Annotated in this window: 46 protein-coding genes and 6 pseudogenes; 13 read left to right on the top strand and 39 right to left on the bottom strand. The window is 69.0% G+C overall.

All coding sequences use genetic code 11. The annotated features are described in order from the left end of the window. Window positions 1-449 precede the first annotated feature (449 nt). From tyrS to B3I25_RS12295, 7 genes are all read right to left on the bottom strand, one after another. Window positions 450-1,757, bottom strand: a complete 1,308-nt coding sequence (tyrS, locus tag B3I25_RS12325; RefSeq protein ID WP_064845917.1) for a tyrosine--tRNA ligase — start codon at window positions 1,755-1,757, stop codon at window positions 450-452. Between the two features lie 13 nt (window positions 1,758-1,770). After that, window positions 1,771-4,086: a HelD family protein gene (locus tag B3I25_RS12320; protein ID WP_286739454.1), complete on the bottom strand. Its 2,316-nt coding sequence runs from the start codon at window positions 4,084-4,086 to the stop codon at window positions 1,771-1,773. A 69-nt stretch (window positions 4,087-4,155) separates the two neighbouring features. Then, window positions 4,156-4,683: an adenine phosphoribosyltransferase gene (locus tag B3I25_RS12315; RefSeq protein ID WP_064845919.1), complete on the bottom strand. Its 528-nt coding sequence runs from the start codon at window positions 4,681-4,683 to the stop codon at window positions 4,156-4,158. 40 nt (window positions 4,684-4,723) lie between these two features. After that, entirely contained in the window at window positions 4,724-5,434 is a 711-nt protein-coding gene (locus B3I25_RS12310) for a DNA-3-methyladenine glycosylase (protein WP_098055821.1), read from the bottom strand. Further along, window positions 5,431-6,876 (bottom strand): argininosuccinate lyase, encoded by a 1,446-nt coding sequence (gene argH, locus B3I25_RS12305; RefSeq protein WP_286739451.1) that lies wholly within the window; start codon window positions 6,874-6,876, stop codon window positions 5,431-5,433. The genes B3I25_RS12310 and argH overlap by 4 nt, the downstream gene beginning before the upstream one ends. Before the next feature lie 140 nt (window positions 6,877-7,016). After that, window positions 7,017-8,222, bottom strand: coding sequence for an argininosuccinate synthase (locus B3I25_RS12300; RefSeq protein ID WP_064845922.1), 1,206 nt, complete (start codon window positions 8,220-8,222; stop codon window positions 7,017-7,019). An 86-nt stretch (window positions 8,223-8,308) separates the two neighbouring features. After that, window positions 8,309-9,823 (bottom strand): long-chain-fatty-acid--CoA ligase, encoded by a 1,515-nt coding sequence (locus tag B3I25_RS12295; protein ID WP_098055823.1) that lies wholly within the window; start codon window positions 9,821-9,823, stop codon window positions 8,309-8,311. Between the two features lie 199 nt (window positions 9,824-10,022). Between B3I25_RS12295 and B3I25_RS12290 the strand changes: the two genes are divergently transcribed. Then, window positions 10,023-10,454: an ankyrin repeat domain-containing protein gene (locus B3I25_RS12290; RefSeq protein WP_064845924.1), complete on the top strand. Its 432-nt coding sequence runs from the start codon at window positions 10,023-10,025 to the stop codon at window positions 10,452-10,454. A gap of 109 nt (window positions 10,455-10,563) precedes the next feature. On the opposite strand, the gene B3I25_RS12285 is transcribed toward B3I25_RS12290, so the two are convergent. The 6 genes from B3I25_RS12285 to argC are packed head-to-tail and all read right to left on the bottom strand — an operon-like array spanning window position 10,564 to window position 16,582. Then, complete coding sequence (locus B3I25_RS12285) at window positions 10,564-11,058, bottom strand: arginine repressor (protein WP_206399255.1); 495 nt, start codon at window positions 11,056-11,058, stop codon at window positions 10,564-10,566. Beyond that, a complete protein-coding gene (gene argF, locus B3I25_RS12280) occupies window positions 11,055-12,026 on the bottom strand; it encodes an ornithine carbamoyltransferase (protein ID WP_193519661.1) in 972 nt (323 codons plus the stop codon). The genes B3I25_RS12285 and argF overlap by 4 nt, the downstream gene beginning before the upstream one ends. A gap of 36 nt (window positions 12,027-12,062) precedes the next feature. Then, complete coding sequence (locus tag B3I25_RS12275) at window positions 12,063-13,325, bottom strand: acetylornithine transaminase (RefSeq protein ID WP_286739447.1); 1,263 nt, start codon at window positions 13,323-13,325, stop codon at window positions 12,063-12,065. After that, window positions 13,322-14,272 (bottom strand): acetylglutamate kinase, encoded by a 951-nt coding sequence (gene argB / locus B3I25_RS12270; protein ID WP_098055826.1) that lies wholly within the window; start codon window positions 14,270-14,272, stop codon window positions 13,322-13,324. The genes B3I25_RS12275 and argB overlap by 4 nt, the downstream gene beginning before the upstream one ends. A gap of 10 nt (window positions 14,273-14,282) precedes the next feature. Further along, window positions 14,283-15,488, bottom strand: coding sequence for a bifunctional glutamate N-acetyltransferase/amino-acid acetyltransferase ArgJ (gene argJ / locus B3I25_RS12265; protein ID WP_286739446.1), 1,206 nt, complete (start codon window positions 15,486-15,488; stop codon window positions 14,283-14,285). A gap of 44 nt (window positions 15,489-15,532) precedes the next feature. Then, complete coding sequence (gene argC, locus B3I25_RS12260; RefSeq protein ID WP_064845981.1) at window positions 15,533-16,582, bottom strand: N-acetyl-gamma-glutamyl-phosphate reductase; 1,050 nt, start codon at window positions 16,580-16,582, stop codon at window positions 15,533-15,535. Window positions 16,583-16,789: 207 nt separating this feature from the next. On the opposite strand from argC, the gene B3I25_RS12255 reads away from it, so the two are divergent. After that, window positions 16,790-17,752: a quinone oxidoreductase family protein gene (locus B3I25_RS12255; RefSeq protein ID WP_064845982.1), complete on the top strand. Its 963-nt coding sequence runs from the start codon at window positions 16,790-16,792 to the stop codon at window positions 17,750-17,752. Here B3I25_RS12255 and B3I25_RS12250 read toward each other — a convergent pair. From B3I25_RS12250 to B3I25_RS12240, 3 genes and pseudogenes are all read right to left on the bottom strand, one after another. Next, window positions 17,741-18,807: pseudogene (locus tag B3I25_RS12250) on the bottom strand (IS481 family transposase). The gene B3I25_RS12255 and the pseudogene B3I25_RS12250 sit on opposite strands and share 12 nt — an antisense overlap. A 74-nt stretch (window positions 18,808-18,881) precedes the next feature. Next, on the bottom strand, window positions 18,882-19,397 hold the full coding sequence (locus B3I25_RS12245) for a carboxymuconolactone decarboxylase family protein (RefSeq protein WP_156523385.1): 516 nt from the start codon (window positions 19,395-19,397) through the stop codon (window positions 18,882-18,884). Beyond that, window positions 19,294-19,758, bottom strand: a complete 465-nt coding sequence (locus B3I25_RS12240) for a MerR family transcriptional regulator (RefSeq protein WP_064845984.1) — start codon at window positions 19,756-19,758, stop codon at window positions 19,294-19,296. Before B3I25_RS12240 ends, B3I25_RS12245 begins: the two co-directional genes overlap by 104 nt. A 1,360-nt stretch (window positions 19,759-21,118) precedes the next feature. Between B3I25_RS12240 and B3I25_RS12235 the strand changes: the two genes are divergently transcribed. The 4 genes from B3I25_RS12235 (at window position 21,119) to B3I25_RS12220 (ending at window position 27,352) form a co-directional block, all read left to right on the top strand. Continuing rightward, entirely contained in the window at window positions 21,119-22,420 is a 1,302-nt protein-coding gene (locus B3I25_RS12235) for an ABC transporter substrate-binding protein (RefSeq protein ID WP_039102269.1), read from the top strand. Further along, a complete protein-coding gene (locus B3I25_RS12230; RefSeq protein WP_064845930.1) occupies window positions 22,417-23,304 on the top strand; it encodes a carbohydrate ABC transporter permease in 888 nt (295 codons plus the stop codon). Before B3I25_RS12235 ends, B3I25_RS12230 begins: the two co-directional genes overlap by 4 nt. Beyond that, window positions 23,297-24,235, top strand: a complete 939-nt coding sequence (locus B3I25_RS12225; protein WP_064845931.1) for a carbohydrate ABC transporter permease — start codon at window positions 23,297-23,299, stop codon at window positions 24,233-24,235. The genes B3I25_RS12230 and B3I25_RS12225 overlap by 8 nt, the downstream gene beginning before the upstream one ends. Before the next feature lie 72 nt (window positions 24,236-24,307). Continuing rightward, the gene (locus B3I25_RS12220) at window positions 24,308-27,352 is read left to right on the top strand and encodes a glycoside hydrolase family 2 TIM barrel-domain containing protein (protein WP_064845932.1); all 3,045 of its coding nucleotides are present in this window, start codon (window positions 24,308-24,310) and stop codon (window positions 27,350-27,352) included. Between the two features lie 230 nt (window positions 27,353-27,582). On the opposite strand, the gene B3I25_RS12215 is transcribed toward B3I25_RS12220, so the two are convergent. From B3I25_RS12215 to B3I25_RS12195, 5 genes and pseudogenes are all read right to left on the bottom strand, one after another. Beyond that, a complete protein-coding gene (locus tag B3I25_RS12215) occupies window positions 27,583-28,476 on the bottom strand; it encodes an aldose 1-epimerase family protein (RefSeq protein WP_064845933.1) in 894 nt (297 codons plus the stop codon). A 428-nt stretch (window positions 28,477-28,904) separates the two neighbouring features. Beyond that, window positions 28,905-29,856: pseudogene (galE, locus tag B3I25_RS12210) on the bottom strand (UDP-glucose 4-epimerase GalE). After that, window positions 29,853-31,046, bottom strand: a complete 1,194-nt coding sequence (gene galK / locus B3I25_RS12205) for a galactokinase (protein WP_039102264.1) — start codon at window positions 31,044-31,046, stop codon at window positions 29,853-29,855. The pseudogene galE and the gene galK overlap by 4 nt, the downstream one beginning before the upstream one ends. Beyond that, entirely contained in the window at window positions 31,043-32,185 is a 1,143-nt protein-coding gene (gene galT / locus B3I25_RS12200; protein WP_064845934.1) for a galactose-1-phosphate uridylyltransferase, read from the bottom strand. Before galT ends, galK begins: the two co-directional genes overlap by 4 nt. Continuing rightward, complete coding sequence (locus B3I25_RS12195; protein ID WP_052239393.1) at window positions 32,182-32,967, bottom strand: DeoR/GlpR family DNA-binding transcription regulator; 786 nt, start codon at window positions 32,965-32,967, stop codon at window positions 32,182-32,184. Before B3I25_RS12195 ends, galT begins: the two co-directional genes overlap by 4 nt. A gap of 800 nt (window positions 32,968-33,767) precedes the next feature. On the opposite strand from B3I25_RS12195, the gene B3I25_RS12190 reads away from it, so the two are divergent. The 4 genes and pseudogenes from B3I25_RS12190 to B3I25_RS12175 all read left to right on the top strand — a co-directional run. Next, complete coding sequence (locus B3I25_RS12190) at window positions 33,768-34,904, top strand: ABC transporter ATP-binding protein (protein ID WP_039102262.1); 1,137 nt, start codon at window positions 33,768-33,770, stop codon at window positions 34,902-34,904. 209 nt (window positions 34,905-35,113) lie between these two features. Continuing rightward, window positions 35,114-35,745: pseudogene (locus B3I25_RS12185) on the top strand (ROK family protein); the annotation flags it as partial. 180 nt (window positions 35,746-35,925) lie between these two features. Next, window positions 35,926-36,905 (top strand): annotated as a pseudogene (locus tag B3I25_RS12180) (ATP-dependent 6-phosphofructokinase). Between the two features lie 92 nt (window positions 36,906-36,997). Further along, window positions 36,998-37,257, top strand: a pseudogene (locus B3I25_RS12175) (pyruvate kinase); the annotation flags it as partial. 30 nt (window positions 37,258-37,287) lie between these two features. Here the strand turns inward: B3I25_RS12175 and B3I25_RS12170 are convergent. The 9 genes and pseudogenes from B3I25_RS12170 to infC form a co-directional block, all read right to left on the bottom strand. Beyond that, window positions 37,288-37,533: pseudogene (locus B3I25_RS12170) on the bottom strand (SDR family NAD(P)-dependent oxidoreductase); the annotation flags it as partial. A gap of 234 nt (window positions 37,534-37,767) precedes the next feature. Further along, window positions 37,768-38,379, bottom strand: coding sequence for a hypothetical protein (locus tag B3I25_RS12165; protein WP_286739439.1), 612 nt, complete (start codon window positions 38,377-38,379; stop codon window positions 37,768-37,770). Window positions 38,380-38,411: 32 nt separating this feature from the next. Then, entirely contained in the window at window positions 38,412-40,964 is a 2,553-nt protein-coding gene (gene pheT / locus B3I25_RS12160) for a phenylalanine--tRNA ligase subunit beta (protein WP_286739436.1), read from the bottom strand. A 4-nt stretch (window positions 40,965-40,968) separates the two neighbouring features. Then, the gene (gene pheS, locus B3I25_RS12155) at window positions 40,969-42,027 is read right to left on the bottom strand and encodes a phenylalanine--tRNA ligase subunit alpha (protein ID WP_064845938.1); all 1,059 of its coding nucleotides are present in this window, start codon (window positions 42,025-42,027) and stop codon (window positions 40,969-40,971) included. A 149-nt stretch (window positions 42,028-42,176) separates the two neighbouring features. Beyond that, window positions 42,177-42,620: a (deoxy)nucleoside triphosphate pyrophosphohydrolase gene (locus B3I25_RS12150; RefSeq protein WP_193519667.1), complete on the bottom strand. Its 444-nt coding sequence runs from the start codon at window positions 42,618-42,620 to the stop codon at window positions 42,177-42,179. 48 nt (window positions 42,621-42,668) lie between these two features. Beyond that, window positions 42,669-43,625 (bottom strand): TrmH family RNA methyltransferase, encoded by a 957-nt coding sequence (locus B3I25_RS12145; protein WP_286739434.1) that lies wholly within the window; start codon window positions 43,623-43,625, stop codon window positions 42,669-42,671. Window positions 43,626-43,633: 8 nt separating this feature from the next. Beyond that, window positions 43,634-44,020, bottom strand: coding sequence for a 50S ribosomal protein L20 (rplT, locus tag B3I25_RS12140; RefSeq protein ID WP_035963276.1), 387 nt, complete (start codon window positions 44,018-44,020; stop codon window positions 43,634-43,636). A gap of 92 nt (window positions 44,021-44,112) precedes the next feature. Next, a complete protein-coding gene (gene rpmI / locus B3I25_RS12135) occupies window positions 44,113-44,310 on the bottom strand; it encodes a 50S ribosomal protein L35 (RefSeq protein ID WP_035963278.1) in 198 nt (65 codons plus the stop codon). A gap of 118 nt (window positions 44,311-44,428) precedes the next feature. Beyond that, a complete protein-coding gene (infC, locus tag B3I25_RS12130) occupies window positions 44,429-45,379 on the bottom strand; it encodes a translation initiation factor IF-3 (protein WP_231885511.1) in 951 nt (316 codons plus the stop codon). 362 nt (window positions 45,380-45,741) lie between these two features. Here infC and B3I25_RS12125 point away from each other — a divergent pair, with 362 nt between their 5' ends. Then, window positions 45,742-46,212, top strand: coding sequence for a DUF1844 domain-containing protein (locus tag B3I25_RS12125; RefSeq protein WP_064845941.1), 471 nt, complete (start codon window positions 45,742-45,744; stop codon window positions 46,210-46,212). Between the two features lie 116 nt (window positions 46,213-46,328). Here the strand turns inward: B3I25_RS12125 and B3I25_RS12120 are convergent, their stop codons facing one another. The 7 genes from B3I25_RS12120 to B3I25_RS12090 all read right to left on the bottom strand — a co-directional run bounded on the left by B3I25_RS12120 (window position 46,329) and on the right by B3I25_RS12090 (window position 51,440). After that, entirely contained in the window at window positions 46,329-47,258 is a 930-nt protein-coding gene (locus tag B3I25_RS12120; RefSeq protein WP_286739431.1) for an SseB family protein, read from the bottom strand. Continuing rightward, a complete protein-coding gene (gene priA, locus B3I25_RS12115; protein WP_098053296.1) occupies window positions 47,251-48,000 on the bottom strand; it encodes a bifunctional 1-(5-phosphoribosyl)-5-((5-phosphoribosylamino)methylideneamino)imidazole-4-carboxamide isomerase/phosphoribosylanthranilate isomerase PriA in 750 nt (249 codons plus the stop codon). Before priA ends, B3I25_RS12120 begins: the two co-directional genes overlap by 8 nt. 108 nt (window positions 48,001-48,108) lie before the next feature. Next, window positions 48,109-48,270 carry a hypothetical protein gene (locus B3I25_RS12110; RefSeq protein ID WP_165489804.1) on the bottom strand — a complete coding sequence of 54 codons (162 nt, stop codon included), beginning with the start codon at window positions 48,268-48,270 and terminating at the stop codon, window positions 48,109-48,111. Continuing rightward, a complete protein-coding gene (gene hisH, locus B3I25_RS12105) occupies window positions 48,267-48,962 on the bottom strand; it encodes an imidazole glycerol phosphate synthase subunit HisH (RefSeq protein WP_064845943.1) in 696 nt (231 codons plus the stop codon). The genes B3I25_RS12110 and hisH overlap by 4 nt, the downstream gene beginning before the upstream one ends. Window positions 48,963-48,979: 17 nt before the next feature. Further along, window positions 48,980-49,597 carry an imidazoleglycerol-phosphate dehydratase HisB gene (gene hisB, locus B3I25_RS12100; RefSeq protein WP_064845944.1) on the bottom strand — a complete coding sequence of 206 codons (618 nt, stop codon included), beginning with the start codon at window positions 49,595-49,597 and terminating at the stop codon, window positions 48,980-48,982. A gap of 156 nt (window positions 49,598-49,753) precedes the next feature. Beyond that, a complete protein-coding gene (locus tag B3I25_RS12095; RefSeq protein WP_064845945.1) occupies window positions 49,754-50,857 on the bottom strand; it encodes a histidinol-phosphate transaminase in 1,104 nt (367 codons plus the stop codon). A gap of 151 nt (window positions 50,858-51,008) precedes the next feature. Further along, window positions 51,009-51,440: a LysM peptidoglycan-binding domain-containing protein gene (locus B3I25_RS12090; RefSeq protein WP_082943240.1), complete on the bottom strand. Its 432-nt coding sequence runs from the start codon at window positions 51,438-51,440 to the stop codon at window positions 51,009-51,011. Between the two features lie 280 nt (window positions 51,441-51,720). Here B3I25_RS12090 and lexA point away from each other — a divergent pair, with 280 nt between their 5' ends. Then, window positions 51,721-52,494, top strand: coding sequence for a transcriptional repressor LexA (lexA, locus tag B3I25_RS12085; protein ID WP_064845946.1), 774 nt, complete (start codon window positions 51,721-51,723; stop codon window positions 52,492-52,494). A 237-nt stretch (window positions 52,495-52,731) separates the two neighbouring features. Here lexA and B3I25_RS12080 read toward each other — a convergent pair whose 3' ends face one another. Both B3I25_RS12080 and hflX read right to left on the bottom strand, forming a co-directional pair. Continuing rightward, on the bottom strand, window positions 52,732-54,786 hold the full coding sequence (locus B3I25_RS12080) for an ATP-dependent DNA helicase (protein WP_286739421.1): 2,055 nt from the start codon (window positions 54,784-54,786) through the stop codon (window positions 52,732-52,734). Beyond that, complete coding sequence (hflX, locus tag B3I25_RS12075) at window positions 54,783-56,486, bottom strand: GTPase HflX (RefSeq protein WP_286739418.1); 1,704 nt, start codon at window positions 56,484-56,486, stop codon at window positions 54,783-54,785. The genes B3I25_RS12080 and hflX overlap by 4 nt, the downstream gene beginning before the upstream one ends. 86 nt (window positions 56,487-56,572) lie before the next feature. On the opposite strand from hflX, the gene B3I25_RS12070 reads away from it, so the two are divergent. Further along, the coding region (locus B3I25_RS12070; RefSeq protein ID WP_286739415.1) for a class I SAM-dependent methyltransferase at window positions 56,573-56,905 on the top strand (333 nt) is incomplete at its 3' end.

The raw sequence follows: 56,905 nt of genomic DNA, 5'->3' as shown, positions 1-56,905 counted from the left end.
TGACAAACAACAAACCACACCACACGGCCCCTCACCAGGGCCACAACGGTCGGTTGTCCGATCGAGCCGCTCCGGGCCGATCGACGATTTTGGGAGTTGCCTCTCGGATCGAACCTCTTCGGTCCGCCGCGAAGCGACTCATCAAGCTTAGTTCCGCGTTGCTCGGCGTGTCAACTTGACTGTTCAAGCCGATTTGCTTCGCGCTGCCGAATGCCAGGTAACCATAGCATGAACGAGGTCCGACGTGTCGGGCTGATCTTTGCCGGTCACCCCGCGGCTCCGGTTCCTTCTCGGTTCCTCGCCGCGGCGACTCGGAATACATTACACACGAGCCGGGACCGGCGCAAAACGCTGGCCCCGGCTCGCGGGTGCTCCGCCGTGCGGCGGTTCCGGGCGTCCATGCCCGGGGTATGTGATCAGGGGCCCGACGGGGACCCGGTGCCCGACGATCAGCTCCCGACCGTGACGGCTGCCAGGTTCTTCTTGCCCCGGCGCAGCAGCGCGAACCGACCGTGCAACAGGTCGTCCGCGGTCAGGGTGGCGTCCTCCCCCGAGAGCTTGCGGTTGTTGACGGAGGCACCGCCCTCCTTGAGCGTGCGCCGCGCGGCGGACTTGGATTCCGCCAGGCCCGTGGCCACGAGCAGATCCACCACGGCGTGCTCACCCGGTGCGACCTCCGCGTGGGGCAGCTCTGCCGCGACCGCCGCGAGCGTGTCTTCGTCCAGGTCCTCGAAAGAACCCTTGCCGAACACGGCGGCGGACGCCTCGATCGCCTTGCGCGTGGCCTCGGGCCCGTGCACCAGGGTGTTGACGTCCGAGGCCAGGACCTTCTGGGCCTCACGCCGGAAGGGTTCCTCCTCGGTGAGACGCTGCAGTTCCGCGATCTCCTCGCGGGTGCGGAAGGTGAAGACCTTGAGTCGATCCGCCACGTCCGCGTCCGCGGTGTTGAGCCAGAACTGGTAGAAGGCGTAAGGCGAGGTCAGTTCCGGATCCAGCCAGATGGCATTGCCCTCCGACTTCCCGAACTTGGTGCCGTCCGAGTTGGTGATCAGCGGCGTGCCGATCGCGTGCACCGTGGCACCCTCGGCCTTGCGCACCAGGTCGGTGCCGGAGGTGAGGTTGCCCCACTGGTCGGAACCGCCGGTCTGCAGGACGCAGTCGTACTGCCGGTACAGGTTGAGGAAGTCCAGTCCCTGCAGGATCTGGTAGCTGAACTCGGTGTAGGAGATCCCCTCTTCCGAGTTCAACCGCTTGGCCACGATGTCCTTCTTGATCATGGTGCCCACGCGGAAGTTCTTGCCGATGTCCCGCAGGAAATCGATCGCGGACAGCTGGGACGTCCAGTCCAGGTTGTTGACCATGCGCGCGGGATTGTCCCCCTCGAAGGACAGGAACCGCTGGACCTGTTCGCGCAGCAGGTTTACCCATTCGGCCACGGTCTCGCGCGAGTTGAGAACGCGTTCCGAGGTCTGCCGCGGATCACCGATCAGCCCGGTGGATCCGCCGACCAGACCGATCGGGTGGTGTCCCGCGAGTTGGAGTCGGCGAAGCAGCAACAACTGCACCAGGTGTCCCAGGTGCAGGGAGGACGCCGTGGGGTCGAACCCGCAGTAATACGTGATGGGACCACCGTCGAGCGTTTCCTGCAGGGCCTCCGCATCCGTGGAGACCTGGACGAGTCCGCGCCAGTTCAGCTCCTCCCACAGGGAGGAGAAGGACGGATCGTTGTGCTGCGTGCTGAGATCGGTGGTTGACACGTGGACTAAGTTATCAGGCCGCCGTGGGGTCCCCGGCGCCCGGTTCCCCGGGTTGCGGGGTGATCCCGTCGGGCAGTCCGTGGGCCGCCACGAGGTACAACCGCTGGGTGGGACGGGTCATGGCCACGTACAGATTGCCCGGGCCCCCGGCGGGGTCGTCCGCGATCTCCGTGGGTTCCACGACCACCACGGAATCGAACTCGAGGCCCTTGGCATCCCACGGGGTGAGCACCATGATCCGCCGGTCCAGGCTGCGCATGCCCGCGGCCACGAGCCCCGGGAAGGCCTCGTCCAGGGCCTTACCCACCGCGGCCAAACGTCCCCCGGGGCACACCACTCCCACGAGACCCCCGGCGAGCCGCTCCAGTTCGCGCCGCACCTGCGCCACGATCTCCGCGGCCAGCTCCGCCTCGACGGCCACCGGCACGATCACGGGCGGATCGCCGCCGCGCACCGCCGTGGGATCGGAGACCGCGATCCCCGTAGCCTGCGCGACCCGCACCGCGGCGTCGGCGATCGGTTGCGGGGTGCGGTAGTTGACCGTGAGTTCCTCGAGCGTGAATCGCTCCCCCACGAACGGCTCGAGCGCCTCGTCCCAGGTCCGGGCCGCCGCCGCGTTCCCCGCCTGAGCGATGTCACCGACCACCGTGAAGGACTTCAGGGGGCACCGGCGCATGAGCACGCGCCACTGCATGGGCGAGAGTTCCTGCGCCTCGTCCACGACTACGTGCCCGTACGCCCACGTACGGTCCGACGACGCCGCTTCGGCCGCCGTCATCCGGTGCGGCGCCTCAGCGTTGAAAGACGTGAGCTGTTCGACCGTGACGACGCCCTGGGCACCGATGTCCTCGAAACCCTCCGCCATGGCCTCGAGCGCCTTCTGCGCCGATTCCTGGGCCTTGCGCTCCTCGAGCGAACGGTCCCCGCGCACCTTGATACCGGCGGACTCGAAGTCGCCCAACAGTTCCGCGGCCTCGTCCAGCAGGGCGACGTCGGGTACGGTCAACGGCGCGTCGACGGGCCGCAGCAGGCGCGAGACCTGGGCGTCCGAGAGCCGCGGGGCGGCGGAGCGCAGGTAGTGCTCCTTGCCGAACAACTGAGCCACGAGTTGCTGGGGTGTCAAGGGCAACCACAGCAGGTTGAGCGCGATGCGTACCTCTCGGGACTGTCGCAGGTCCTCCTTGAGGTACGAGCGGTCCATCGTGGTCCCGGCCTTCTCGTTGAGCTCGTCCCCGAGGTTCTGGGCGAGCTCCTTGACGATGACCTTCACGAACGTCTCGCGGGCCTCGTTGTGCGGCTTGCCCGTGGCGCGCGCACGCTCCCGGGCCCGGCGCACAAGCGAGGGTTCGAGCCGCACGCGGTGGCCGTCCACGGTGAGCCACTGCGTGCGCTCGGGAACCTTCTGCCGGTCAGCAACGGCGCGCTTGATGACGTCCACCATGTGCAGCCCGGACTTCCAGCGGGTCACCCAGGGGTCGGTCTCGACCGTGCCGTGCACACCCGGATAGAGGTCCGCGAGGGACGACATCACCACGCCGGTCTCCCCGAGCGCCGGAAGCACGCGTTCGATGTACCACAGGAACGACGACGACGGACCCACGATCAGCACACCCGACTTGGCGAGCCGCTCCCGGTGTTCGTATAACAAGTACGCGGCACGGTGCAGGGCCACGGCGGTCTTGCCGGTACCCGGGCCACCCTGGACCACGCGCACCCCGGACAGCGGGGCACGAATGATGCGGTCTTGTTCGGCCTGGATCGTGGCGACGATGTCCGTCATGCGGCCCGTGCGCTCGGAGTTCAGGGCCGCGATGAGCGAGCCCTCGCCGTGCACAACCTCGGCGTCGGAGACGGCACCCGGATCCAGGACGTCGTCCTCGAGGGCGGTGACGTCCCGCCCGTCCATGATGAGGTGGCGTCGACGCACCAGGTCCATGGGGTTGGCGGCGGTGGCCTGGTAGAAGGCCCCGGCCTCGCGGGCCCGCCAGTCCAGTACGAGCCGGCGGTGGTCCTCCGTGGCCAGTCCGAGCCGGCCCACGTAGTGCCGCTCCCCCTCGGTGGTGTCCAGGCGACCGAAGACCAAACGTTCATCCACCGAGTTGAGTTGGGTGAGGCGGTCCTCGTAATGCGTGGCGAATGCGTCACGTTCGGAGCGCGCCTGGTGTCCCCCGCCGAAGTTCGTGGTCCGGACGCGGCGCAACTCGTCCGCATTGAGTTGCCGCAACTCGTCCAACCGGGCGTAGGCCTCGGCGACGTAGCGCCGTTCCTCCCCCAGTTGCCGGGACACCTCCACGGATGCGGATTCCTCCACGCACTTCACCTCACGCACACTGCCGACGGGTCCGGTCGCTCAACCGGCGATCGTCTATCCTACCGCTCGATCCGCGCGACTCCCCCGTCACACGCGCAACAGTGCGCGCACGCGATGCCCGCCCAGTTGGGCCCGGCCGCGCAGCGCAGTCAGCTCCATGATCACGCCGAAACCCGCGACGTTGTACCCGCCGCGCGTCAACAACGACGCCGTGGCACCCAGGGTCCCGCCCGTGGCGAGGACGTCGTCCAGGACCAGGACGCGCGAACCGCGGGGAGCGTCGTCGGTGTGGATCTCCAGGGTGCCCGTGCCGTACTCGAGGTCGTAGGCCTGGGAGATGGTCTCGCGCGGGAGCTTGCCCGCCTTGCGCACCGGGATGATCCCCACCCCGGACGCGTACGCCACGGCCGCGGCGATCATGAATCCGCGCGCCTCCACACCGGCCACGCAGTCGTACTGGCCGCGGAAGGCGTCCACGAGCGCGTCCACGGTGCGCTGGAAACCGTCCCCGTCCGCGAACAGGGGCGTGAGATCGCGGAAGAGCACCCCCGGCTCGGGATGGTCGGGGATCTTGGCGCACAACCGGTCGATCATCTGTTCCACGGATTCAGTCACCGCTCCATCGTATCCGGCGCACCGCGCGGCGGGCGGTGCGCTAGCGCGTGCGGCGGCGTTTGACGGTGGCCTTGCGGTACGGGGACACCGTGGGCTCGCCCGGCAGTGCGTAGCGCCACGGGTACGCGTCCGTCCCGCCCTCCCCGGACACGCCCGTCCGGGCCGTCACGACGACGTCGCTCGCGGGGCGTTGCGCCAGGACCAGTCCGGCCCACGTGTCGTCACCGCGCCGTTCGACCTCCTCGCGCGCCCGGGCCACGGGATCGGGGGCGATGCCGAGATCGGCGAGCGCGGCGCCGTCGTCGTCGCGGGTCAGTGCGAGGGCTTGCGCCACGTTGCCGGGCCCGCGCGCGAGCGAGGCGAAGGCCGGTCCGGAACTGCGGTTCGCGAGCCTACGCTGCGTGGCCACCTCGGAGCCCAGCACGACCTCACCCGAGCGGATCAGGACACCGCCCCCGACGCCCTCGGGCCGGCACACGAAGTTCACCGCGTGATGCAGCCCGTACGTGAAGTACACGTAGACGTGCCCGGGCGGGCCGAACATCGAGGCGTTGCGCGCCGTGCGACCCCGGTAGGTGTGGGCCCCGGGATCCGGCAGGTCCGAGTCCTGCGGGCCGCCGTAGGCCTCGACCTCGGTCAGCCGCAGCCCCACCGTGCCCCCGGGGCGCGCGCACACGAGGACGGCGCCGAGCAGCCGGGGAGCGACGTCGGGGGCCGGGGCGAGGAGAAGCTCGTGCAGTCCGGCCGTCACGAGACGACGGGCTCGCGCGCAGCAAAGGCGTCCAGCTCCGCGAGCTGCCGTTCGAGCTCGGTGAGCTGTTGGGCGACCGCGTCCGGCGCGGTGCCGCCCTGGGAGTTGCGCGAGGACAGGGAACCCTCGACCGTGAGCACCTCCCGGACCCCGGGCGTGAGGTGCGGCGAGATCGCGGCGAACTGCTCATCGGTCAGGTCCCACAGCTCGATGCCCTCGTCCTCGCACACGCGCACGGCCTCCCCGGAGACCTCGTGCGCCTCGCGGAATGGGACGCCCTGGCGCACGAGCCATTCGGCGACGTCGGTCGCGAGCGCGAAACCCTGCGGGGCGAGCTCGGCGAGGCGCTGCGTGTGGAACTCGAGGGTCGCCATCATGCCCGTGACGGCGGGCAACAGCACCTCGAGCTGGTCGATCGCGTCGAAGACGGGTTCCTTGTCCTCTTGCAGATCCCGGTTGTACGCGAGCGGCAACCCCTTGAGGGTCGCGAGCAAACCCGCGAGGTCACCGATCAACCGCCCGGCCTTACCGCGCGCGAGTTCCGCGACGTCCGGGTTCTTCTTCTGCGGCATGATCGATGAGCCGGTCGAATAGGCGTCGTCCAGGGTCACGAACGAGAACTCCTTGGTGGCCCACGTGGTCACCTCCTCGCTCATCCGGGAGACGTCCACGGCGGCCATGGCGCACACCCACGCGAACTCCGCGTAGACGTCCCGCGACGCGGTGCCGTCGATCGAGTTGAACACCGCGGAGTCGAAGCCGAGCTCGGCCGCCACGGCATTGGGGTCCAGGCCCAGCGACGATCCCGCGAGCGCGCCCGAACCGTACGGGGACACCGCCGCACGGTTGTCCCAGTCGGCGAGCCGCTGGACGTCCCGCAGTACCGCCCACGCGTGGGCGAGCAGGTGGTGGGACAGCAGCACGGGCTGGGCGTGCTGCAGGTGGGTGCGCCCGGGCATGGGGGCGTACGGGTGGCGCCGCGCCTGCTCCACGAGGGCTCGCACGAGCTCCAACAGGTTGCGCGCGATGATCAAGGCGTGGTCGCGCAGGTACATCCGACCCAGGGTCGCGATCTGGTCGTTGCGGGAGCGACCCGCGCGCAGCTTGCCGCCGAGGTTCGCCCCGGCGCGCTCGATGAGCCCGCGCTCGAGGCACCCGTGGACGTCCTCGTCCGACGGCGACGGCGCGTACGCCCCGCTGCGCACGTCCGCCTCGAGCCGGTCGAGTGCGTCCAGCATGCCGCTCAACTCGTCCTCGCTCAACAGGCCGGCCGTGTGCAGCACGCGGGCGTGGGCGCGGGACCCCGCGATGTCGTACGGCGCCAGACGCCAATCGAAATCGGTGGACTTGCTCAGCGCGGCGAGGGCGTCCGCGGGCCCGCCCGCGAATCGACCGCCCCACAGGGCGCCCTCGTTGGTTCCGTGCTGCTCGTGCTGGGCCATGATGCTCCTCGTGGACGTCGTGGGGCCGTGGATTGCCGGGCACTCACCCGGCGTGGGGAACGGCCGGGCTCCAGTCTAGGAGCCCGGCCGTTCGCGATGATGTGGTGATCACCCGCGCACCGGGGCGCGGGAGGCGGATGTCAGCCCTCGGCGAGGCCCTGCTCGCGGCGGGAGGCCACCTTGGAGGACATCCCGAACAGTTCGATGAACCCGCGGGCGTTGGACTGGTCGAAGGAGTCACCCTCGTCGTACGTGGCCAGGTTGAAGTCGTAGAGACCCGTGGACGAACGCCGCCCGGTCACGGTGGCCCTGCCCGCGTGCAACTCCATGCGGATGTCACCGTTGACGTACTTCTGGGTGTCCTCGATGAACACGTCCAAGGACTTCTTCAACGGGGAGAACCACTGGCCGTCGTAGACGAGCTCGGTCCAGCGCTGACCCACGGTCTTCTTGAAGCGGGCCTGCTCGCGCTCGATCGTGACGTTCTCGAGCTCCTTGTGCGCGGCGATCAACGCCATGGCACCCGGGGCCTCGTAGATCTCGCGGGACTTGATGCCCACGAGCCGGTCCTCAACGATGTCGATCCGCCCCACACCCTGGGCACCCGCGCGGCGGTTGAGCTCCTGGATGGCCTGCAGCGGCGTGACGGGCTTGCCGTCGAGCGCCACGGGCACGCCCTGCTCGAACGTGATCACGACCTCGTCCGCGGCGGGCGGGAACGTGGGATCGTCCGTGTAGTCGTAGACGTCCTTGGTGGGCGCGTTCCAGATGTCCTCGAGGAACCCGGTCTCCACCGCGCGGCCCCACACGTTCTGGTCGATCGAGAAGGGGTTCTTCTTGGTCGTGGCGATCGGCAGGTTGTTGTTCTCCGCGTACGTGATGGCCTTCTCACGGGTCAACGCGAGGTCACGTACCGGCGCGATGCACTTGAGTTCGGGACCCAGGGTCTGGATGCCTACCTCGAAGCGCACCTGGTCGTTGCCCTTGCCCGTGCAGCCGTGGGCCACCGTGGTGGCACCGAACTGCTTCGCGGCCTTCACGAGGTGCTTGACGATCACCGGGCGGGAGACGGCCGAGACCAGGGGGTAGGAGTCCATGTAGAGGCCGTTGGCCTTCAACGCGGGCATGCAGTACTCGCTCGCGAACTCGTCACGGGCGTCCGCGACGTACGCCTCCACGGCACCGCAGTCCAGGGCGCGCTGACGCACGGTCTCGAGGTCCTCGCCACCCTGTCCGACATCCACGGCCACGGCGATGACCTCGGCACCGGTGGCCTCACCGATCCACCCGATGGCCACGGACGTGTCCAATCCGCCCGAGTAGGCCAATACCACGCGATCACTCACGGTGCTTTCCTCCACAACTGCTCGATGACGCCGACTACGCGGGAGTGCCCCGCGGCTCATGCATGACTATACACAGCAATCAGTATTTATGCATCGAGGGTCAGTTCGCGCTTCAAAATCTTGCCCGTAGGGCCCTTGGGCAGCTCGTCCACGATCCGGTAGATCCGGGGGTACTTGTACTTGGCCACACGCTCCTGGACGAACGCGTCCAGCTCTCGCGTGAGCGCCTCGCGGCCCTTGGACTGGAGCACCCCGGACTCGAAGACCACCACGGCCCCGACCTCCTCGCCGTGCTTCTCGCTCGGGACTCCCAGCACCGCGGCCTCCACCACGCCGGGGAACTGGTAGATGGCCTCCTCGACCTCGCGCGGGTACACGTTGTAACCGCCGCGCAGGATCATGTCCTTCTTCCGGTCCACGATGAAGAACGCGCCGTCCTCGTCCTCGCGGGCCATGTCACCGGTGTGGAACCAGCCGCCGCGCATCGCGTTCTCGGTGGCCTCGGGCTTGTTCCAGTAGCCCTTCATCACGTACTGCCCGCGCACCACGAGCTCACCGACCTCGTTGGTGGGGACCTGCTGGTCGTCCCCGTCCACCACGCGCAGCTCCGCACCGCGCACGGCCGTGCCGATGGAGCCCGGCTTGCGCTCGTTGCCCGGTTGGTTGAAGCACACCACCGGCGAGGTCTCGGACAGCCCGTACCCCTCGAACACGGTGGTGTTGAAGACCTTCTCGAACTTGACCATGACCTCCACGGGCATGGGGGACCCTCCGGACACGCCGGCACGCAGGTCCACGCCCTCGACGGCCTGCGGGTCCTGGTTGGCCTGGTGCAGCAGGGCCACGTACATGGTGGGGACCCCCGCGAAGATCGTGACACCGTCGCGGCGCAGGATCTCCAGGGCCTTTCCCGGGTGGAAGCGGGGCAGCAGAGTCACGGCCGCACCGCTGCAGATCACGCCGTTGAGCGCCACCGTCTGGCCGAACACGTGGAAGAAGGGCAGCCCACCGAACATCACGTCCCCGTGGTGCAGGTTGAACACCTCGCCGGCGACCTCGGCGTTGGTGAGCAGGTTGTGGTGGGTCAGCTCCGCCCCCTTGGGGCGGCCGGTGGTCCCGGACGTGTAGAGCAGCACGGCCGTGTCCGAGTCCTGACGCTCCACGACGTCACGGTCGGGATCCACACCCTGGAGGCGCTCCACCGTTCCGCGGGCGCTGATGGGCAGCACGTTGAGGCCCTCGATCTCCTCGGCCGCCTTCTGGCTGGCCTGCGCCATGTCCTCCCACGCGAGCACGAAGGAGCACCCGGAGTCCTGGAAGTGGTAGGTGAGCTCTCGGGGCGTGAGCAGGGGGTTGAGGGGGACTACGATGCCGCCGGCGCGCAGGATCGCGTAGTACAGCACGGCCATGTGGGGCACGTTGGGCAGCACGAGGGCCACGCGGTCCCCCGGTCGGATGCCGTTGGCCTTGAGCAGCGCCGCGCCGCGGGCGGAGAGATCGTCCAGCTGCCCGTAGGTCATGTGCAGCTCGTCGAGAATGATCGCGGGATCGGACGTGTACTGGGCGGCCGAGGTGGTGAGCAGGGTGGCCAGGTTGGTCATGGGTCCTCCAGAAGACGGTGTGAGTTCTAACACGTGATACTGCCCGTATCGGATATTCGAGTCAAACGTCGACCCCGCCTGGATTCCGCGTGCGACACTAGACAGCGCCGCACGCGACGAGCCCCGGCCGCCGCTCTCCGCAATCCCGTCAATTCGTTCCCGGGCCACGGGCCGTGGCCCCCGCACAGGAGGATCCCCCGTGACCGACCAGCACAGAAACGCGCAGAGCCCCCAATTCACCGAGGCGGAGCTGGCCTACGTCTCATCCCTGTTCGACGCCGCCCGCAACGGCGACACCCAGCTGCTGAGCTCTGCGCTCGACGCCGGGGTGCCGGTCAACCTCACGAACAGCAAGGGGGACACCCTGCTGAACCTGGCGGCGTACCTGGAGCGCGAGGAGACGGTGGCCATGCTGCTCGCCCGCGGCGCGGACACCGAGCGCGTGAGCGACATGGGCTTCACTGCCCTGGTCTGTGCGGTGTTCCGCGGCAACGAGCCCATTGCCCGCGCGCTGCTCGAGGCGGGGGCGGGCCAGGCCACGGGTCACCAGCACGCACAGGACGTGGCCCGCGTCTTCGGCCAGGAGCACCTGCTGCCGCTGCTGGAGAGCTACGAGACGCGCGAGGCCTGAACCGGGCGGACGGCACCTGCTCTTCCAGGGGCTGGGGGCCCACCGCCGGGAGGTGGCACGGGCGCGGACGGCGCGCGGGCGGCGGCGTCCGCGTGCCTGGTGGGCGCGCTCAGCGGGCGAGGTCCAGGAACTTCCGCGCGAGCTGCTCCCCGCCCTGGGGATCCCGGCTGACCACCATGATGGTGTCGTCCCCGGCAATGGTGCCGAGCACCTCGGGGAGCAGCGAGTGGTCGATCGCCGAGGCGAAGTACTGCGCGGCCCCGGGCGGGGTGCGCAGGATCACGAGGTTGGCGCTGCCCTCGGCCGTCACGAGCAGCTCGCGGCACAGTGCGGCGAGCTTGGCGTCGGTGCTCTCGCGGCTGACGCCGCTGGTCGGGGACCGGTCCACCCCCGCCTGGGGAACCGCGTAGACCATGCCCCCGCTCGCGGAGCGCACGCGCACCGCCTCGAGTTCCACAAGGTCCCGGGACAGGGTCGCCTGGGTCACCTGGATGCCGTCCGCCGCGAGCAGTTCGGCCAGTTCGGCCTGCGAGTGGACGTCTCCTCCGGTCACAAGTTCGAGGATCCGGGCCTGGCGCGCCGTCTTGGTCGTGGGGATGCTCACCGTGCCTCCTCCCGGCGCAGGGCGGCGGGCAGGTCCGCGGCCAGTCCCGAGGAATCCAGCAGGAACGTGAGCAGGGCCTTCTGCGCGTGCACCCGGTTCTCGGCCTCGTCCCACACCCGGGACGCGGGGCCGTCGATCACGTCCGCGGCGACCTCGAAGCCGCGGTAGGCGGGCAGGCAGTGCAGGAACACGGCGTCGTCGGCCGCGTGCGCCATGGCCTCGGAGGTCACGGAGTACGGCGTGAAGATCTGCGCGCGCTCGGTTTTCTCGCTCTCCTGGCCCATGGACACCCACGTGTCGGTGACGACGGCGTCCGCGTCCTTCAGCGCCTCTCTCGCGTCCGTGGTCACGAGCACCGAGCCGCCGGTGAGCTCGGCGCGTTCGCGGGCCGCGGCGACGACGTCCTCGCGCGGCAGGTAGCCTTCCGGTCCGGCCACGCGCACGTGCATGCCGGCCGTGGCGCAGCCGAGCAGGTAGGAGTTCGCCATGTTGTTGGCGGCGTCCCCCAGGTAAACCAGGGTGCGCCCGGCCACGTCCCCGAACTCCTCGCGCAGCGTCAGCAGGTCCGCGAGGATCTGGCACGGGTGGTAGTCGTCGGACAGGGCGTTGATCACCGGGACGTCGCTGAACTCGGCCATCTCCTCGAGCCCGGACTGCGCGTACGTGCGCCACACGATCGCCGCGAGCATCCGGGAGAGCACGCGGGCGCTGTCCGCGACGGTTTCCTTGTGACCCAGCTGGGACTCCCCCGGGTTGATGATCAGCGGGTTGCCGCCCAGGTCGCTCACCCCGGCCGCGAACGAGACGCGGGTGCGGGTGGAGGTCTTGTCGAAGATGATCCCCACGGTCTGTGGACCCGCGAGCGGGCGGCGGGAGAACCGGTCCGCCTTGAGCGCGGCAGCAAGGTCCAGGACCCCGGACTGTTCCTCGGGGGTGAGATCGGTGTCGACCAGGAAGTGACGGGGCACGGGGGATTCTCCTTCGGGTGTGATGCTGTCCGGGGCTCAGCGGGCGCGGACGGTCTCGAGCACATGCGGCAGGGCCTCGACGAACGTGTCCGCCTGCTCCGCGGTGATGATGAGAGGCGGCGCCAGACGCAGCGTGGTGGGTCCGGTGGCGTTGAGGATGAATCCCGCCTCGCGCGCGGCGGCGACGACGCGCTGGGCCATGGGGTCCCCGGAGGTCCCGGCGTTCTCCGCGTCCTCGGTGTTCTCCGTGACGAGGTCCACGCCGACCAACAGACCGTACTGGCGGACCTCCCCCACCCCGGGGACCTCCCGCAGCCGCTGCGCGAGGTGGGCTCCCACGTCCCGGGCGTTGACGAGCAGGTTCTCGTTCTCGAGGGTCGTGACAGTTGCGAGTCCCGCGGCCATCGCCAGGGGGTTGCCCCCGAACGTGGTGCCGTGCTGACCCGCTCCCAATAGGGCCGAGACCTCCGGTCCCGCCGTGAGCATGGCCCCCACGGGGAACCCGCCACCGAGCCCCTTGGCGAACGTCACAGCATCCGGGAACTCACCCCGGGGCAGCTGGGCGGTGGCGGCGAGCCACGCGCCGGTGCGGCCCATCCCGGACTGCACCTCGTCCACGATCAGCAGTGCACCGCGCTCCCGCGTGAGCCTGCGGGCCAGTGCCAGGAACCCCTCGGGTAGCCCGTGCACGCCGGCCTCGCCCTGGACGGGTTCCACGATCACCGCACTCACGGTGTCGTCGAGTTCGCGCTCGAGGGCCTCCGCCGTGGCCGGGATGTGGGTGACCCCGGCGGGCAGCGGTTCGAACGGTTCGCGGTAGGCCGCCTTGGCCGTAAGTGACAGGGATCCCATGGTCCGGCCGTGGAACGAGTTCTCGAGTGCGAGCACACGCGTCCGGGGCCGACCCTGCGCGTCCGGGTGCGCGCGGCCGTGGCGGCGCGCGAGCTTGAACGCGGCCTCGTTCGCCTCCGAGCCCGAGTTCGCAAAGAACACGTGGGAGCCCTCGGGCGCCCCAGTGACCTTGAGCAGTTTCTCGGCCAGGTGGATACTGCCCGGGGACGTGAACAGGTTGGAGATGTGCGCAAGGGTTCCCGCTTGCTCCGAGACCGCCCGCACCCACGCGGGGTGCGCGTGGCCCAGGGCGTTCACCGCGATCCCCGCGAGCAGGTCGAGGTACCGCTTGCCGTTGGCATCGGTGACGTGCACGCCCTCGCCCGACACGAGCACGAGTGATGGATCCCCGAACACTCCCAGAAGGTGTTCCTTGTACTCCCCCAGCAGTTCGTCCTGGTTGCTCATGAGTGCTCAACTCCGTCCGGTGTGACCTCTGTGCCGATACCCGTGTCCGTGAAGATCTCCAACAGGGACGAGTGCTCCGTGCGCCCGTCCACGATGCTCGCGCGCGGCACACCGCCGTCCACCGCTCGCAGAGCCGCCCGCATCTTGGGGATCATCCCCGATTCGAGCTCCGGCAGCATCTCACGCAGTTCCGCCGCGGATAGGGACGAGATCAGCGACGAGCGATCCGGCCAGTCCGCGTAGAGCCCCTCGACGTCCGTGAGGGCCACGAACTTCTCCGCGCCCAGGGCCACGGCCACCTCGGCGGCCGCCGTGTCCGCATTGACGTTGAGGACTTGCCCCGTGAGCGCACCCCGCCCCGCGGCATCGTCGTTCGAATCCGCGAGCTCCGGGGCGATCGAGGCGATGACCGGGATCTTACCGATGTCCAGCAGCTGCTCGACCGCGACCGTGTTGACGCGCGTGACGGTACCCACGAGACCGAGGTCCAGGGGCGCGCCGTCGGACCCGGTGCGCACGCGGCGCGCCTGCAGCAGCCCCGCGTCCTCGCCGGACATGCCCACCGCGTACGGGCCGTGGGCGTTGATCAGGCCCACGAGTTCCCGCCCCACCTGCCCGGTGAGGACCATGCGGATGACCGACATGGCCTCGGGCGTGGTCACGCGCAGACCGTCCTTGAACTCGGACGGGATGTTCAGGGACTCGAGCATCGCGCTGATCTGCGGGCCGCCGCCGTGGACCACGACCGGGCGGATGCCCACGTGGCGCAGGAAAACCATGTCCTCCGCGAAGGCGCGCCGCAGGTCGTCGTTGATCATGGCGTTGCCGCCGTACTTGAAGACCATGGTGGATCCCGCGTAGCGCTGGATCCACGGCAGGGCCTCCATGAGGGTCTCCGCCTTCGAGCGGGCCGTCTCGTACCTGGTGTTATCGCTGAGTCGTGACATGGTGGGCGCGCTAGCTGGAGTAGGCGCTGTTCTCCTCGACATAGTCATGGGTGAGGTCGTTGGTCCACACGGTCGCGCTCGCGTCCCCGGCCTTGAGGTCAATGAGGACGTCCACAGCGCGCAACGCCGCGAGGTCCACGCCCTCGCGCGGATCACCGATCGCGCCGTTGCGGCACACCGTCACGCCGTTGATGGTGACGTCGATCCGGTCGGGGTCGAACTGGGCGTCCGTGGTGCCCACCGCCGAGAGCACACGCCCCCAGTTGGGGTCGTTACCGAACACCGCTGTCTTGAACAGGTTGGAGCGGGCCACCGTGCGGGAGACGTCCTCCGCCTCGGTCTCCGTGGCCGCGCCCACCGTGGTGATCGCGATGTCGTGGGAGGCACCCTCCGCGTCCGTGATCAGCTGCTGCGCGAGGCTGTGGCACACCGCGGTCAGTGCGTGCGTGAACTCCCCCTGGTCCGGGCGCTGCGCCGAGGCGCCGGATGACATCAGGACCACGGTGTCGTTGGTGGACATGCACCCGTCCGAGTCCGCGCGGTTGAACGTGACACGGCACGCCTCCTTCAGGGCGAGCGAGAGCTCCTCCGCGCTCAGGACGGCGTCGGTCGTGAGGACCACGAGCATGGTGGCAAGCCCCGGTGCGAGCATGCCCGCCCCCTTGGCCATGCCGCCCACGCTCCACCCTGAGCCGCTCACGCAGGCCTGCTTGGGGACGGTGTCCGTGGTCATGATGGCCTCCGCGGCCTCCGCCGCGGCACGCTGCCCGGGTGCGAGCGCGGCCACGACGGCCGGGACCCCGCCGCGCACGACGTCCATCGGCAGCTGTTCCCCGATCAGCCCGGTGGAGCACACCAGAACGTCCCCTGCACCGATGCCCAGCTGCTCACCCACCAGCTCGGCGGTCTCGTGGGTGTTCTGGAAACCCTGCGGGCCGGTGCACGCGTTCGCCCCGCCCGAGTTGAGCACCACCGCGCGGGCACGGCCCTGCCGGATCACCTCGCGGGACCAGTGGACGGGGGCGGCGGCCACGCGATTGCTGGTGAATTGGGCGGCCGCGGCGTCGTCGGGCCCGGTGTTGACCACCAAGGCGAGGTCACGGCCACCCGACTTCTTGAAGCCGGCCACCACGCCAGCGGCGCTGAAACCGGCCGCGGCGCACACGCCGGAGTCGGTGCTCACGGGGACGTCGGGAATGGGGTTGTGCGAGGACATCGCAGCTCCTGGTTCGGACGGGCGGTCGAGCGGGGACCCGGGATTCACGGTGCCACGCCCTGCGCGGCGAGGCCCGAGGTCTCGGGGAGGCCGAGGGCCAGGTTGAGGGACTGCACGGCGGCCCCCGCCGTCCCCTTGGTCAGGTTGTCGATGGCCGCGCTCACCACGAGCCGCCCGGCGTGCGGGTCCACGGCTAGCTGCAGCGCCACGTGGTTCGAGGCCTGCACCGACTTGGTGGTGGGCCACTGCCCCTCGGGCAACAGGTGGACGAACGGCTCGCCGTCGTACGCGGCGCGGTAGGCTTCCCGCACAGCTTCCTCGGTCGTGCCCGGGCGCAGCGCGGCGGTGGCCGTGGTGAGGATGCCGCGGGGCATGGGGGCCAGGGTGGGGGTGAATGAGATCCGCACGCCCTCGCCTGCCGCCCATCCCAGCCCCTGTTCGATCTCCGGGGTGTGCCGATGCCCGCCGCCGACGCCGTACGGGGACATCCCCCCCATCGTCTCGGCACCGAGCAGGTGAGGTTTCAGGGCCTTGCCCGCGCCCGAGGTCCCGGACGCGGACACGATCACGATGTCCTGGGGAGACACCAGTCCCGCCGCCAGCGCGGGTGCCAGCGCGAGCAGCGATCCCGTGGGGTAGCAGCCAGGGACGGCGATCCGGGTGGCGCCGGGCAGGTTCTCTCGCTGCTTGCGGCCGTTCGGGTCCACGAGCAGCTCGGGCAGCCCGTAGGGCCACGTGCCGGCGTGGTCTGAGCCGTAGAACGCTCCCCACGCTTCGGCGGACTCGAGCCGGTGGTCCGCCCCGGCGTCGATCACGACCGTGCCTGCGGGCAGCTGCTCGGCCAGCGCCGCGGACTGACCGTGGGGCAGGGCCAGGAATACGACGTCGTGGCCCGTGAGGTTCTGCGCGGTGGACTCGACGACGTCTCTGTCCGCGAGCGCGTGCAGGTGCGGCTGGAGCGCCCCGAGCTTCTGCCCGGCGGAGGAGTGGGCCGCCACGGTGGCGATCTCGATGTCCGGGTGCCCGCACAGCAGACGGAGCACTTCTCCCCCTGCGTAGCCGGTGGCGCCTGAGACTGCAGCGGTGTAGGTCATGGGCTCCACCATACCGTATTCCTATGCACTCCATTCAATATTTATGCATAACGCGTTCCAAATCTCTGCGCGGGTGACCGCCCGCCCCGACGTGCACTGCCTTGTGCCGGGAGGTGCCGTAGCGCGAGACTGACGGGGACGCCGTCGTGCCCCTCTGCGAGCACGGCACCCCGCTGCGAGGAGGAACTGACAGTGAGCGAGACCACGATGCAGGCGATCGTCGCGCACGAGCCCGGTGGCCCGGAGGTGCTGCGCCCGGCCGAGGTGCCCGTCCCCGAGCCCGGCCCCCGGGAGGTCCTCGTGCGGACCGAGGCCACCGGTGTGAACTTCATCGAGACCTACCAGCGCTCCGGCGTGTACCCCGTGGACTTCCCGTTCACGGCAGGCTCAGAGGGCACCGGCGAGGTCGTGGCTGTGGGCTCAGAGGTCACCACCGTGCGGACCGGTCAGCGCGTGGCAACCTCCGAGGCCACCCGCACGTACGCGCAGTTCTTCACGGTGGAGGAGGACAAGGCGCTACCCGTGCCGGACGGCATGGACCCTCAGACCGCCGGTGCGCTGCCCCTGCAGGGACTCACGGCGCACTACCTGGTGCGGTCCACGTTCCCTGTGCAGCCCGGGCAGACCGCCGTGGTCACGGCGGCCTCCGGCGGTGTGGGCGGGCTGGCCATCCAGCTGCTCAAGCGCATCGGCGCCACCGTGATCGCGCTGACCTCCACTCCGGATAAGGCCGCGACGGCCAAGCGCCTCGGCGCGGACCACGTGCTCGGCTACGAGGGCTTCGCCGAGCGTGTGCGCGAGCTCACGGACGGCCTGGGCGCGGACGTGGTCTATGACTCTGTGGGCCGTACGACCTTCGACGAATCCCTCGCGGCCACCCGCGTGCGCGGGACCACCGTACTCTTCGGGGGCTCCTCCGGCCAGGTGCCCCCGCTGGACCTGCAGCGGCTCAACAGCTCCGGGGCGCTCTACGTGACCCGCCCGTCCCTGGCTTACTACACGCGGGACCGGGACGAGCGCACGTGGCGCTGGGGCGAGCTCATGGAGGCCGTGACCTCCGGGGGCCTCGAGGTCCGGGTGGGCGCCACGTACCCGCTCGACGACGCCGCCACCGCGCACCACGACCTCGAATCCCGCGGCACGCAGGGGAAGCTCCTGCTACTGCCGTGAGATGACACCGCCCCGTGGGTCCGGGAACCCACGGGGCTGTGCACCACCGGCTTGTGCCGGAGCGGAGATCCAGGTGTACTGACCGAGGACGTTGATCAAATGCGAGAACGGCGGCTGGTTCCCGCAGGCCGTGTGCGGACGGTGCTGGTTGTACTGGTGGCGCCAGTCGGACAGTGCGTCGCGGCGTTCTCGCTCGCTGGTGTAGCAACGGGCGTAGGCCACCCGTCGGCCATGGTGCGGTGGAAGCGCTCCACCTTGCCGTTGGTCTGTGGTCGGCACGGCCGCGTCCGCTTCGGGGTGATCGACAAGGCCTCCCAGGTGTCACGCCACAGGTGCGATCGGTAGGCGCCTCCGTTGTCCGACAGCACCCGTTCGATGGTGACGCCGTGTTTGCCGAACCAATGGACGGCTCGGTGCACGACGACGACGGCAGTGACGGCGGTCTCGTCATCGTGGACCTCGGTGTACGCGACGCGGGAGTGGTCGTCGATGACGGTGTGGACGAACACGTAACCGAGCTTCGGGTTGCGCCACTTGGTCTTCGGCTTCCCAGGGGTCGCCGCACGATTGCGTTTTTCTTGGCGTCGGCCGACGTAGCGCCATCCACCGCCGTCGGGGATGTTCCCGAGCTTCTTCACGTCCACGTGCGGCAAGGAGCCGGGCTGGGGGTGCTCGTAGCGCCTGATCGACTCACCAGTGGCGCGGTCGATGTAGGCCGACCGGTTGAGGCGTGCGGTGGTGAGGATGCGGTGCACGCTGGACGCGGCGACGCCGAGGCGGGCTGCGAGCTGAACTGGCCCTTCCCGCATTCGGATTCGCAGGCTGACGCATCGCTTCTTGACAGGCTTCGGCGTCTTGTTCGGCGACGTCCTCGGGCGCGACGACCGGTCGTGCATGGACTCCCCGGCCCGGTAGCGGTCGGCCCACCGCTTCACCGTTGGCCACGACACCTGGAAGCGGGCGGCGACCTCACTGATCGGCCGCCCGTCGACGACGACGAGCCGGGCCACCTTGAGCCGGTGTCGGGGTGTGAGAGCTGCGTTGGCGTGTGACATGGAAGTCCTTGTGCGTGCTCGACAGGAGGGCCGCCAGATGAGCCGACGGCCCTCCTGCCCGTTCTGATTCGTCGTCAGGCGTTGGCCCGTCGCGAAGCGAATACCTCCCTGGCGACGAACGTCGCGTTGAGTGCGCGAGGGAAGCCGGCGTAGACCGAGCTGTGGAGCAGGGCTTCGACGATCTCCTCTTCTGTGAGGCCGACGTTCAGTGCGGCGCCCATGTGGACCCGCAGTTGCGGCTCGCAGCCACCCAGCGCGGTCAAGGCCCCGATAGTGACGAGCTGACGGCTGCGCGGGTCGAGCCCGGGCCGGTCGTAAATGTCACCGAAGGCGAAAGCCGCGACGTGGTGCCCCAGGGCGGGGCTGATGTCAGCGAGGGAATCGATAACGGCTTCGCCCTGGTGGCCGTCGATGCGCGAGAGGACGTCTTGGCCGTGCTGGCGGCGAGCAAGGTTCTCATCGGAGTTGATGTCGTGCTGGGGGTCGTCATGGCTGGGGGCCTTCCTGGTAGGCGGCGAGCTTGTACTCGGTCGCGGCGAGGGCGAGTTGGAGTTGGGTGATCTGGGAACGCAGGGTGTCGCGGTGCTCAAGGAGGAGGTCGAGTCGGTCTGGAATTGTGTCTGCGCCGGCGTTGACGAGGTCGATGTATCGACGCAGGTCGGCGATGGACATGCCTGATGCGCGCATCCGGGTCAGGAAAACGAGGCGCCGTACGGTCGGGGCGTCGAACCGGCGATGCCCCGCGTGGTCCCTAGGGATGACCACCAGGCCGATGCGCTCGTAGTAGCGCAGGGTGTGAGGGCTGACGCCTAAGTGCTCGGCGGCCGCAGCAATGCCCCAGTCCTCTTCGGAATCGGCTCGGGTGAGTTCTCTAAGCGCGTCGACGTTCACGCCACCGGGCGGATCAACGGCGAGTCGCAGGGCATCTGCCAGGGCCCGGTCATTCGTCATGACCTGCACGCTAGGGGTTCGAGCACGCTCAAAGACAAGCCGCGACGTCGATCAACGTGTCCGGTCAGTACACTTTGTTAATGGTCCATCTTCTAAATGGTTGGGCGGCTGGCTTTTTCAGGATCTCGGTGCTGGTTCTGGTCCACACGCACGGGTGGCAGCGATCGTTCCAGCCGGTGACGAAGGCCCGGATCCGCTTGTTCAGCTCGGGCACCGAAACGACGTCGGCCCGATGCAGGGCCTGGCGTTCGATGAGCCCGAACCACGCCTCATGTCGACGACGGACGAATACTGGGCAAATGCGATGTTGGCACATCAACCAAGTTCGACCACGAGGCCGAGTTCGGCGTGAAGCGCATCTGGAACCGAGGGTTCTCCGCCAGCCAGGCTCTTACCTCGGGGGCCTTGTGCGCGGCGTAGTTGTCCATCACCAGGTGCAGATTCCCTGGGGGTAGGCTCGGACAACCTGCTTGAGGAAGGCCAGGAACTCCTGGCGCTGGTGCCCAGGCTTGCACGCCGCGGTGACGTGGCTGGTGGCGATCTCCAGGGCCGCAAACAGGGTGGAGGTCCCGTGCCGGTTGTAGCCGTGGATGCGCGTCGCCGGCCGGGCTGCATCGGCGAACCTGGTGCCGTGCGCTCAAGGGCCTGGATGTGTTGGTTTTCGTCCAGGGATAGCACCACCGCGTTCTCGGGTGGGGCCAGGTAGAAACCGACCACGTCGACGACCTTGGCCACCAGCTCGGGATCGGTGGAGAACTTGAAGATGCCCGCCCGCCACGGGGCCACCCCATACTCTTGCCGGATATTGGCCACGGTGTTGTGGTCGATACCCAACCGCCCCGCGAGCATGTGCGAGGGCCAGGGGCGACGCTGAACTTCTTCGGCGGCACTCTGAGCGTGGCGGTGACATTCGCGCGGTGGTCGATCCGCCGGGGCCGGCCCGACCGGTCGTGGTCGGCCAGCCCGGCGATATCGGCCTACCCGTAGCAGGCCCGCCAGGCAATCACCGTATTGCCGGTGGCCCCACCCTTTCGGCGATCTCGGTGTTGGAGACACCCTGGACGGTCAGCAGCACGATGTGCGCCCGCTGGGCCAGACCCCCCGCACAAAGGTGGGGTGCACCAACCGGGTCAGCTTTTCGCCGCCGCCATCCCCCATTGGCAGCGGGGCCGCAGGATGGTTTGCCATATCTCAGAATCCCACCCCCCAAGCGCTCAGGCAATTCGAAGATGGGCCGCCAACAAGCGAAGACTGTCAGAGTCTGGTGGATCGTTGATGGTTTATGTTAGTTTGATCCGCAACACCATGTTCGAAAATGTTCGGTCTGGATCGATTCACTTTACAGGGCAAGGAGACTCGCATGGAGCTCTCAAGACGCACCGTTCTTAGGGGAGGTCTCGGTGTGGGCGCCAGCCTGGCGCTCGGCGCCTGCGGCCGCACCTCACCCGACGCTGCGGCCGGCGAGCCTGTACGCCTGACCTACTGGTCTTGGCTGAAGGGTCTCGACAAGGTCACCGATATCTGGAACGCCAAGAATCCTCACGTCCAGGTGGAGACCGTGTGGATCAAGAGCGGCAACCAGGGCGGCTACCAAAAGCTGTTTTCCGCGCTTGCCTCCGGCGGCGGTCCCGACCTCGCACATGTCGAGCTCCGGCAGGCATCGGCCTTCATGATGGTGGACGGCCTAGTCGATATGACCCAGTACGGCGCCGACGCCGTGACCGATCGATTCGAGGCTTCAGTTCTCAACCAAGTGACGTTCAACGGCGGCGTGTACGGGCTGCCGCAGGACTCCGGGCCCACCGCGTTTTTCTACCGGACCGACGTCATGGAGGCAATCGGCGCCGAGCCGCCCGCGACGTGGGAAGACTGGGCGGCCGTGGCCCGCGAGTACCGCGCCGCCGACCGATACCTAGAGTGCTTCCCCATCGCGGACGGTGGCTACTTCTGTGCCTACGCCATGCAGGCCGGTGCCAACTGGTTCCAAATCGATGGCGACTCGTGGGTCATCGACATGACAGACGACGCGACGCTTGAAGTCGCCGCTTTCTTCGACCGGGCCATTGACGAGAACCTCGTCAACGTCTCGATCAGCCCGTTCTCCCCCGGCTGGTTCGCCGCAGCCGGGACCGGACAGCTCGGGGCCATCACCTCCGCGTCCTGGGCCGACGAGCTCATCAAGGGCGTCGGCGGCACGGAGGGATTGTGGCGAGTAGCCCCGATGCCCCGCTGGACCGGCGGTTTCGGCTCCGCGCAGCTGGGCGGCTCGACGGTTGCGACGATGTCGAGCTCCCGGCATCCGCAGGAGGCGACCGACTTCGCCATGTGGATGACCACTGACCCGGAGGCGATCGACGCCCAGATCCTCCACTGCGGCATCGGCTGGTCGCCCGTCTCTGACTACATCGGCACCCCGAGGCTTCAGCAGTCGGAGTTCTTCGGTGGACAGAACTACAACACCGAGGTCTTCGTGCCGGCGGCCCAGCAGCAGAACCCGAACTGGAGCTGGGCCCCCACGGCCCAGCAGGTCTTCAACGTCCTGTCCGACGGGTTCCGGTCAAAGCTCACCGACGGCGTGCCGCTGGTCGACTCCTGCCGCGCCGCGCAGGACGCGGCCGTGCGGATGCTCAAGAACAAAGGTCTGAATGTGAGGACGGCATGAACACACAACGTCGGGCACCGTGGATCCTCATCGGCCCCTTCCTGCTCCTCTTCCTCCTGACGTTCGTCGCACCCATCGCCTACGCGGTGGTCCAGAGCTTCACGAGGGTGGATCGCGCAGGGCTCTTCGGCGAGCAGGGCACGAGCACCGTCTTCGCCGGTCTGTCCAACTACGTCCAGGCTTTCGCGGGCACCGAATTCCTCGCATCGATCGGTCGGATGCTCCTCTTCGGTGTCGTACAGGTGACGATGATGATCCTCGCGGCGACCGTGCTGGCCTTGCTGCTGGAGTCCACCTCGGCGCGGTGGCCCCAGTTCTTCCGGGCGGCGTACTTCATGCCCTACGGCGTGCCCGGGGTGATCGCGTCAGTACTCTGGTCCTTCCTCTACGTTCCGGGTCTCAGCCCGTTCATTGACGTCGCCGCCCTCGTCGGCATCGAACTCGACTTCCTCGGGCCGAACGTCGTCCTGTGGTCCATCGCGAACATCGTCACCTGGGCCTACACGGGTTATAACATGCTCATCATCATCGCCCAGCTCAAGGCCATCCCCGATGAGATCTATGAGGCCGCGCGCGTCGACGGCGCGGGCCCGTGGCGCATCGCCCGGGCGATCCAGGTTCCCCTCATTCGACCGGCGCTGATGCTGACCACCATCTTCTCCATCATCGGCACCCTCCAGCTCTTCGCCGAACCGCAGATCCTACAGACCGTTTCTCCGGCGGTCGGCAGCGAGTACACCCCCAACCTCGCCGCCTACAACTCGGCCTTCAACTACAACGACTACAACGTCGCCGCCGCCCAGGCCGTGACGATCGCGGTCGCAGCGTTCGTGCTGTCCTATGCCTTCCTGTACTTCAGCAACCGTAGGAGCAATGATGACTGACCTCTCGGCCACTACCACTGGCACACCGGTCACCGGCCGCGACCGGGCCAACGTCTCCGGCGCCCCTCGCGCCAGGCGCCGCGGGGCAGGCCGCGGCGCCGCCTCGACCATCGTCGTCACCGGCCTTCTCACGGTCGTCGCCCTCTATTTCCTCGTGCCCGTCTACTGGGTCGTGGTCGCGGCGACGAAGAGCACCGAGGATCTCTTCGCCACGCACGGATTCCTGCTCGCGCCGACCTTCAACCTGTGGGGAAACCTCACCCAGGTTCTCACCTACGACGGTGGGATCTTCGTGCGGTGGTTCACCAATAGCCTGCTCTATGCAGGAGTCGGCGGACTCATCGCCACCTACTTCGCAGCCGCCGGCGGCTACGCCCTGGCGAAGTACCGCTTCCGCGGACGCGAGGCGATCTTCGGACTCATCCTCGGTGGGGTCCTCGTGCCCGGCACCGCGACGGCCTTGCCGCTGTTCCTGCTCTTCAGCGAGCTCGGCCTCGCCAACACGTACTGGAGCGTCCTGCTGCCCTCCCTCGTCTCGCCGTTCGGCATCTTCCTGTGCCGGATCTTCGCCCAATCCACCGTTCCGGACTCGCTCATGGAGGCGGCCCGCCTCGACGGGGCAGGAGAGATGCGCATCTTCCACACCATCGGCCTGCGGACCATGGTCCCGGCCATGGTCACGGTGTTCCTCTTCCAGCTCGTCGGCATCTGGAACAACTACTTCCTGCCCCTGGTGATGCTCTCCGACGACGAGCTTTACCCGATCACCCTCGGCCTGAGCAACTGGAACAGCCAGACTCAGCGACTCCCGGAGTTCTACGAGCTCACCACCGGCGGGGTGCTGCTCTCGATCATCCCGCTGCTCGTCGCGATGATCGTCCTCCAGCGCTTCTGGCGCGGCGGCATGACGGCCGGCGCCGTCAAGGAGTAGTGAATCCGTCCCCCGTCGTCGCCCATCCCAGAACGCACGCGCGCCCACCGCCCTGAGAAGGAACAGAGACCCATGCCTGCCCCGACCTACCTCACCGACCACTCCCCGGGCCACGGCGCGCTCTCTCCGCGCTCCCGGCTCGACTCGGACGCCCCCGTGCTCGACCTCACCGGAACATGGCGCTTCCGGCTCTCGCCCGTCGCCGACCCGGGAACTGAGCCTTGGGAGGGCGACGACGCCGCCTGGGACACTATCGCGGTACCCGGCCACTGGGTCCTCCAGGGCGACGGCGGGTACGGCCGCCCGATCTACACCAACGTCAACTACCCCTTCCCCATCGACCCACCGTTCGTGCCCGACGAGAACCCGACCGGAGACTACCGGCGCACCTTTACGCTCCCGGGCGACGGCGCCTGGTCGGGCGCTGAACGGATCCTGCTGCGCCTGGACGGGGTGGAGTCGGCGTACCGACTGTGGGTCAACGGCACAGAGGTCGGCGTGGGCAAGGGCAGCCGTCTCGTCCACGAGTTCGACATCACCGCTCATCTACAACCGGGCGAGAACCAGCTCGCCGTCCGGGTCCACCAGTGGTCCGACGCCTCCTACCTGGAGGACCAGGACCAGTGGTGGTTGCCCGGGATCTTTCGCGACGTCATGCTCCTCGCCCGCCCCGCCGGGGGGATCGACGATGTCTGGGTGCGTGCCGACTACGATCATGTGACGGGCCACGGCGCGTTGGACCTTGAGCTCGCCGCCGCACCCGAGGCGTTCCCTGTCGCTGTCACCGTCCCCGACCTCGGGATTGAGCACCGGTGGGACGGCCCGGCCGACGTCGCCCCGATCCCCGTCGGTGACGTGGAGCCCTGGAGCGCCGAGGTACCCCGCCGCTACGAAGTCGTCCTCGCCGCCCGTGGGGAGACGGTCACCGTACGCACCGGCTTCCGGACTGTGCGCATCGTCGGCGACCAGTTCCTGGTCAACGGCCGCCAGGTGATCTTTCGCGGTGTCAACCGCCACGAGATTGAGGCCACGAGGGGTCGGGTCTTCGACCCGGAGCACGCCCGGGCCGACCTGGAGTTGATGAAGCGGTACAACGTCAACGCGATCCGCACGAGCCACTACCCGCCGCACCCGGGCGTGCTCGATCTCGCCGACGAGCTCGGCTTCTGGGTGATGGACGAGTGTGACCTCGAGACCCACGGCTTCGAGGAGGTCGGCTGGCGGGAGAACCCCAGCGACGACCCTCGCTGGCGCCACGCCTACCTCGACCGGATCGCCCGCACCGTCGAGCGGGACAAGAATCACCCCAGCATCGTCATGTGGTCGCTGGGGAACGAGGCCGGCACCGGGCAGAACCTCGCCGCCATGTCTGCCTGGGTGCACCGCCGCGACCCGGGCCGCCCCGTGCACTACGAGGGCGACCAGACCGGGGAGTACACCGACGTCTACTCGCGCATGTACCCCGCCCTGGAGGAGATCGACGCCATCGGTGGGGAGCACGGGCGGCTCATGGCGTGCAGTCCCGCGCAGGGGGCGCGGCTGCGACGTCGTCCCTTCGTCATGTGCGAGTACATCCACGCCATGGGCAACGGGCCGGGCGCGATCGCTGAGTACGACGAGCGCATCCGCGCCTACCCCCGCGTCCACGGCGGATTCGTGTGGGAGTGGCGCGACCACGGCCTGCTGACCACCACCGGGAACGGCACCCCGTTCTACGCCTACGGCGGCGACTTCGGGGAGGTCATCCACGACGGCAACTTCATCACCGACGGGATGATCCTCTCCGACGGCACGCCCTCCCCCGGTCTGGCCGAGTACGCCGCCGTCGTCGCCCCTGTCCGTCTCACGCTGACGGGCGACGCGGACGCCGTCCTCGTGACGAACGACCGGCACACTGCAGACACCACCGACCTCACCTTCCGGTGGGCGGTCGAGGTCGACGGCGAGACAATGGCCTCAGACAACCTCGACGTCCCGCCGGTATCAGCGGGCTCCACCGCACACATCGTCCTGCCCGGCCCGGTCAGGACGGCACTTTCCCGGGTGGGCGGCCAGGGAAGCGAGGTCTGGCTGCGGCTCGTCGCAGCGCTGGCCCGCCCCGCGGCGTGGGGGCCGGCCGGACACGTGATCAGTGCTTGTCAGGTCGATCTCACCGCTTCCCGGTTCACGTGGCGTTCGCCCCGCCCGGCGGCACCGCCCGCCACGGGCAGCACCGCACCCCGGCAGGCCGGCGGGGAGATCACTCTCGGCCCAGCCCGCTTCGACGCGCGCACCGGGCGGCTCACCCGGCTCGGCGGGATGGCGGTCGACGGGCCGACGCCCGAGCTGTGGCGGGCGCCGACCGACAACGACCGCGGCTCGGGTCAGGGCAGCCTCGAGGAGGCCTCGCCCGAGGAGACCGGCGGCCTCGGCGTGCCCGGACCGTCCTCCGCCGAGCGCTGGACGCGGCGCGGTTTGGATCGGCTGGTCCACCGAACCCACGAGGTCCAGGTCCTCGACGACCGACTCATCGTGCGCATCCGCAGCGGCGCCGCCGCAACATCCATGGGCATCGAGACGAACCTGACGTACCTGGCGGACGGCGACGTGCTCGTCATGCGTGTCGACATCGCCCCGCGTGGACCCTGGGAAGGGACCTGGCCCCGGGTCGGCGTGCGACTGGGCCTGCCCGGGACCCTCGACCACGCCCGGTGGTTCGGCCCTGGGCCCGAGGAGTCCTACGCCGACGTGGCCGTGGCGGCACTCGTCGCCGTGCACGAGCGCACCATCGACAAGCTCGCAGTGCGCTACGCCCGGCCGCAGGAGACGGGACACCGCCCCAACGTACGCTGGTTGCACCTGTCCGGCGGCGAGGGGCCCAACCTTGAGCTGCAGTCCTTTAACCAACTCGGCGGCGGGCAGGTCGGACGCCCTGGGTTCACAGCCTCCCGGCACACCGCCCAGGAACTGGCAGCCGCCGCCCACCCGCACGAGCTGCCCCTGAGCGAACGCGTCCACCTCTACCTCGACGCCGCCCAGCACGGCATCGGCTCGCGGGCCTGCGGACCGGACGTGCTCCCACAGCACCAGCTGTGGCCCGCGACGCACTCCTTCGTCGTCGGACTGCGTGTGCGATAGGCAACTTACTCCGACTCGAGCAGGAGGAGACCGGAATGCGTGGTCTCGTCTCTGTCAGCACAGGGCAGGTGGGATGCCCGGCGAATCGGCCGAGTAGGACGGAAGCACACCGTGTGCACACGCGGCATGGATCACGTTGCGGTTGCTGGGTCAGGATCCACGCCCCGCAGCCTTCAAGCGCGGCGAGGATCCCACTCGGCACCTATTCTGTCTTCGGTCGGACCAGGACACTAGAAAGCCTCCAGCGCCCAGGACAGTGAGTGCTCAACCCCGGGGTCGAGGACGACCAAGTCTTCGCCGGAGTTGAAAGCGTCTGGCGGGCAGTCCATCGGTTCGACAGCCAAACCGCCACGTGGGTTGTCCCGGAGGTGGTCCCCGGTGTAGATCTGCACCCACTTGGCGCGAGGGTCCCAGCTGAGCAGTGCTCCGTGACCGTCGCACGCCGTGAGGCGGGCGATACATCTTCCGCGCGACGAGACGGCCACGCCAGTAAAGGCATTGTCGATGGGCATCTGTTCGATGCCGCGCCCGGAGCGGAAGTCGAAAGGCCCTTCGGCGGTGGGGGTAAGCGCCGTCGGGAGCATACGCTGAGAAGAGACGCTCAAGTAATGATCCGCTTCCAGTTCGAGCGTCCAATCATTGACGCACCCAGACCCAGCCACCAGGTATGGGTGTGGACAAGAACCATATGGTGCTGCCGTCTGCCCCTCATTAACGCCGCGAATCTCGGCGTGCAAGCCGTCCCGACTTACCATGTATCGGGCTTCCACCCGTACGGAAAAGGGATACCCTGCGTCCGAGCCCAGTCGCAAAGCGAGTACGACTTCACTCTTACTGTTGGACAAGACCTCCCAGTCCCGGAAGACCCCGAGTCCGTGCAACGCTGTCCCTTTTTCGGGCTCATTGACAGGAACCTGATAATGCCGACCGCCGAACCGGTACTGGCCGTCAGCCAATCTGTTCGGCCAGGGGGCACACACGACGCCTCTGTAGTCTACATTGGCGACGCCCGGAGTATGGGCGACTATGAGAGGTCTGCCTTCGTACTCGAGCGAACAAAGCGTAGCTGAAAAGGTGTCGACAACCGCCGTGTAGCCGCCAGCAACCAGCATGAACGATGTCATGAGTCTCTCCTAGAATCTGTTAGGCACCGCTAATAGCATTGAATTAGAAGCCAAAGGAGATACATGTCTAGCCGCATCGTTCGACTTAATGAGGAAAAAGCTGAAACGTCAACGTTCAGACTGGTTCCTGAGAAGAATAATGTCTGAGCATTCCCGCCATTGACCGCAAAAAATGAGGGACGATCTTCCACCGCAGACACCGCCGATGCCTGCACGGCTGCCCAGGGATTCAACCGCATGGCCAGGTTTCTTCAGGCCTCCAACCATTACGATGACGCGCAGAGTAAACGCGGAGAGGATCATCAATGCAGCCGTTGACCTGATGAGGTCTGGCAACGCGCCAACGGGCAGAAGTGCAGATCGGTCCTGTGGGAAGTGCAGGACGGTGGCTTCGCAGAGTTCGGACTGTCATAGGCAATGTGGGCGATCTACCGGTGCGCGGCGCGGGCGCCGGCGACCATGTTCTCGAGCGTGTGGCGCATCCTCCAGTCGAGGTCGCGGGCGGCCAGTGTTCCGTCGGCGACGATCCGGGCCGGGTCGCCGGGGCGGCGGTCGCACAACTCGGGCGTGAAGTCGATGCCGGTGATGCGGGCGGTGGTCTCCATGATCTCCCGCACGGAGACACCCGTCCCGGAGCCGAGGTTGTAGACCGGCTCCAGGGTGCGGCCGACTCGAGAGCCCGGCCCGCGGCCACGTGTGCTGCGGCGAGATCGCCGACGTGGACGTAGTTGCGGACGCAGGTGCCGTCTGGGGTGTCGTAGTCCGTGGCGAAGATCTTCGGTCGGCGGCCCTCGGCCAGTGCGGTCAGGACGAGGGGGAAGAGGTTGTGGGGACTGGTGTCGTGGAGCTCCAGCGTCCCGGAACTGACTACGTTGAAGTACCGCAGCGAGGTGTGACGCAACCCCCGGGCCCGTCTCTGGTCACGGATCAGCCACTCCCCGATGAGCTTGCTCTCCCCGCAGGGCGACTCCGGGAGAGTGGGAGTGCCCTCCGTGACGAGGCCGGCCCGGGGCCTGCCGTACACGGCGGCCGACGAGGAGAAGACCATGTTCCGCACCCCGACCCTCTCCATGGCGGTGAGCAGGTGAGCGGTCCCCGTGACGTTCTGCTCGTAGATCAGCAACGGGTTCCTGACGGACTCCCCGGCATACTTGTACCCGGCCAGGTGCACGACACCGCTGACGTCGTGGTCGCGAAGCGCTTGCGTCACGGTGCCGGTGTCCAGGACGTCGGCGTGGACGAACGGGATCGGGCCGGGCACGAACGCGCGGTGGCCGCTGACGAGCGAGTCGAGGGCCACGACGGCGATGCCGGCGTCGTCGAACGCCCTGAGGACGTGGGACCCGATGTACCGGCGCCGCCGGTCACCAACCAGATCACAGCCGCTGCGCGCCGTCCGCCGGGAGGACCGTGAAGATGTCGGGGGTCTTCAGGCTGCCGAAGCCGCGCAGGACGGCGTTGCGGACCTGCTCCTCCCGGTCCGCGGGGACGAGGGCGATGGCGGAGCCGCCGAAGCCTCCCCCGGTCATCCGGGCCCCGAGTGCTCCGGCGGCCAGGGCCGTGTCGACGGCGAGGTTCAGCTCGGGGCAGGAGACCTCGTAGTCCTCGCGCAGGGAGGCGTGGGAGGCCGTGAGCAGGCCCCCGACCCCGGCCACGTCGCCGTCGCGCAGGAGCTGTACCGCCTGCAGGACCCGGCGGTTCTCGGAGAGCACGTGCCGCACCCGACGGGCCACTTCCTGGTCCAGGGCGGCCAGGTCGGCGTCGGCGGGGATGTCGCGCAGGGAGGCCACCCCGAGGGCGGCGGCGGCGCGCTCACAGGCGGTACGGCGGGCGGCGTAGCCGCCATCGGCGTGGGAGTGGGCGACCTTCGTGTCGATCACCAGGACTCGCAGCCCGTGCTCGGCCACCGGCAGGGGCACGAGCTCGGACTCCAGGGAGCGGCAGTCCAGGAACAGGGCGGAGCCGGCCCGGCCCATCAGCGAGGCCGACTGGTCCATGATCCCGGTGGGCGCGCCGACGAACTCGTTCTCGGCCCGCTGGGTCAGCCGCGCCATGGCCGGGGCGTCGAGGCCCAGGCCCAGCAGGTCGTTGAGCGCCACGATCGTGGCGACCTCCACCGCGTGGGAGGAGGACAGCCCCGCCCCGACCGGCACGGTGGAGTCCAGCAGCAGCTCGAAGCCGGGGACTTCCACCCCGTCCAGGGTGCCCAGGGCGTGCACCACCCCGGCGGGGTAGGCGCCCCAGTCACCGACGGCGCCTGGTGTGAGCCCGGGGACCGTGAACCGTGCGCGGGAGAGCCGCTCCCCCTCGGGGGCGTAGGTGGAGGCCAACTCCACCGTCTCGTGATCAGGCTCCGCGGCCCGGCGCAGCCGCACGGCGACCATCGCCGTGCGGTCGATGGCGAAGGGGAGCACGAACCCGTCGTTGTAGTCGGTGTGCTCCCCAATGAGGTTCACCCTCCCGGGGGCCCGCCACACCCCGTCCGGGGCGTGGCCGTACACCTCGGTGAAGCGGCGGGCGTGCTCCTCGGCCCGGATGTGTTCGTGGTGATCGATCTGCTCATCGGTCATCGTGCAGTCCCCCTCAGGCGTGCGGCGGTCTGTTCGGCGGTGACGTCGTTGATGAACGCGCCCATGGCGGCCTCGGAACCGGCGAGGAACTTCAGTTTGTCCTCGGCCCGGCGCGGGCTGGTCAGCTGCAGGTGCAGCCACCCGGCCTCGCGGTCGGCCGCGTTCACGGGGGTCTGGTGCCAGGCGGCGATGTAGGGGGTCGGCGTGTCGTAGAGCCGGTCCACCCGTTGCACCAGATCGCGGTAGAGGACCGTCAGCTCATCGCGCTCGGCCCCGGTGAGGGCAGCCAGGTCCGGGACCTGGCGGTGCGGGACCAGATGGATCTCCAGGGGCCAGCGCGCGGCGTAGGGGACGTAGGCGGAGAAGTGCTCGCCCTCGATCACCATGCGGTCCCCCGCCGCGGCCTCGTCGGCGAGGATCTCGCCCATCAGGGCCCGGCCCGTGGCGGCCAGGTGCGCGCGGGAGCGGGCGGCCAGCCGGGCGGCATGCGGAGCCGGATAGGGATAGGCGTAGATCTGCCCGTGCGGGTGGTGCAGGGTCACCCCGATCTGCTCCCCACGGTTCTCGAAGGGGAAGACCTGGCGGATCCCGACCATTGCCGAGAGCGCCTCGGTGCGCTGGGCCCAGGCCTCCACCACGGTGCGCGCCCGTTCGAAGGGCAGGGACGCGAAGGAGCCCTGGTGCTCGGGTGTGAAAACCACCACCTCGCACCGCCCCACGGCCGGGGACGGGACACCCCACAGGGACCGCTCCCCCGCGTCCTGCGGGTCCGGCAGCACCCCCAGCTGCGGACCCAGGGAGGGGAAGCGGTTCTCGAAGACGACGACGTCGAAGTCCTCGGTGGGGATCTCGGATTCCCGCCCGCCCGTGCTCGGGCACAGCGGGCACTGGTCGACCGGGGGCAGGTAGGTGCGGGTCTGGCGGTGGGCGGCCACGGCCACCCACTCCCCGGTCAGGCGGTCGAAGCGCACCTCGCCGTGCCCGGAGCGGGCATCCAGGGGCCGGCGGTCGGTAACCTGCTCCACCGGCGGGGTGCCGCGGTCGGAGAAGAATACGGCCTCCCGGCCGTCGGCGAGGTGGTGGGTGCGGTGCGCGATCAGCGGTGCGGTGGCGCGCTCGGCGGGGGCGGGAGAGGTCATCGGACGGGCTCCAGTCGCAGATCGGGAACGTATTGACTCAGGATTTCGCGGGCCGCGGGGTCGACACCGTCGTCCATCACGACGGTGTCGACCCCGTCCAGGTCGGCGATGCGGTAGAGGCCGACCAGGCCCCACTTGGTGGAGTCGGCCAGCACCACGCTGCGGTCGCAGCGCTGCAGGAAGAGGCGGTTGATCTCGGCCTCCATCATGTTGGGGGTGGTCAGACCCTCCCGCTCGCTGATCCCGTGGACGCCCATGAAGCACACGTCCACATGCATCGTGAGCAGTGCGGTCGTGGCCAGCGGACCCACCAGCGCGTCGGAGGGGGTCCGTACGCCGCCCAGCAGCACCACGGTCTGCCCCGTGGCCGGCGCGTCCTGGAGCGCATCGGCGATACGCGGAGAGTTGGTCACCACCGTGATCTCGGGAATCCGGCGCAGGGCACGGGCCAGGGCGTAGGTCGTGGTCCCCGAGTTCAGCGAGACTGACATCCCCGGCTCCACCATCGACTCCGCGGCCGCCGCGATCGCCGCCTTCTCTGGCAGCTGCAGCTCGGACTTGTGCATAAAGCCGGGCTCGACGGCGGAGGACCCCGCGGGCAGCTTGGCCCCGCCGTGGACCTTCTGCAGTTCGCCGTCACGGGCCAGCCGGTCCAGGTCGCGGCGCACCGTCATGTCGGACACGCTCAGTTCGGCGGCTAGGTCGGCCACCCGCACGGCACCGGCCGCACGCACCCGGTCGAGGATCTTCCGCCGTCGGCGGTCGGGAAGCATCTCGGACATGAGTCCTCCTGGATCGGGGACGGCGCGGAGAGGCGCGTCGTGGTGGCAAACCCCACCATTCAAACAATTTTGTGTTTATTTTAACATACTTGATGTTCGTCCATGTTGCTTCTAATATGGCGTGAACCACACAAGAACAATCTGTCCGGAGCCGACGTGACCGTTGCGACCCTGAAGCCAACGACCGTTTCCGACCCGACCGGGCCGTTTCGGTTGCACCTAGTCAGGGAGAACGTGTCTGCCCTCGGCCAACTCTCGAAAAGTCAGGTGCCCTCCATGGTGCACCGGGGAACGTCGCTCGGCGGTCCCGACGGCTTGACCGTCGAGTTCGCCGAGACCACCCACGCCCACTCCACGGCCAGCGACCAGGAAGTGCCGGTGCGTGCCGACGCGTTTGGGTCGCTGCCCAGTAACCGGACGGACGCTCCGAGCTTGGTTAGCAATCGGGATGGAGCAAGTACGGACACCGCTCTTCCGCGTCCCGGAGGCCCGCCTTGAGCCGATGAACCATTGAGATGCCGTCACCAACGGTGCACAGGTGAGCGGTGGGCCGGACCTGCTAGTTCCGGTGTTCGAAGATATCTGGGCCAACCACCGCCCGCGTCGATCCGCATCAAAACCAACGAGTCCATCAACGTTCTTTTCGCGGCGGACAAACGACCGACAGGGCTGCGAGTTGTCCCCGGCTCCGCCGCGCCGTCCGGCTCTTCGTCACACCACACCTCTCGGCGCCATCCGGTGCCGCTCCACATCCCACTATCCCGCAGGGCCACCTGGGGAGACTCGGAAGGAAATCCACTATGTCCTCTGTTCGTTATGACCGTGTCACCTGTCAGTACCCCGGCGCCGAACGGCCCTCCGTGACCGGTCTGGACCTGTCCATCGCCGACGGGGAGTTTCTCGTGCTCGTCGGACCTTCGGGATGCGGGAAGTCCACGACCCTGCGCATGCTCGCTGGGCTGGAGGAGGTCACCGACGGGCGGATCCTCATCGGCGACCGCGACGTCACCGACGTCCCCTCCCGCGACCGCGACATCGCGATGGTCTTCCAGAACTACGCCCTCTACCCGCACATGACCGTGGCCGAGAACATGGGCTTCGCCCTGAAGATCGCCAAGGTCCCCGCCGCCGAACGCCGGGCCCGGGTCGAGGAGGCCGCCAAGATCCTGGACCTCACCGACTACCTCGACCGCAAACCCAAGGCCCTCTCCGGCGGCCAGCGCCAGCGCGTGGCCATGGGAAGGGCCATCGTGCGCTCCCCCCAGGTGTTCCTGATGGACGAGCCGCTGTCGAACCTGGACGCCAAGTTGCGGGTCCAAACCCGCACCCAGATCGCCTCCCTCACCCGCCGACTCGGGGTCACCACCGTCTACGTCACCCATGACCAGGTCGAGGCGATGACCATGGGCGACCGGGTGGCGGTGCTCAAGGACGGGCACCTCATGCAGGTCGACACCCCCCGGGCGCTCTACGATGCCCCGGCCACGGAGTTCGTCGCCGGGTTCATCGGCTCGCCGACCATGAACCTCTTCCGTGCCCCACTCACCGGCGGCACCGTACAGCTGGGCACGGTGAGGATTCCGCTGACCGATGCCCAGCGGAATGCGCTGACCGAGGCCAAGGTCACCATCGGCATCCGCCCCGAGGACCTCCACCCCGCCCCCGAAGGCGAAGGGCTGCCGATCGTGGCCGACGTCGTTGAGGAACTCGGCGCCGACGCTTTCGTCTACGGCCACCTCGCACCCGTCACCGCCGCCAACATGGTGGTGCCGGTGGACAACACCACCGGGGCCGAGGACGACCCGGGCGCCCACGAGTTCATCGTCCGCGTCGAGGGCCGCACCCCACCGGCACCCAACACCACAATTTGGGTCGTTCCGACCCTGGAGCACGTCCACCTCTTCGACGCCGCCACCGGCCGGCGTCTGCCCGACTAAGCCAGGCACAGGACCTGCCATCGGCACCCAGCGCCCGTGGAGCCGCCCGCTCTGTTCGACGGGCGGCTCCACCGATGCCGAGCGTCCCACCCGCGCTGACTCCTTCAAAAAATCGAATACGAACGTCCACCTCACCAACACACAGTGACAGCCCCAGCACGGCCACCAAAGGGTGGTCCACCCTGTACCGCCACCACATCGGCGTCGACATGGGCGGCACCATGATCAAGTACGCGGTCGAGGACACCGCCGACGGCACACCTATCACCCCGATTCTCCAACTGCCCACTCCCGTGCCCATCACCCCGCAGGCGGTCGCCGAGGTACTCGGAGTTCTGCTCCACCAGCTGTCCTCCCGGCCCCAGGCCCCACATCAGGAGGCCAACGTGGGGTGGCCCTGCCCACCATCGCCCGCGAGGGCGTGGCGCGTTCGGCCGCGAACATCGACAGCACCTGGATCGGCCTGGAGGTCGAGTGCTTCCTCACCGACCGGCTGGGCCGGCCCGTGCACGCGCTCAACGACGCCGACGCGGCCGGGCTGGCCGAGGTCCGCTACGGCGCCGGCCGCGGACCCGAGGGCCGCCCCGCCCGCGGCACCGTGCTGGTCCTGCTCCTGGGCACCGGGATTGGCTCGGCCCTGTTCGTCGACGGATGGCTGGTCCCGAACCTGGAACTGGGCCACCTGGAGTTCCTGCTCTCCCCCGACCTGATCGTCGTCGGGGGCGCGATCTCGGCCCGGCACGAGGACTTCCTCCCCCACCTGCACCTGGATACCCCCATCGTGCCCGCCCAGCTGTCCAACGCCGCCGGGATCATCGGCGCTGCCCGCCAATGCCTACTGCACGGCACCGCCCTTGCCGTAGCCGGATCACCGACCGCAGATCACCGAGCTCACGAGGTGGCCAGGTCCACCCCGCCTCAGCGGCTCATGCCCGCCACCCTTGCCCCTATCCCCCAGGAGACCCTACGGATGAAGATCGGAGTACTGACCAGCGGCGGGGACTGACCCGGACTCAACGCCGTGATCCGCGCCGCGGTGCTGCACGGGATCAAGACCTACGAGTACGAGTTCGTGGGCTTCCGCGACGGCTGGCGCGGGGTCGTGGACGGCGACACGATGGACCTGCCCCGCACTCGGGTCCGCGGCCTGGCCCGGGAGGACGGGACCATCCTGGGCACCTCCCGCACCCACCCCTACTCCGGTCCCGGCGGCGGACCCGGGAGCATCGGGGTGATGCTCGAACGCCACCACATCGACGCGATCGTGGCCACCGGCGGGGAGGGCACTCTCGCCGGGGCCGCACGGCTGGCCGAGGCCGGCCTGCCCGTGGTGGGGGTGCCCAAGACCATCGACAACGACCTGCAGGTCATCGACTACACCTTAGGTTTCGACACCGCCGTGTCCATCGTCACCCACGCCATGGACCGGCTGCGCACCACCGGGGAGTCCCACCACAGGTGCATGGTCGCCGAGGTCATGGGCCGCGACGTCGGGTGGATCGCCCTGCTCTCGGGGATGTCCGCCGGGGCCCACGCGGTGCTGATCCCGGAGCAGAAGGTCTCCATGGACCAGGTCTGCGCGTGGGTGCGGGAGGTCTACGACCGGGGCCGGTCCCCGCTGGTGGTCGTCGCCGAGGGCTTCGTCCCCGAGGATCACGAGGACGTGCTGGCGGGGAAGGGCACCGAGGCCGACGGCCCTCCCCGGCTGGGCGGGATCGGGGAGTACGTCACGCAGGAGATCGAGCGCCTCACCGGCATCGAGACCCGCAACACCACGCTCGGGCACATTCAGCGCGGGGGCGCCCCACGGGCTTCGACCGGGTGCTGGCCACCCGCTTCGGGATGGCCGTGGTCGACCTCGTGCACGAGAAGCAGTGGGGCCGGATGGTCGCCATCCGCGGCACGGACATGGTCCGCATCGACTTCGCCGAGGCGCTCGAGGGGCTCAAGACCGTCCTCCAGCACCGCTGGGACGAGGCCAAAGTCCTCTTCGGCCGCTGAGAGTAACCGTGCACGTCCACCCCGGAGCAACAGTGCGACCCCTCCCCCTTCTCTGATCCCTTATCCCTCAGTACTGACGACATGAAGCCCCCATGCGGCGAGCAAAGATCGTGGCCACGATAGGCCCGGCCATCTCCTCGTACGAGAACCTCTCCGAGGCGATCCGGACCGGCATGAACGTGGCCCGGCTCAACATGAGCCACGGCGACCGCTCCGTGCACGACACCTCCTACGAGAACCTGCGGCGCGCCTCGGCGGAGCCGGGGCGACGGTCGCGATCCTCGCGGACCTCCAGAGACCCAAGATCCGGCTCGCCCGCTTCGCGGACGGCCCGCACGAGCTGCTCCCCGGCGTTGAGAACCGCGACGTCCGGCGGGCGGGCAATGGCTTCAACCTGATCCCAAAGCTTTTCCATGTTCTCGTAGGTGCGCAGGTCCGCCCGCACTGGGTAAACGGTCGCGCCAAGCGCACGCAGTTGCTCAGCGACGGTATCGATCGAGTCGCTGCGTCCGGTGCCGATGATGTCGTAGCCGCGAGTGGCCAGCTCGCGGGCGATGTCGGTGCCGATGCCGTTGGAGGCGCCGGTGATGAAGGCCAGAGGCCGGGTGCGGGTGGAAGGCGTGGGCACGGTGATTCCCTTCACGATGACGGTGGTTCAGGGCACGCTGGAGCCCCTAGACCGCGGGTGCGGCCGGGGCGGGGGTGAGGGTGGTCCGTGCTACGGGGTCGCGGTGGGCGGCTGATTGGCTGCCGCGTTGGTCCCTGACGGATCGCTGTGCTCGGAGCTCCAGCTGGCGAGGATGCGCGGCTTCTCCAGGTCGGTGGATGACGCCCTCGGAAGCGCTGGTGATCCGGCCCTGCTCTAGGTGCCTGCCCGCACCCCGCGGTGCACGCGGCGCGCGCCCCAGGCCGTGAGGCCGATGCAGAACAGCGCGCCCATCCCGAGTGCCGCGGCGCGGACCCGCTGGCCGGTGACCATCGAGTCCGTCACCCCGCTGTCCCCGTAGGAGCCGGGTTCGCCCGTCTCCAAGACCGTCAGGTGACCGTTCTGCTCCGCGAGCAGGGCGTCCACCTCCCGCGGGAAGTCGGAGTCCTGGACACCCGTCTGGGTGCCGCGGAACGTGATCTGGTTCCCCTCGGTCTTTTTGATGGGATCGTCGAGCCGGTTGTCGAACGGGTAGCGTTCGGTCAGCTCGTTCTTGGGCATGATGCCCGCGTAGATCCCGTTGTAGTCCTGGGTCACGAGGTCCTTGGTGAGTGTCTGGTACGTCCCGGAGACAACCATCGACTCCCCCGCCCACTCCTCCAGCCGGGAGGCCTTGTCGAAGGACAACGCCGAGGCCAACCCCAGCGCCAGGGTCACGACTGCCCCCAGCAGCACGATGAGGACGATCCACCATCCTCGGGTACCACCGGGTCGTGTCTCCTGGTCGTGCTCGTCGAAATCGATGAGTTCCTGGGTGTCGTGGCTCACGGTATGACTTCTCCTGGCTGGTGGGGGGGTGATCAGCTTCGGATCTCAGCGCCGTGCTCCCTGTGGGCCGCATCCACCGCGTTCTCACGGGCCTGGGAGGCCTCGTCCGCGGTGAGGGTGCGGTCCGCGGCCCGGAACCGCAGGGCGATCGCCACGGACTTCTTGCCCTCGGGGATGCCCTTGCCCGCATACACGTCGAAGACCTCGGCGGCTTCGAGCAACTCGCCCGCTCCCCGACGCACCGTGGTCAGCAGGTCCGCCGCGGGGACGCTCGCGTCCACCACGAGTGCGACATCCTGGGTGGCCGCGGGGTAGCCCGAGATCACCTGGGCGGTGACCGCCGAGGCCTCACGATCGAGCAGCGCGGACAGGTCGAGTTCCACGGCGCACGTGCGCTCGGGCAACCCCTGGGCCGCGACGAGCTTGGGGTGCAGCTCTCCCGCCATACCGATCACGGCGCCGTCCTGAGTGCTCAGCTGCGCGGTGCGCCCGGGGTGGAACGCGTGATGCGAGCCCTGGGTGACCTTCAGCTCCACGCCCACGCTGCGTGCGGCGAGCACGGCGACGTCGAGCGCGTCCTGCCAGTCCAGGGTGCGCGGCGCAACCCACGGGCCTGCAGCGGCGTCGTGCCCCGTGAGCACCGCGGCGAGCCTGCGCGGCTGGTCGGGGACGGCGGCGTCGAGCCGTTCGAGCTCCGGAGCGGCCGGGCGCACGCCGAGCGGCGGGATGGGCTGGGTGTCCGGGGTGTAGCCGTCCGCGAGGAACACGTGGCCCATCTCGTAGAGGGCCAGGTCCCGCAGTCCGCGCGAGTGGTTGCGCTTGAGCACCTCGAGCAGCCCGGGCAGGATGCTCACCCGCAGCAGGGACTGGGCCTCGCTGATGGGGTTCGCGAGCTTGATCGACGCCACGTGCTCACCGTCCGCGCTGCCCCACAGGTCGTTGTCCGCCTGGGACACGAACGGGTAGCTGAGCACCTCGGTGAGCCCGGCGGCCGCGAGCGTATTGGCCACGCGGCGTCGTGCGGCCTGCGAGCGCGTGAAGCCGCGCCCGGGAGGCGCCACGGGAAGGCGATCGGGGATCTTGTCGTAGCCGTCCAGACGCGCGACCTCCTCGACGAGGTCCTCCTTCTCGAGCAGATCCGGGCGCCACGACGGCGGGACCACGGTCCAGCCGTCCGCGGTCTCCGTGACCTCGGCGCCGATGGCCACGAGGCTGCGCTCGACGACCTCTGGAGAGTAGTCCACTCCAACGCGCGCCGCAGGGTAGCCCGCGGGCAGCTCGATCGCGGCGGGGCGGTCCGTGTGGTCCACGTCCGTGACCCGCCCGGAGTCCGTGCCGCCGGCCAGCTCCACGAGGAGGTCGACGACGCGCTGCGCAGCAACCGGCGCGAGCTGCGGGTCCACGCCGCGCTCGTATCGCTTGGACGCCTCCGAGGGAAGCTTGTGTCGGCGGGCGGTGCGGGCGATCGAGACCTCGTCGAAGCGAGCGGCCTCCACGAGCACGCGCGTGGTGTTCTCCCCGACCTCGGTCGCGGCACCGCCCATGACGCCGGCGAGGCCCACGGGACCGGACTCGTCCGCGATCACGAGGTCCTCGGTGTTCAGCTCACGGGACTTGTCGTCCAGCGTGGTCAGCTTCTCTCCGGCCCGCGCACGGCGCACGGTAATCCCGCCCTGCAGGGTGTCCGCGTCGTAGTTATGGATCGGCTGGCCGTACTCGAGCATCACGTAGTTGGAGATGTCCACGGGCAGGCTCAGGGAGCGGATCCCGGCCAGGCGCAACCGCGACACGAGCCACTGCGGGGACGGGATGGATGGATCCACGTTCTCCACGATGCGCACCGCGAAGCGGTTGCACCCGGCGCGGCCGTGGATCGGGGCGTCGTCGGACACGGTCACGGGGAACCCGTCCTCGGTGGACGCGGGCACCCGCGGCGCGAGCTCCGCCACGGGATCCGTGAACGGTACGCGCACCGCGTGGCAGTACTCGCGGGCGATCCCGCGGATCGAGAACGCGTACCCGCGGTCCGGGGTCACGTTGACCTCCGCCGCCGAGTCGTAGAGACCCAGCAGCTCCAGGGCGTCGGAGCCGATCTCGGGGTCCAGCCCGATCCGAGACAGCACCAGGATGCCGTCGTGGTCGTCGCCAATGCCGAGCTCGCGCACGGAGGCGATCATGCCTGCCGAGATGTGGCCGTAGGTCTTGCGCGCGGAGATCCGGAAGTCACCCGGCAGCACCGCACCCGGAAGGGCGACGACCACCTTGTCACCCACCGAGAAGTTGTGGGCACCGCAAATGATTCCCTGGACGCCCGAGGGGTCGATGCCCTTGCCCGTCAGCGTCTGCTCATGGCCCTCCGGCACCACGCGCACGGAGCACCAGTTCACGGTCTTGCCGTTGGAGTGGGTCTCGGGCTCCATGGAGAGCACCTGGCCCACCACGATCGGACCGGAGAGGAAGTCGGAGGGGCGGTGGACGTCCTCCTCCTCAAGACCCACCTTCACGAGGGTGGCCAGGACGTCCTCCGCGGTGGCGTCCTCGGGAACGGGCGCGTACTCGCGCAGCCATGACAAAGGAACTCGCATTGCTCTAGATCTCCATCCCGAAGTGTTCGCTGAAACGGACGTCGCCCTCGACCATGTCGTGCATGTCCGGGACGTTGTTGCGGAACATCAGGGTCCGCTCGATGCCCATGCCGAACGCGAACCCCGAGTAGCGCTCGGGGTCGATCCCCGCGGCCCGCAGCACGTTGGGGTGCATCATGCCGCAGCCACCCCACTCAATCCACCGCGGTCCGCCCTTGGCGGTGGGGTGCCACACGTCCAGCTCCGCGGAAGGTTCGGTAAAGGGGAAGTAGTTGGGCCGCAACCGGATCGCGGCCTCCGGGCCGAACATGGTGCGCGCGAAGTGGGTGAGGGTGCCCTTGAGGTCCGCCATGGACAGCCCTTCGTCCACGGCGATGCCCTCCACCTGGTGGAACACCGGGGTGTGGGTCGCGTCCAGTTCATCCGTGCGGTAGGTCTTGCCCGGGCACACCACATACACCGGCAGCTCGCGCTCCAGCAGCGAGCGCATCTGCACGGGTGAGGTGTGTGTGCGCAGCACCAGGTGTGACGACGGCGGGTCCACGAAGAACGTGTCCTGCATCTGCCGCGCCGGATGGTCCGGCTTGAAGTTCAGCGAGTCGAAGTTGAACCACTCGTGCTCGAGCTCCGGTCCCTCCGCGACCTCCCAGCCCATGCCCACGAAGATGTCCCCGATGTGGTCCATCAGGTTGGTCAGGGGGTGCCGTCCGCCCAGCCGACGACGCCGCGTGGCCGCCGTGACGTCCACCGCTTCCTCCACGAGGATGCGGGCATCCCTCTCCTCCTCGAGCACGGTGGCGCGTGCCGCGAGCGCCTTGTTCACGCGTCCGCGGGCCTGCCCCACCAGCTTGCCCGCGGTGGCCTTGGCGGCCTTGTCCAGCCCACCGATCGCACGGTTGGCCAGCGCCAGCGGGGATTTCTCCCCCGTGTGGGCCAGGCGAACGGTCTTCAGCTCGGAGAGGTCGGCGGCGGCCTCGATCTCACGCAGTGCGTGCTCGAGGGCGGCCGTCACCCCGGCCTCGTCGGTGGGGTCCACCGCGGCGGACGGTGTGGTCTCGGACATGGTTTCTCGCGTTCCTACTGGCGGACGGTGTTCTCACGAGCTCGCTCCCCCGGTGGGTGAGCCGCTTTTCGTGCAAATGCCCGCAGCGTGGCCGGTGCGGGCAGGGTCAGTCTAGTGGAGGACCCATGGCGTCCGCTGACCCGGCGGGGTCATGGGGCGAGCTGTCCCAGCAATGCCCGCACGATCGGAAGGTCCGCCGGGATCCACGGCAAGGCCAGTACGGCGTCGGGGTCGCTCGACGGAACCCACCGCACGGCCAGGTGATCGGTGCCCACCACGGGTGTATCCGCAGTGGTTCCGGTCCACACTCGCATCGCGGCCTTCTCGGACAGTGGCCATCCCTGAGCATGGGGGCCTGAGATTTCAGCCAGAAGCTCCACCCGCACCGACAGCTCCTCCGCGCATTCGCGCACGAGTGCGTCCTCGGCGCTCTCCTCCGGCTCCTGCTTGCCGCCCGGGAACTCCCACAGCCCGCGCAATGTCTCGGGGTAGGCGCGCTGGGCGGCGAGGAACGCGGTGGGGTGATGTGCGTCGTCGAGGAGGGCCACCCCGACCACCTGGGTCCGGAAGCGCGCGGGGAGATCGGAAGTCATGGTGTTCAGTGTGTCACCGACAATTCGGACAGCGCGGAGAGAGAAGCGTCAGCGATCGAAAATCCGGCGCTGGGCTTGCGCCGATGCATACAGACACACGGTCGCGGCGGTGGCCACGTTGAGCGATTCGGCGGCCCCGTACAGCGGCACCGCCACAGACAGATCCGCGGCCGCGACCTCCGCTTCCGACAGTCCCTGCGCCTCATTACCGAACAGCCACGCGGTGGGCTGCTCGAGGGGATACGCCACGTCCCCCGAAGAAATGCCCGCGGCGCGCAGCATCGCGGCGTCGGCCAGCTCGGAGACCGTCATGGAGGCATAACCATCCGCGGCGAGCACACCCATGCCGTGCTCACGAGCCGCCGCGACGACCGCGGCGAGTTCCATGCCCGTGAACACCGGGACGTGGAACAGCGACCCCGCAGAGGAGCGCACGGATTTCGGGTTGAACGGGTCCACGGTGCCGGGAGTGCACAGCACGGCATCTGCGCCGGCGGCGTCCGCGGTACGGATCACGGTGCCGGCGTTACCCGGGTCCTGCACCCGGACCAGCATGCCCAACAGGCGTGCGGCACCGATGGCGCGAGCGGCGTCGTCAGAGGAGCCCGACGCCTCAGACGCGTCCAAAGCAGAGGAACGGAAGCGGCACACCGCCAGCATCCCCTGCGGCGTGACCGCATCGGTCATGGCCGCGAGTACCTCCGGGGTGACCGCCCGGACGAACGCGTCACCGCGGTCGGCGACCGCGGCAAGATCCGCAGCGATCCCCGGATGCCGGTCGAGCTCCTGCAGGGTCACATACACGGCATCGAGCCGCGGCAACCCGGGAGCGGGAGAATCCGCGAGCGCGAGACGGACCGCCTCGCGCACGTTCTGCGGACCCTCGGCGCGGAACAATCCGCGCTTGGAACGCATCGAGCGCCTGGTCAACGCGGTCACGTCCTTGACCCGATCGGCTCGGGGGTTGGACAGCAACCGGTCTTCCAGGCGCTCGACGAACGTCACAGCGGCACTCAGGCGGCGGTGCGGGGCGCGGAGGTGTCCTCCGGCAGGGCGTCCTTGGCCACGCGGACCAGAGTCGCGAACGCGTTCTCGTCGCTCACGGCCAGCTCGGCCAGCATGCGACGGTCCACCTCGACCTCAGCGGCCTTCAGGCCCTGGATGAAGCGGTTGTAGGTCAGACCGTTCGCGCGGGCGGCGGCGTTGATGCGCTGGATCCACAGCCGACGGAAGTCGCCCTTCTTCTTGCGACGGTCGTTGTAGGAGTAGGTGTACGAGTGGAGCATCTGCTCCTTGGCCTTGCGGTACAACCGGGACCGCTGACCGCGGTAGCCCGAGGCCTTCTCCAGAACTTCACGACGCTTCTTGTGGGCATTGACCGCCCGCTTCACACGTGCCACGTGCGTACTCCTAACGATTCGGTTCCGACCCCTGCCGGAACATGACTACCCGCCGCGCAAACGCGGCGCTGACGAAATGGAAGAGGAAGGGCCTACTTGGCCAGCATCCGCTTGATGGCCTTGGCCTCACCCGGGGTGGAGACGATCTGGTCGCCCGCGAGACGGCGGGTCAGACGCGAGGACTTGTGTTCCAGGTAGTGGCGGCGGTTGGCCTGCTGGCGCTTGACCTTGCCCGAACCGGTGAGCTTGAAACGCTTCTTGGCACCGCTGTGGGTCTTCATCTTCGGCATGGTGACCGTCTCCTTTTACATCGACCGGTGGGGCACACCGGTGGGTCGCGGCACACGGCCGCGACCATGCTGGTGTCGGGCGATCACACGCCCAACGCTGTCAATTCCTGTGCCGCGATTACTTCTTGGCGGGCCCGGGCTTGAACGCCCCGGGCTTCGGTGCCGCGGGCTTGGCCGCCGCGCTCGGCTTCGCGGGTGCGGGCTTCGCACTCGGCTTCGCGCTTGCAGCGGGCTTGGGGCTCGCTGCGGGCTTGGGTGACGACGCCGATGCGGTACCCGCCTGCGCCGCCGCCGGCTTGGCCGCTGCGACCTTGGCGTCCGCGGTGGCCTGCTGTGCAGAAGCCTCGGGCTGCGCCGGAGCCTGGGTGGCTTCGGTACCGGACGCCGGCGCCACGGTCTCCTGGACCTTGTCCTCCGCCGCGATGGGAGCGCTCTGCGAGCTCTCCGCCTGCACGGTGGCCGCCTGACGCAGTTCCGCCGGGAACGCGTCCCCGATGGACTGGGTCACGGACTCGGCATTAGAGGTGTCCACCCGCTGCTTGCGCTGGTTCTCGGACTGCGACGTCTCCCGCTGCTTCTGCTTGCGGGCCTCAGCGCGAGCCTCCGCCTTGTTCTTGAGCGGACCGATGACCATGACCATGTTGCGACCGTCCACGCGGGGCGCGGTCTCCACGACACCGACCTCGGCGACGTCTTCCGCGAGCCGCTCGAGCAGGCGCACGCCCATCGCGGGGCGCTGCTGCTCACGACCGCGGAACTGGATCATGGCCTTGACCTTGTCCCCCGCGGAGAGGAAGCGCTTGGCGTGACCCACCTTGGTCTCGTAGTCGTGCGTGTCGATCTTCAACCGGAAACGCACTTCCTTGAGCACCGTGTTGGCCTGGTTCTTGCGCGCCTCACGAGCCTTGACCGCAGCTTCGTACTTGTACTTGCCGAAGTCCATGAGCTTGGCCACGGGGGGCTTGGCGTTGGGTGCGACCTCGACCAGATCGAGATCCGATTCTCGGGCCAGCCGCAGCGCGTCCTGAACGCGAACGATGCCGACCTGCTCGCCGCCAGGTCCGACCAAGCGGACTTCCGGGACACGGATTCTGTCATTGATACGTGGATCGCTAATGCCAAGCTCCTGAGTTCGTGGGTTTCCCCGTGGTTGGGTCCTGGACCACAACGAAAAACCTCCGCTGCGGCACGCGCGAGCGGAGGTGAGAACCACACAGAGACCAAGACGACACGACCGTCATGAAAACGGCGTGGTCGTTCGGTCACGAACCCGGGCACCTAGTGCCGAGTGATCGCGTCACTCGGCGGGCGGCGGCGGGTGGGAGTCATCTCCGCTTGCACACTGTCCACCAATATAACGCATGCGGGGGCGTCGGGGCCAGTTGAGGGACGGCCCCACGCCGGGCGAGGTCGCTGTTCTACAGTGGTCCCATGTCCGAGCAGCCGCGCTCCGAGCGCTTCGAATTCACCGACACCGCATCGTCCCAGGGTCCCGCCCACGCTCACGACGCCGCCCACGACCACGGCGCCTCCGATCTCGGTGCACTGCCCGACGAGACCCTCGCCGAGGTGAACAACCAGATGCGTGACATCGCCGAGGTCCCCGCGGTCGAGGTCATCACGACCGCCGCGGTCCATCTAATGAGCGCCGCCGCCGTGAAGTGCGGCCTGGCCGCGGAGGAGAACGCCGAGGAACTCAAGGACCTGGACGAGGCGCGCAAGCTCATCATCGCCCTGGCAGGTCTGATCACCGCTGCCGCCCCCGAAATCGGCTCCCAGCACGCCGGCCCGTTGCGCGACGGCCTCAAGTCCCTCCAGCTCGCGTTCCGCGAGGCCTCCCCGTTCCCCGACGCCCCCGGCGCCGGACCCGGCGAGAAGTTCACGGGCCCGGTCTACGGCTGAGCGTCAGCCCCGTTGAAGCCCTTTTAAGGAACGCGGCGCGCGACCGGTGGTCGTGCGCCGCGTTCCTCTTGGTGACGTCAGACGGCGACGTCACGCTGTGATCTCATGCAGTGACCTCACGCGGTGAGCCGGACCTCGATCGAATCCACCGCCTCCACCATGACGGGCTGGGCCGCGAGCTGCTGCTGGTAATGCCCCACTGCTGCCTGCACCTCGTCGACGGACAGCCCCACCCGCAGCTGCAGGGTGACCGTGAGCTCCGGGCCCTCGCCCCCACCGCGTAACGTGGCGCCGTCGGACCGCGCGGCATTCACACCGCGACCCGGGCCGGCGAGCGCCGCCACGATCTCCGAGCGCCCGAGTGCCGCGCGCGTGACGGCGTCGTCCACCGCGACATCCCGGTACGACGGCGTCCACTCGTGTCCCTGTGCCACGGCCCACAGGGCGGGGCGCCGGACCACGAAGGCCGGATCCGTCCCCGGATCCACGACAAGCAGGGCGGAGCCGTCTTGCACCGCGGACAGCGCGGCGCGGCGGATGTCCGCGGCGACCGGTCGGGCCCGGGCGTTCCATGCGGTCAGTGCATTGGTGGACGTGAACACCGGCAGGGCCTTGCGGCCGTCGGCGGCCTGCAAGCTCACGAGGGCCATGTCCGCTTCCTTGTCGGAGACCAGACCGTCCTCGGTGATGTGGGACTGGGACACCTGCGCCACGATGGGCACGAACACCCGGATCCCGGCGAGCGCGGCCACGACCTCCTCCTCGCCCACTGTCCCCGCGCGCCATGCGTCAAGTGCGCAGGCGACATTCGGATCCGCGGTGCCGGGGTCGTCGGGAAACTGGTGGGTGTGGCTCGTACCCTCCCCCAAATTGCGACCCTCCCACGACTGACCGCCGGTGTCTGTGGGGCCACCGGCCGAGCGCAGCTGGGCGGCGATGTGCGCGGGAAGGACGCGTGCGCTGGGGCCGGAAACGGCGTGGTCACCGCGCCCGGAGGGCGGGTGCGCTTCGCGTCCGGGCCCGCGATCCGCGCGGTGCTCAGGCACTCGGGCGACCGGCGACGTCCAGGGCCTGCGCGAGCGTGAACTTGCCGGCGTAGAGCGCCTTGCCCACGATCGCGCCCTCGATGCCGGCGGGGACGAGCTCGCGCAGCGCAGCGAGGTCCTCGAGGGACGAAATTCCGCCCGAGGCCACCACGGGCTTGTCCGTGCGGCGGGCAACCTCGGCCAGCAGCTCGGTGTTGGGCCCGCGCAGCGTGCCGTCCTTGGTCACGTCGGTGACCACGTACCGCGCGCAGCCGTCGGCCTCGAGGCGCTCCAGCACCTCCCACAGGTCGCCGCCGTCCTTGGTCCAGCCGCGCGCGGCGAGCGTGGTGCCGCGCACGTCCAGACCCACGGCGATCCTGTCCCCGTGCTCGGCGATCACGCGATGCGTCCACTCGGGGTTCTCGAGCGCCGCCGTGCCCAGGTTAATGCGCGCGGGGTCCAGGGTCAGGACGCGCTCGAGGGACTCGTCGTCCCGGATCCCGCCGGACATCTCGATCTTGAGGTCGAGGTTCGCGGCCACGCGGCGCAGGACCTCGATGTTGTCACCGCGACCGAACGCGGCGTCGAGGTCCACGAGGTGCAACCATTCGGCGCCCGCGTCCTGCCACGCGAGGGCGGCCTCGAGCGGATCGCCGTAGCCGGTCTCGGAGCCGGCCTCCCCCTGGACCAGGCGCACGGCCTGTCCGCCTTGCACGTCCACCGCGGGCAGCAGTTCCAAACGGCGTTCGGTGGTCTCGGTCATGTCTCTCCTCACGTGGCGCCCGCGGGCGCCGTGGTGGTCCGGTGGTTGATTGGATTGTCGCGGTGCGGCGCACGCCCCGTACCCGTTGACGACGGCACTACGCCCGGTTCACACGCTCGTGAACCACGAGTAGCCCCCGTAGCCGATCAACACGAGGGCCACAAACGCGAGCAACACCACGCTCCACAGCGGCTTGCGCTGTTGATGGAAGGAGATCGCCCCGCCCACGAAGAACGCCCCCGCCACGAGCAGCAGCACCGATGCGGTCATGCCGGGGCTCCCGAACTCGGTGCGGGGATGCGCCCGGCCATGCGTCCGGTGCGCGGCAACGTGGACAGCCAGTTGCGCAGCAGGGCGATCCCCGCCGCGGAGGACTTCTCGGGGTGGAACTGGGTGGCGCTCAACGGACCGTTCTCCACGGCGGCCACGAAGGGCGCCCCGTGCTCGGACCAGGTGACGCCCGGGGGCACCATGTGCTCGATGCTCTGGTCGAATTCCCACTCCCGCACCCCGTAGGAGTGCACAAAGTAGAACCGCTCGTCCTCAATGCCGCGGAACAGTACCGAGCCCTCCGGCGGGCGCACCTCATTCCAGCCCATGTGCGGGACCACCGGAGCGTCGAGGCGTTCCACGGTCCCCGGCCACTGTGCCAGTCCCTCGGACTCGTGACCGTGTTCCACGCCGCGGTCGAACATGACCTGTAGGCCCACGCAGATCCCCAGCACCGGACGGCCACCGCTCAACCGGCGATCGATGAGCCGCGGGGCGTCCACCGCGCGCAATCCCTCCATGACGGCCGCGAAGGCTCCCACGCCCGGGACCACGAGACCGTCCGCGTCCATGACGTCGCGCGGATCGGCGCTCAGCACCACCCGCGCGCCGGCCTCCTCGAGGGCGCGCACGGCAGAGCGCACATTGCCCGCGCCGTAGTCCAGGACGACAACGCTCGGCGCCTCCGTCATGTTCTGCTCCGCCCCGCTCACAGGGCGCCCTTGGTGGACGGGACCACGCCGGCCATGCGGGCGTCGGGCTCCACGGCTTCGCGTAACGCCCGCGCAAGCGCCTTGAACTGGGCCTCGGCAATGTGGTGCGGATCACGGCCGCGGATCACTTCCACGTGCAGGCACAACTGGGCGTGGTAGGCCAGGGACTCGAAGACGTGGCGGGTCATCGACCCGGTGAAGTGACCACCGATCAAGTGGTATTGCTGGCCCTCCGGTTCACCCGTGTGCACCACGTAGGGCCGCCCGGACACGTCCACCACGGCGGACGCGAGTGCCTCGTCGAGCGGCACGGTGGCCTGCCCGAAACGGCGGATCCCCCGCTTGTCCCCGAGTCCCTGGCGCAGCGCATCACCCAGGACGATCGCTGTGTCCTCGACCGTGTGGTGGACGTCGATGTCCGTGTCCCCGTGGGCCTGGATGTCCAGGTCGATCAGGGAGTGCTTGGACAGTGCCGTGAGCATGTGGTTGTAGAACGGCACCGTGGTCTCGATCGAGGACGTACCCGTCCCGTCCAGGTCCAGGCTCACGCGCACGCTGGATTCACTGGTCACGCGTTCCACCGTGGCGGTGCGGTGGTTCTCGACTGCGCTCATGAAAGACGACATCTCCTCGGGGACGGCGCCCGGCGACGGCTCGGCGGGCGGGTCCAGTCTAGATGGCTGGGGTGGGACCATGGGGCCGCGGCCCGACCGGTCCCACGGTTCGAGACGAGCCGGGCCGGCTCAGAATCTTGGCCCGGACGGTCCGGCTCAGGACCGGGCGAGGTAGGACTCCACGGCCTCGAGAAACGCGGTGGTCTCCGCTTCCGTCCCGGCGGTGACCCGTAGGTGGCCGGGGATCCCCACGTCCCGCACGAGGACGCCCTGGTCAAGCAGACCCTGCCACATGGCGTGGGCGTCCCCGCCGCACTCGAAGAACACGAAGTTGGAATCGGATTCGGCGGGGGTCAGGCCCAGTCTCTTGAGCTCGTCCACGATCCGGTCGCGCTGCAGTTTGATGTCCTCGACCGTGCCGAGCAGTGTCTCGTGGTGTTCGAGTGCGGCCAGTGCGGTCGCCTGGGTCACCGAGGACAGGTGGTACGGCAAGCGCACGAGGCGGATAGCGTCCGCGACGGAGCGGTCCGCGGCGAAGTACCCGAGCCGTGCACCCGCTAACGCGAACGCCTTGCTCATGGTGCGCGTGACGATGAGCCGGGGACGGCCGGGAAGCAGGGTTAGCGCCGAGGGGGTTCCGAAGCGCGCGAACTCGGCGTAGGCCTCGTCCACGACGACGATGGTGTTGCGGTCCTCCCCCGCCTCGTACACGGCCTCGACGACATCCAGTCCGAGCGCGGTCCCGGTGGGGTTGTTAGGCGAGCACAGGAACACGATGTTCGGGGCGTGCTCCCCCACCTGGCGAGCCGCCGACTCCGCGGACAGGGAGAAGTCCGCGGCGCGCTCCCCCGCGATGAACCGCGTTCCGGTCCCGAGGGCGAGCAACGGGTACATCGAGTACGTGGGGACGAAGCTCAACACGGAGCGCTCCGGCCCACCGAAGGCCTGCAGGATCTGCTGCAGGATCTCGTTGGACCCGTTGGCGGCCCACAGATTGTCCTCGGTCAGCTCGTGACCCAGATAGGACGCTAGGGTGGTCCGCAGATTGGTGAAGTCCCGGTCCGGGTAGCGGTTCAGGGACGCCGCGGCATCGGTGACGCGCCGCGTGATGGCCCGAACCACGGGCTCGGGAACCGGATGGGTGTTCTCGTTGGTGTTCAGTGCGACACGGACTTCCAGCTGGGGAGCACCGTAGGGAGACAGGCCCCGCAGGTCGTCGCGCAGCGGAAGGGCTTCGAGGGAATCATCACGAGAATTCACCAGACCAGTCTATGGACTCGGCGCATATCCGGTCACACGACGTCTCACGGTGTGTCGATTCCCGGACCAGTCGTGACACCGCCCGGAGCTTGTCGGCGCACCAGGAGTCGCTCACTTGGCACCGACGGATCACGTCACCGACGGGTCACCGTCAGCGGGACGGGACCTCCAGGACCTGACCCGTGTGCAGGGTGGAGGACGTCAGACCGTTGAGCTCGGCGATGTCGTTCATGACCTCGCGGGTGTCCCGCTGCGGGTCCGCGACGGCGGCGATCTCCCACAGGGTCTGGTTCGCCTGCACCGTGACACCGTGGGTCACGGGCGCCCCCGCCGGTTCCGTGGATGCCTTGACCGTGGGCGGCAGCAGGAAGACAGCGGCGACCACCAACAGGGCCGCCGCTCCCGTGACGAAGGGCAGCCCGATCAGGAAGAACCGGCCGCGGCGGGTGAGCTGCAGCGGCGAGCGAGCGGCGCGCGGGGCGGCCTGGACGGACGCGGCGCGGGCCGACGTACGAGCGCGCACGGCGGCGGAGGACGCAGCCGTGGCGGAACGAACGGATCGCGACAAGGTGAGAGCGGTCATGGCTACCTCCTGGTGATCTGACCGGATCCACCCGAAGGTGGCGGTGTTCGAACGCGGAGCGTATTTAGAACACATTTTCGAATCTCTACCCACAGTTCTAGCACGGGTGTACGAATGCTGTCGAGGACCTTTTCGAACACATATTTGAACCCGGGGACGCGCGCGGGTTAAGCTCGAGGTCACACAGGAGTTAGTTGACCCCACGTCTCCGACACGCATAAGCGGCCTCCGCAGCCCACCGCAGGGTGTGCACAGCGTGGACGGTGAAAGGACCCCGCACGTGAGCACTTCTTCCCCGAATCAGCAGGCGTCCGACCGACGCCCGCGCACGCTCACCCCTCGACAAGCACGAATCCTCGGTGCCGTGCAGCGCTGCATCACCACGCGCGGCTACCCGCCGTCCATGCGTGAGATCGGTGACACCGTGGGTCTGGCGTCCCTGTCCAGCGTGACCCATCAGCTCGGCCAGCTCGAGAAGTGGGGCTACCTGCGCCGGGATCCGCGCCGACCCCGCGCCATGGAGGTCCTGCGCCCGTTGAGCGCGGAGGAACTCGACCGCCACCTGGGGCCGGCCGACGAGCCCGCGGGTTCCGTGGAATCCTTGGCGACCCGCGCATCGGGCGCCGCGTCCCCCGCGGTGCACACCATGGGCGACCTGCCCGCCGCGGATGACGACGACGCCATGGTCCCCGTACCGCTCGTGGGGCGCATCGCCGCCGGTGGCCCCATCACCGCCGAACAATCGGTCGAGGAGGTCTACTCCCTGCCACGGCAGTTCGTGGGTCACGGCCAGTTGTTCATGCTCAAGGTCTCCGGGGACTCCATGATCGACGCAGCCATCTGCGACGGCGACTGGGTCGTGGTGCGCCAACAGAACTCCGCGCAGAACGGGGACGTCGTGGCTGCCCTGCTGGACGACGAAGCGACCATCAAGACCTTCCGCCAGCGCGACGGCCACACGTGGCTGCTGCCCCAGAACACCCGCTACGAACCCATCCTGGGTGATCACGCGACCGTGATGGGAAAGGTCGTCTCGGTCTTCCGCTCCCTGTAGCTCGCCCTCCCAACGGTTCCGGGTCCCGCGCGTCGCGTCACGCGGGACCCGGCGGCGTGCACCGCCTCGGAACCGCCCGTGCTCGCGCTCCGGACCACGGACCCGCGCTCACAGGGCTGCGGCGCGCGCCGTAACACCGTGCGCCGACCCGCGCATGATCCGGCGGGGAGCACGGAGGCACTCAACGCGCGTCTCCCTAGACGGCACCACGGATGTGAGCACAGCGACGTCGAACGCTCAGGAGCGCGCCAATCGCTCTAACGCCCCGAGAACGGTCGAGCGGTCCGTGGTGGGCCACAGCGGCGGGAGGGACTGGGCCAGGAAGGACCCGTAGCGCGCCGTGGCGAGCCGCGAGTCCAGCACGGCGACGACGCCCTTGTCCCCGCTCGCACGGATCAGTCGGCCGGCGCCCTGCGCCAGGCGCACCGCGGCGTGGGTGGCCGAGACCGACATGAACCCGTTGCCGCCTGCCCGTTCGGCCGCGCGTGTACGGGCGGTGCCCAGGGGATCGTCCGGGCGCGGGAACGGGATCCGGTCGATCACGACCAGTCGGCATGACTGTCCCGGCACGTCCACTCCCTGCCACAGGCTCATGGTTCCGAACAGGCTCGCTGAGGGATCGTCGGTGAACTCCTTGACCAGGGACGGCAGGGAGGCGTCCCCCTGGCACAGGATGGGCAGCTCTGTACGATCTCGCAGCGCCTCCGCCGCGTCCTCCGCGGCCCGGCGGGACGAGAACAGACCGAGCGCGCCGCCGCCCGAGGCCTCGAGCAGCCCGAACAGTTCCTCGAGTTGCTCCTCCGAGACGCCACGGCCGGGTTTCGCGAGGTGCTTGGCCACGTAGAGGATGCCCTGGCGGCGGTAGTCGAAGGGACTGCCCACGTCCACGCCCCGCCACGCGGGGGACCCCGGGCCCTGCAGGCCGAGAGCCCCGGCCGTGGACGAGAACGATGACCCCACGGCCAGGGTCGCCGAGGTCAGCACGACCGTGCGCCCGTCGAACAACCCCTCCCGCAGGGGCCCCGCGACGCTGAGCGGCGCGATGTTCAGGGTCGCCGGTTCCCCTTCGGACGATCCCGCGTATCCCTCCGTGGGCGACCAGCGACCCACGCGGGAGATCCACAGGACGTCATGGGCGGTGTCCGCCGACAGCATGCGCTCGGCGGTGTCCAGCAGCTCGGACAACCGTGAGCGGGCCGCGTGACGTGCCGCGTCCTCGCCCTTGGAATCGCCCTTGGTGTCACTGAGCCCCGTGCGCGCGGCATCCTGAACGCCACCGACCGCGTAGACCTGCTCCTCGGTGAAGCCTCGCGGCAACAGTCCGGACGGGTCGGGGTCGAAGGCGAGATCGAAGGCCTGCGCGGCCTTCTCGAGTGCATCGCTCGACGCCGCGGTGTGCTTGCGCACGGCCGTGGCCGCCGCTCGTACCGCGGCGGCGGACAGCGACGCGGTCACGGCACCCGTGACCCGGTCCCGCAGCTCATGGGCCTCGTCAACGATCACGACGTCGTGCTCGGGCAGGACCGCGAGCCCCTCGAACGCGTTGATCGCGAGCAGCGCGTGGTTGGTGATCACCACGTCCGCCTCGCCGGCCTCGGCCCGGGCGCGCTCGGCGAAGCACTCCTCCACGAGGGGGCACTTGCGCCCCAGGCACTCCTTGGCGGTCACGGAGACCTGCCGCCACGCGGCGTCCGTGACACCCGGCTGGACGTCGTCCCGGTCCCCGGTCTCGGTGGTCTCGACCCATTCCCGCAACCGCAGCACCTGCTGGGCCAAGCCACCGAGGGGGCGATCCGCGCCCCCTGCGGCGGGTCCCGAACCGGGGACGTCGAACAGGGCGCCGTCGTCGTCCGGGTAGCCGCCCTCGACCTTGTGCAGGCACGCGTAATTGGAGCGGCCCTTGAGCAGCGCGACGACGGGGCGGTCGTCCAGTTCGTCCTCGAGCGCGTCGAGCAAGCGGGGGACGTCCCGGCCCGTGATCTGGGACTGCAGGGCCAGCGTGGCCGTGGCCACGACCACGGGCTTGTCCGCGGTGCGGGCGTGACGCAGGGCCGGGACGAGGTATGCGAGCGACTTACCCGTACCGGTCCCTGCCTGGACCAACAGATGCCGGCCGGTCTCGAGGGCCTCGGCGACCTTGGCCGCCATGAACCGCTGTCCCTCCCGACGCTGCCCGCCCAGCGCGGTCACGGCGGAGTCGAGGAGCTCGAGCGTGTCCACCGCGCCGGGCAGCGTTTCGGGGCGGACGTCTGAGAGGTCGTGCCCCGCTTCGTCGACGAACGATGCGCTCATGCTCCGGCGGGATCCTCCGCGGTGGGCGCGGCGGCCGGGCTCCCGGGCTCCGCCACGCGGTAGGGCTCGAGTTCGCCCACGAGTTCCTCGCGAACGCGCACACGCAACCGCGTGCCCTCGGGAGTGTGTTCCGTGCGCAGGATCTCGGCGTCCTGGGCGTGCAGCCGGGAGACCACCTCGCCGTGAACGTAGGGCACGAGCAGTTCCATGTCGTGGTTTGGGCGCGGAATGGCGGAGGAGATCAACCGCTGCAATTCCTCGATGCCCTCTCCCGTGCGCGCCGACACGGCCACCGACGGGTGCTCGTGATTGCGCAAACGACCCAGCACCACGGGATCCGCGATGTCGGCCTTGTTCAGGGCCACGATCTCCGGGATGTCATTGGCCCCCACGTCCGTGAGGACGTCCCGCACGGCCTTGAGCTGACCCTCCGGATCCGGGTGGGAGGCATCCACCACGTGCACGATGACGTCTGCGTCCGCGACCTCTTCCAGGGTGGAGCGGAACGCCTCGACCAACTGGGTGGGCAGCGAGCGCACGAAGCCCACGGTGTCCGCGAGCGTGTAGCCGATCCCGTCCGGGGTCTCGGCCTTGCGCACCGTGGGATCCAGCGTGGCGAACAGCGCGTTCTCCACGAGGACCCCGGCATCCGTCAACCGGTTGAGCAGGGACGACTTACCCGCGTTGGTGTACCCCGCGATCGCTACCGAGGGCACGGAATGACGCTTGCGGTTGAGTCGCTTGGTCTCACGCGCCGGCTTCATGGCCGCGATCTCCCGACGCAACTTGGCCATGCGCTGGCGGATCCGGCGCCGGTCCAGTTCGATTTTGGTCTCACCGGGACCACGGCTACCGATGCCCTCACCGGAGGCCGCACGGCCACCGGCCTGCCGGGACAGCGACTCACCCCAACCACGCAGACGCGGGAGCATGTACTCGAGCTGTGCCAGCTCCACCTGCGCCTTGCCCTCCTTGGACTTGGCGTGCTGGGCGAAGATGTCCAGGATGAGGCCCGTGCGGTCGATGACCTTGACCTTCACGACGTCCTCGAGAGCACGACGCTGCGACGGCGCGAGCTCGGCATCCACGATGACGGTGTCCGCACCGGTCGCGGCCACCACGTCCTTGAGTTCCAGGGCCTTGCCCGAGCCGAGGTACGTGCCGGGGTCCGGGGTCACGCGCCGCTGCAGCAGACCGTCCATGACCTCGGAACCGGCGGTCTCAGCGAGCGCCGCGAGCTCACGCAGCGAGTTCTCCGCATCGGCCAGGGTCCCGCTCGAGAACAGACCCGCCAGGACGACGCGCTCGAGCCGCAGCTGCCGGTACTCGACCTCGGTGACGTCCTCGAGCTCGGTGGACAGTCCGGCGACACGGCGCAGCGCGTGACGTTCGGCGAGGTCCTGCTGATCACCGTCGGATTCGACGTGGACGTGGTCCTCGTCCACGAGCTCACGGGCGCGGCCCAGGTGATCGTGTCCGCCGCCCGCGGCGTACGACGCGGCGTGGTCGCGGGCGCCGTGGACGCCCCGTTCATCGTCGAAGACGTCCTGACCGGCGTCGTGTACGTGGGTGGGTTCGGAGCGTGTGCGCGCACGGGCCAGGACACGCGAGACGACGTCCTCCAGTTCCGGTCCGGTCAGTTCCGCGGAGTGTCCGGGCTGCTTCGGAGCGGGATTCTGGTGCTGGTGAGATTGCGTCATATTTCCTTGATCTATGGCTGGAGACGGTTGACCAAGTCTAGCGCCGGGCACTGACATGACGGGCGGGGGCACTAGCATGTGGAGCCATGGCCCCCGAGAATCCCGCGCAGCATTACTTCGTGTCCGACCCGTCCGTCGCGGAGAAACCGCGGCGGATCACCGTGGAGCTGCGGGGCCGCACCGTGGACGTGGGGACGGCCGCGGGGGTCTTCTCCCCCTCGGACCTGGACAAGGGAACCGCCGCGCTGCTGCGCAACGTGCCCGATCCGCACGGGCGGAACCTGCTCGACATCGGGTGCGGGTGGGGGCCGATCACCCTGGCCCTCGCGCTCGCTGCACCGAGTGCCACGGTCACCGCGGTGGACGTCAACGAACGCAGCCTGCGGCTGACTGCGGCGAACGCGCGGGAGCTGGGTCTC

The sequence above is a fragment of the Kocuria sp. UBA1838 genome (assembly GCF_002338785.1).
GTDB classification, from domain to species: domain Bacteria; phylum Actinomycetota; class Actinomycetes; order Actinomycetales; family Micrococcaceae; genus Kocuria; species Kocuria marina.
The sequence above is the reverse complement of the archived record's forward strand: the minus strand, read 5'-3'. Positions and strand labels throughout refer to the sequence as shown.

Coding starts and splice junctions, on each gene's coding strand:
- argH (WP_286739451.1), bottom strand. CDS start 6,876: ATGGCCCAGCACGAGCAGCACGGAACCAACGAGGGCGCCCTGTGGGGC.
- B3I25_RS12295 (WP_098055823.1), bottom strand. CDS start 9,823: ATGACCAACCTGGCCACCCTGCTCACCACCTCGGCCGCCCAGTACACG.
- B3I25_RS12275 (WP_286739447.1), bottom strand. CDS start 13,325: ATGAGCAACCAGGACGAACTGCTGGGGGAGTACAAGGAACACCTTCTG.
- argB (WP_098055826.1), bottom strand. CDS start 14,272: ATGTCACGACTCAGCGATAACACCAGGTACGAGACGGCCCGCTCGAAG.
- argJ (WP_286739446.1), bottom strand. CDS start 15,488: ATGTCCTCGCACAACCCCATTCCCGACGTCCCCGTGAGCACCGACTCC.
- argC (WP_064845981.1), bottom strand. CDS start 16,582: ATGACCTACACCGCTGCAGTCTCAGGCGCCACCGGCTACGCAGGGGGA.
- B3I25_RS12255 (WP_064845982.1), top strand. CDS start 16,790: ATGCAGGCGATCGTCGCGCACGAGCCCGGTGGCCCGGAGGTGCTGCGC.
- B3I25_RS12240 (WP_064845984.1), bottom strand. CDS start 19,758: ATGACGAATGACCGGGCCCTGGCAGATGCCCTGCGACTCGCCGTTGAT.
- B3I25_RS12235 (WP_039102269.1), top strand. CDS start 21,119: ATGGAGCTCTCAAGACGCACCGTTCTTAGGGGAGGTCTCGGTGTGGGC.
- B3I25_RS12230 (WP_064845930.1), top strand. CDS start 22,417: ATGAACACACAACGTCGGGCACCGTGGATCCTCATCGGCCCCTTCCTG.
- B3I25_RS12225 (WP_064845931.1), top strand. CDS start 23,297: ATGACTGACCTCTCGGCCACTACCACTGGCACACCGGTCACCGGCCGC.
- B3I25_RS12220 (WP_064845932.1), top strand. CDS start 24,308: ATGCCTGCCCCGACCTACCTCACCGACCACTCCCCGGGCCACGGCGCG.
- B3I25_RS12215 (WP_064845933.1), bottom strand. CDS start 28,476: ATGACATCGTTCATGCTGGTTGCTGGCGGCTACACGGCGGTTGTCGAC.
- galK (WP_039102264.1), bottom strand. CDS start 31,046: ATGACCGATGAGCAGATCGATCACCACGAACACATCCGGGCCGAGGAG.
- galT (WP_064845934.1), bottom strand. CDS start 32,185: ATGACCTCTCCCGCCCCCGCCGAGCGCGCCACCGCACCGCTGATCGCG.
- B3I25_RS12195 (WP_052239393.1), bottom strand. CDS start 32,967: ATGTCCGAGATGCTTCCCGACCGCCGACGGCGGAAGATCCTCGACCGG.
- B3I25_RS12190 (WP_039102262.1), top strand. CDS start 33,768: ATGTCCTCTGTTCGTTATGACCGTGTCACCTGTCAGTACCCCGGCGCC.
- pheT (WP_286739436.1), bottom strand. CDS start 40,964: ATGCGAGTTCCTTTGTCATGGCTGCGCGAGTACGCGCCCGTTCCCGAG.
- pheS (WP_064845938.1), bottom strand. CDS start 42,027: ATGTCCGAGACCACACCGTCCGCCGCGGTGGACCCCACCGACGAGGCC.
- B3I25_RS12150 (WP_193519667.1), bottom strand. CDS start 42,620: ATGACTTCCGATCTCCCCGCGCGCTTCCGGACCCAGGTGGTCGGGGTG.
- rpmI (WP_035963278.1), bottom strand. CDS start 44,310: ATGCCGAAGATGAAGACCCACAGCGGTGCCAAGAAGCGTTTCAAGCTC.
- B3I25_RS12125 (WP_064845941.1), top strand. CDS start 45,742: ATGTCCGAGCAGCCGCGCTCCGAGCGCTTCGAATTCACCGACACCGCA.
- priA (WP_098053296.1), bottom strand. CDS start 48,000: ATGACCGAGACCACCGAACGCCGTTTGGAACTGCTGCCCGCGGTGGAC.
- B3I25_RS12110 (WP_165489804.1), bottom strand. CDS start 48,270: ATGACCGCATCGGTGCTGCTGCTCGTGGCGGGGGCGTTCTTCGTGGGC.
- hisH (WP_064845943.1), bottom strand. CDS start 48,962: ATGACGGAGGCGCCGAGCGTTGTCGTCCTGGACTACGGCGCGGGCAAT.
- hisB (WP_064845944.1), bottom strand. CDS start 49,597: ATGAGCGCAGTCGAGAACCACCGCACCGCCACGGTGGAACGCGTGACC.
- B3I25_RS12090 (WP_082943240.1), bottom strand. CDS start 51,440: ATGACCGCTCTCACCTTGTCGCGATCCGTTCGTTCCGCCACGGCTGCG.
- B3I25_RS12080 (WP_286739421.1), bottom strand. CDS start 54,786: ATGAGCGCATCGTTCGTCGACGAAGCGGGGCACGACCTCTCAGACGTC.
- hflX (WP_286739418.1), bottom strand. CDS start 56,486: ATGACGCAATCTCACCAGCACCAGAATCCCGCTCCGAAGCAGCCCGGA.